We start from the raw sequence: 50,358 nt of genomic DNA, 5'->3' as shown, positions 1-50,358 counted from the left end.
ATAATTGCTTGTTTGCATGCAAAAATCCGTATTTTCAATTCAAATCGTCACGCTATCAAAAATCGCTACAAGTACGACTAACAAAGAATTTCAAAGAACGTCTATTAATTTTTAATACCCACTAGTGATGTGAATATAAGAATTAAAGAAAAAATAATTCCTGCCATTCGGGGTTAAAATTCAATCTATAAATCCTGGTCTGATGACTTTTTTTGACTCTTTAAAAGTGTTCCTATTTCCTGAATTCCGATCTCCAAAGCTACTCCTAATTATTATCCGTTCTATCTAAAGAGTATAAAGCCTTACCGAATATTTGTCTTATCGCTAATCACAAAATCGGGAAATCAGAAATTATATATTCGCTTCTTTCACCAATAATATTTTTCAAATATCTCTCTGTCATTTGAACCGATGAATGTCCATTCTGTCCCTGTAGGTCACGTAAAGGTATTCCAGCAATAGCTGCTCTTCCATTACCGGTATGTTTCCAGCTGTACATCTTATAATCTTCAGGCATCCCTAATTTTCTTCTGATACGCACCCATCTATCACTCATATTATTATAACTCACGGGGTCGTTTCCGGGTCTCCCCTTCTTTCCAATTACATAGTACTTTTTAGGATAACTATCGATACGATGGTTCTGTAAAAGTTCTTCTTTAAAAACTTCTGGGATGCTTACCACCCGCGCTACATCTGTTTTAGAGTTTTCCGTTTTAATCCTAATAACGGAGCGGCCTAAATCAATATCACCAATTCTTAAAAATCTTAGTTCCTTTCGAGGACGAATAAAACAATAATATATAAATTGACAAGCTAACCATAATTGAGGGTCTGATTTTAAAATGGCTTTCTTCAGTATTGGAATATCTATCTCCTGAATAGGTAAAGCAGGGCTATCACTTACTCGCCTGGTCATAGGAAGATCAAAACATGGATTAGAATATCCTTTTCGTTCCTTACAAACAAAATTAAAGACCTCTTTTAATAAATTCTGGTAGTTCTGCGTTGTTGTGCGGCTCAACTTTACGTTATCGATAATGTGCCATGAGAAATCAACTATAATTTGATTCGTGATATAATTTATATCCACTTCATTCATTCCGACACCTTCCAACCAACTGTCAAAAATTCTCAACCGGCTGCGGTAAGTTGACAAACTAGCTGGCTCTAATTCAGCTTTTTTCCAATTAATGTATTTACTTGCATAAAAACGAAAAGTTCCATTTTTAGCCTTAAGTTTCCGATAGTTCCTTATAGCTGTTTGAAATTCCAGATTGTCATCATAAACAACTAGACCTTCATTAAAAGGGCTCCATCCCTCTTTCAGCTTTTCAGTCCAATAATGTTTCATTTTTTCGGCGGCAGCCTGACGTTCCACTCGTGTTCGATGCTTATTAATACCCTGGTATTTTCTAAAACGAACCATTTTATTGTTTCTCGGATTACGAACGTAGAATTCTATAAACCACTTATTCTTTTGGGAAACTCTCCCAGAGCAGTTAAAAATCTGGGGCAATCTGATTAGTTCTGTTTTGTTGGCCATATCTTCGATTTGTCTATTCACTAAATTTTGACCACAAAAAAAATGGCCTAACTATCTAAGAAGTAGACAATTAGACCATTTAACTGTGGGAAGAGCAGGATTCGAACCTACGAAGGCGTAGCCAACAGATTTACAGTCTGCCCCGTTTGACCGCTTCGGTATCTTCCCAAACTTTTTGAGCCGAATCTCAGATTCGAACTGAGGACCCCGAGATTACAAATCACGTGCTCTGGCCAACTGAGCTAATTCGGCATATATTTTATCAGTTTTTTTTTAAGAACGTTGCTTCTGTTTCAGCGGCTGCAAAGGAAAGAAAATCTTTCAAAACCGCCAAACTTTTTTTTCAATTTTTTCAATCTTTTTTTTGAACGCTTTTTCTTTCGAAAAAAGTGGGTAAGCTACCTGTGTCGCACCGCTCAACCGCCTACCCTTGCTGCCTTCCGACCCTGGGGGGATTCAGCAGGAGCTGGTCGCACAGGACTTACCCGGCGCAAAAGTAGAAATTTTTCTATTCCCGCCAAACTAATTTTGGCATTCGCGTAACGGAACTTGCCTTCTTTCTACTTATCCTACTGAAAACCTGACACTAAAATGATGTATTTTTTTTCAGAAAAATGAAACGGCTAAAAAAACAATCTGAAAACAGACGAAATAGCACAAGAATTCCCCAACCCACTACACCTTCATCGTCCAAAATAAAAGCCTTCCTTTCGGCCGATCATTAAAAATACGTTTATATTTGTTGAACCTAATCTATAAAACAAAAAAAATGGAAGAGCAAAAACCTGCATCGTTATTGAAATCATCAGTTGTATCGGGCATCTACATTGGAATAGTGCTTATTCTAATTTCGGTAGTAATGTATGTAACCAATAATATGTTTGCCACATGGGCATCGTATATTACCTACCCCATTTTGATTGCCGGGATTGTTTATGCTCAATTGAACTTTCGCAAAAGCCTCGGTGGCGAAATGACCTACGGACAGGCTTTAGGCGTTGGTATTCTGGCACTTGTTTTTGCCTCGATTGTATCGGGCATCTACACTTACCTGATGTATGCGATAATTGACCCCTCGTTACAGGAGCAACTGCGCATTGTTTCGGAGCAAAAAATTATTGAAAAGGGAACAGTACCCGAAGAGCAATTAGATATGGTAATGGAAATGACTGCCAAGTTCCAGAAACCGGCCGTACTGGCGGTGATGGGCATATTGGGTGGTGCTTTCTTCGGATTGATCATTAGCTTAATTACAGCAATATTTACCAAAAAGAATCCTTCTGACGAGATTCCTGAATAAGAACATAAACTTTAGCAATGGATATTTCCGTAGTTGTGCCCCTTTTTAATGAGGAGGAATCGCTTCCAGAGTTAGCGGCCTGGATCAAACGTGTGATGGACGAGAACCAATTCTCGTACGAAATTATGATGATCGATGACGGGAGTCGCGACGACTCATGGAATGTGATTCAGAAACTTCAAAAAGAAAATCCGCTGATTAAAGGGATTAAATTCAGGCGCAACTACGGAAAATCTGCAGCTTTGTATTGCGGGTTTGAAGCGGTTCAGGGCAATGTAGTGATCACTATGGATGCCGACTTGCAGGACAGCCCCGACGAAATTCCGGAACTCTACCGGATGATACAAGAAGAGGGATACGACCTGGTTTCGGGCTGGAAAAAGAAACGTCACGATCCCGTTCTTACCAAAAATCTTCCGAGCAAACTCTACAACTGGACGGTTCGCCGAATGAGTGGAATAAAACTCCACGACATGAATTGCGGCCTAAAGGCGTATCGTAAAAACGTGGTCAAAAGCATTGAAGTGTACGGTGAGATGCATCGCTATATTCCGGTGCTGGCCAAATGGGCAGGCTACAAAAACATTGGCGAGAAAGTAGTGGTTCATGCCGAACGAAAATACGGTGTTACCAAATTTGGCCTCGAACGCTTTGTACGCGGGCCACTCGATCTTCTTTCGGTGATGTTTATTTCACGCTTTGTAAAACGCCCCATGCATTTTTTTGGCATTCTCGGAGCCATCATTTTTATTATCGGTTTTCTTTCAGCCGGATACCTGGGCGTTCAAAAGCTGATATCGCTCAACCAGGGAATTACCGGGCACCTGGTTACCGACAGCCCCTATTTCTACATCGCACTCACATCGATGATAATAGGGGCACAATTTTTTATGGGAGGATTTCTGGGAGAACTGGTATCCAGAAGTTCGAGTGAACGAAACAAATACCAGATTGAAGTAAAAACCTTTGAATAAAAGGCACCTTTTTTTATGCAGCAAAAAGAAATCCGATTCAGAAAAACCCGCGACCTTGGCGCAATTATTACCGACTCTTTCGATTTTTTAAAACAGGAAATTAAACCCATCTCCAGAATATTACTGGTGTATGTGCTTCCGTTTGTGGTTTTGTATGCAGGCGCGCAAATATACATGCAGCGAAATGTGCTTAGCCGTTTCGACCTAAGCAATACAGAGTCTATCATGGCCAACATCGGGCCCTTTTATTCGAACCTGTTTATTTTTATGTTGTTCGGAACGTTTATCAATTCGTTGTTGGTGGGCACGTATTATTCGTACCTCGAAGCCTATATAAAACAGGGAAAAGGTAATTTCACGCTACAGGATATCAGCTCACATTTTTTTCACAACAGTCTGCTTGCCCTTGGTGCAGGACTGATATTTACAGCAGCCACTTTCCTGGGGATTTTTATGTGCTTTCTTCCGGGTATTTACATCGCCAACACCTTGTCGCTGATCGCCTTTATTGTAATTTTCGAAAAGAAAGGCATCAGTTACGCCATCTCAAAATCGTGGCAGCTCGTGAATTCCCAATGGTGGAACACACTGGCACTGAACATTGTTGCCCTACTGATGATTTACGCCATTGGCACATTATTGTCGTTGCCTACTCTTATATTTGGTTTTTCAACCGGCATTTTTGCCCCGGCCGATGTTAACCTGGCCGACTTCCCCAACTGGTACTGGGCATGGACAGCTCTTACCTCGATAATTACAACAATGCTAAGTGTAATACCGGTTACTTTTCTGGCTTTTCAGTACTTCAATCTTGAAGAACGCGAAAACCCGCAAAGTCAATCCTAAGCGGGAGTTTTTTAGCGAAACAATGTAACGTTAATTTCGATCACCTGTTCATCGCAAACAAAAACTTGTTTACAATGAATTTCGCTTGATAAACTCGAACGGGCTTTTTATCCGCCGGAAATCATTATTCAGAATCATTCGGGCAACGGTGCGGCCAATTTCGTCGTGATTGGTCGTAATGGTTGTAATCCCGTCTTCCAGAATTTCCTTTACCGGATTGTCGTTATAGGCCACTACGCCCACATCAACGCCGGTTTTCCATTTTCGATCGCGGCATATTTTGATAAAGCGATATAAATCGTCGTCGGAAACCAAAACATAAGCCTCGTTCTTCTTCACTTCTTCTTCGGCAAACTGATGAATCACCGAAAATTCGAGTTCGTTCACCTGGCAAAATATCTGGAACCCGCGAATGATATTTCTGGAATAAAATTCGTTTTGCGGAAATACCAGGTTTAATTTCTTGTATTTGCAAATCAAAAGCAGAGCTTCTCCCAAAGCTGTTTGAATGTCTTTTTCGAACTCCTGGTACACCACCGGATAATCGTTCAGCACATCCAGATTACGGTCGATCAGCAATACCTTTTCTTTCGGTATTTTCCGGATCACTTCTGCAGCCTTAACGTTTTCGTCGTTGAACTGGGGCAGAATCACAAAATAATCGTAGTTGGTCAGGTGATCGTTGATGATCTCTTCGAATTTATCGATGCTGTAATTATAAATAAATACATCAACACCCGCCTTGTTCCCCAGGGTTTCAACAAACGAGTAATAAATGTTCCTTTTATAATTGCTCAGTTTGTTAAAAACCAAAGCTACCTTTAGTTTCTTCTGAACATTCACATGGTTTACATAATAACCTTTCCCACGAACCGATGCCAGAATTCCTTTCTTTTTCAAAGAAACATAGGCCTTCTCCACCGTGTCGCGCGAAAGCAACAAATCTTCGCTGGTTTCGTTGATTGACGGAACCCGCTGCCCCTTTTTGAAAATTCCGGATTCGATATCCGAAATAATCAAATCCACCACCTGCTTGTATTTGGGTACTTCAGAATCATGATCGATGCGATAATCAACACTCATACCTCTTACTTTTCTAATATCTTAATTGTTGTACGTCTGTTTTGTCTTCTTCCCTCCGGAGTTTCGTTGCTCGCAATCGGGGTTGTATCTCCGTAACCGTCCCAGCGCAGTCGGTCAAGTTGAATTTCGTTGCTCACCAGGTAATCAACTACCGATTTTGCCCTAAGTTTCGAGAGTTCGAGGTTCTTCTCCGGATTACCCGAGCTGTCGGTATGTCCCTGAATTTCAACTTTCAATTTTGGATTTGTTTTCAGGAAAGACACCAGCTTTTGCAATTCAGGTTCCGACTGAGGCAAAATGCGGAACGAATCCGTTTCGAAATAAATATTATACAATTCCATTTGTGCCCCAATTTCGATGGGCTCCAAATCGATGTTCAAAATAATCGGATCGGTAATGGTATTCACCTCCGCCAGCTGCATCGATTCGGAATAAAACAGGTAACCGCTTTCCGAAACATTAAACGCATAATTACGGCGCAAAGGTAGAGCCAGCATGGCCTCGCCTTTCTCATCGGCTTTCTGGGTACGGCTTTGATCCTGCTTCGAGTTAATGTTTACCAGTTCAATGGTAGCTGCAATCGGCTGATGCGTTTTCTTGTTCCGAACAGTAGCTTTTACATAAGTAACCGGTTGCGGTTGCAAACCACGGTCGAGGTTAAACGAGAAAATGTCCATCCCCCTGTCCGACTCTCGTGCCGAAGAAAAATAAGCAACATCTCCAATCGAACTGATCGTTAGTCCCATATCATCTTTAAAGGTATTGATCGGGTAGCCCATATTTTTAACATCATGAACTTCTCCGTTTTCATCAATAAATGCCGAAAAAAGATCGAGGCCGCCCATTCCAACGTGTCCGTCGGAGGCAAAATAGAAATTCTGATTGTTGGCATGGATAAACGGAGAAACCTCGTCGCCGTCGGTATTAACCAATGCAAGATTTTCCGGTTTGCCCCACATTGGATCTCCATCTTCACCAAATCCAAGAAACTCAACCCTCCAAATGTCTTTTTTCCCTTTTCCTCCCGGACGGTTACTCGAGAAATACAAAAAGTGGTTATCGGAAGAAAGCGTAGGCTGCGCTTCCCATGCCGAGGTATTTAGAGGCGATCCAGCACTGCGGGGCTCTGTCCATTTTCCGTTCAGAAACCGCGAAAAATAAATATCGCAGCTCCCCAGTCCATCGGGACGGTTGCAGGCCGTAAAAAAGATGATGCGCGAATCGGCTGACAAGGTTTGAGCCCCCTCGTTGTCGTTGGTGTTTACGCCATCCATGGGTTGGGCCTCCCAGTTTACTGAATCGAGCTCTACCATAAAAAAATCTTCCTGCGGACGGTTTACCGAGTCGCGGACAAGACGGGTAAACACCAGGTGTTTTCCATCCAATGTTGGCGTGGGCCAATACTCGTCGAATTCGCTGTTCACGCCATCTCCCAGGCGGTTGGGCTCAAAATTAACGGGATTGGCAATAGCCTGAATGGCAAATTTGCAACTGGCCATTTTGCAGGCCAGCAAAAACTGCCGTTTCTCGGAAATATTTTTGACTGCTTTGTATTTTTCATAAAAACTCAAAGCTTCGGAGTACATCCCCAGCCGGTAGAAGGCTTCACCCAAACGAAAATCAATCAGTGCGTTGTCGCTGTTCTTTTGCGCTTTGGTCAGGTGAATGATCTCGAGCCGGGTTGAATCCATATCTTTGTACATTTCAGACAGCAAAAGGTGAGTGTTTACATCCTCACTATCGATGTCCAGTATCTGCCCACATACTTCAATGGCTTTTGCATATTGGTCAGAAGAGTAAAGACTTCGTGCTGTTTCGAACAGTTTTTCGGTGCGTTTTGTGTTCTGAGCCCCTGCAAACCCAGAGGTAAAAAGGATAAAAAGAGCTACTATCCCAGTGGTGTAACAACTCTTTATCAATCGGTTATGTTTTTTAATCTGAAAATTCATTTTTGTGAATGATGAAGTTTCTTTGAATTATTTTTTTTCCTATTTTGCTCTAAAATACAAATTTAAAAAGAGATTCAAATTTAATGAGCTGGACGGGTAAATAAAGGGAAAATAAACATAAAACCCGTTCCATCGTAAAGATTAAAAGACTAAGGTTTTTAAAGCGATGAAAAAGAAAGACAACCGTAAGAATTTCTCTGATTTTGACAAATTCGACAGGAAACAAAAGAGACATTCCGGTTCGACGGAAAAAGGTTCAAAACATAAATTCTCCATTTATGATGAATTTGATGAGAATGATGAAGACAGTTACTACCCCACCACTATCGACGAAGATGAAGACGAATATTAATTAATTCTGTATTTTTTTTTAAAAAATCACCCTATTCCTGAATGTGTTGACATCAGGAATTTATTTGTTCGTAAAATGCCTCTATTCCGGGGTAATTGTATCGTGCTTTGGCAATACGTTCCGGGAATACAAAATACGATAAACTTGCTTTTGCGCATTCCTCACCGGCTGCATTAAAAAGCGATGCGTCGATTTTTGCGATCCGGCCTTCCTGTGATACGAGTTTTCCGCGAACAGTAATTTCGGCGTTTCCCATGGTCACGGGCTTCAGGTACTGAATGGACATATCGCTGGTTACACCGGTAGTTTTGAGTTTCAACATCACTACCCAACCGCCTATTTCATCCAGCAAAGTAGCCTGAATTCCACCATGCAAAACGCCGAGCCAGCCTTCGTATGTTTTATTCGGATTCCATTGGGTCACGATCTCGTCCTCGTCTTCCCAGAATTCGAGCTGAAGTCCGGCATTGTTGTAAGGCGAACAGGCGAAACAATTGTACACACCATGGTTTTGGGGATCTTTCCACGGGTTTCGTATTTTTCTCATTTCAACAAAAATTATCGGATTTACGATTTGCTGAGGCCAAAAGACCTCAAGAAAAAAGGCTGATTCGCATCAGCCTTTTTTTGTTATAGTATTCTAGTTTCCTCCCAATATTAAAGGCAGACCATCTTTTCCGCTGCCAATCACCACAACTTTTGAGTTAGGCGATTCTGCCAAATCCTGCGTGGCTTCAATTCCGCGCTGTTTTAATATTTTATCGGTTAAACTTTCATTAATAATCCGGTTATAATTGGCAATACCTTCGGCTTCAATCCGGCGGCGTTCAGCCTCAGATTCTTCCCTTTTTAAACGGAATTCGTAAGCCAGTGCTTCCTGTTCCTGCTGCAGTTTACTTTCAATTGCGTTTTTAATCTGTGTTGGCAGATTAATCGAACGAATCAAAAGCGCTTTCATATCAATAAAATTCTCACTCAAAGTTGCACGGGTTTCCGAAATAATCGATTGTTCCACTTCAGCTCTTTTGGTAGAGTATATCTCTTCGGCAGTATAACGACCGGCCACCTGGCGAACCGAAGATCGCACTTCGGGAATCACCAGTACATTGATGAAATTCTCCCCGAATTTTTCGTGCAAAAAACCAATTTTATCGTAATGCGGATTAAAACGAACAGTTACGTCCATACTGATCGAAAGCCCGTTTTTATCCAGAACATCCATGGTTTCTTCGCGTTGCTGCTCACGCACATTATAAATTTTCATGTCGTTCCATGGAGCAATTACATGAAAACCTTCGGTGTAAATATTCTCTTTGTCAAGACCGCTGGTATAAGGTCGGAAAATCACTCCCCGTTCGCCGGGGTCAATAATCATAAACATTCTTCCGCCAAACAACAGAATAACAATCAAAGCAATAACGACAATAATTACATAGGATGATTTAAAATTAAAATTCATTCTTTTCTTTTTATGGTTGTTTCACAAATGTACAAGTTTTCGCGGCATCCCTGCGTTCCATTATGTTTTATTTAGGAACCTAAAATGCAAACATTGTGTTATATTTGATGGTATCCAAAACTGTTCCGACATGCAAAAAATAATCTTCTCCATCCTGCTTGTATTGTTTACGCTGGGTTCCTATTCCCAAACTTTTTTTGATCAGAATTTCGATAAAAACAAACGCTATGTGCTTCTTTGCGACCCAACCATTTCCCGAATTCAAACCATCCGTTACCTGACTGAAAATAAGATCTTCAAAATTCCGCGGAACGTTGAATTTGTTGGGGTTTATTTTGAAGAACAGCACTACGATTTTGCAAAAACCAAACAATACCTCGAAGAAAATCAGCTTAACAACTTTCACCTGCAGGCTGTGAAAGGCGATTTGAAGGCTGAAAACCTCTACGAAAAAAACGAAATTAGCGGACAGTTAAAAAAGGTTTTTGACCACTCTGTGGGTGTCATCTTTTTTGGCGGCCCCGATATCCCGCCGGGCATTTACGGAGAAGAAAACACACTTTCTGTCGTTACCGATCCCGAGCGGCATTATTACGAAACCACTTTTCTCTTTCAACTTCTGGGTGGCTATCAAAATGAAAACTTCCGGCCATTTCTGACAGAAAGACCCGACTACCTGGTCACCGGATTTTGTCTGGGCATGCAAACCATGAATGTGGCTACCGGAGGCACATTGGTACAGGATATACCGGCCGAACTCTACCGGGCCGAAACACCGGAACAGAAGGTAAAAGTTTCGCGTGAAAACCTGCACCGAAATTACTGGCAGGAACTACATGACGATTCGCTGCTGATGGGAATCAACCTGCACCCCATTCAATTTACAGAGAACGATTTTTTTGGTAAAGCGGTAAAAGTTAAGAAAAATGAAAAGCCCAAAATCTTGAGTGCCCATCACCAGGCAGCAGAGAAAATTGGCAAAAACATGGAAGTAACCGCTCTGTCCGAAGATGGTAAGATTGTAGAAGGAATTGTACACAAGGTTTATCCGAATGTTTTTGCCGTCCAGTTCCATCCTGAAGTTGCAGCGCTTTATGAAGACCGGGAGGCCTTAAAGTTTTCACCGGCCGACGAAGCCCAAACCTACCCCGCGATTATAGGGAAAGAGGGCCTCCGTTTTCACAAGGCCTACTGGAAACATATTTCGAAAGCGCTGAAACAAGTGAAACAATAAAAGATATTTTGGTTTTGATTTCTTAACATTCGCCCCCTATTTTACTGCATTCCGGTTTACGTCTGTGGCTTTTCCTAATTTTGCCCGCAAATTGTAAAATCATATGTCAGGAATCACACTTGAAAGTTTAATCGAAGAAGGCGTTCAATCCGGTAAGCGAAGAACCCGGCTGGCTGTTGCCCTGGTTTATTTTAGCATGGGCCTGGCGTTTGCCTCCTGGGCAAGCCGCATCCCCGACATTAAAACCGCACTCAACTTAAGCGACGGTGCCTTTGGTAGTATTCTTTTTGCACTGCCTGTCGGACAATTTCTGATGATGCCCTTTTCAGGTAAACTCGTTACCCGTTTTGGAAGCAACAATGTACTAAAAGTGGGATTACCGCTTTATACGCTGGCACTAACCAGCATTGGATTTGTAAATACCGGCTGGCAACTTGCAGTGGTTCTTTTTCTGTTTGGAGTTACCGGTAACATGTGTAATATTTCGGTTAACACACAGGGAGTTGCTGCCGAACGGCTTTACGGACGCCCCATTATGGCTTCGTTCCACGGAGGCTGGAGCCTGGCAGGTTTTACAGGCGCATTGATCGGTTTTCTGATGATCAACCTGAAAGTTCAACCGGTTTGGCATTTTGTTACGATTATTTTAGTGGTTTGGGCGATTGTCAGAATCAATTACCCCCATCTGGTTAGAATGGATGCCGATCCTAAAAAACATGAGCCTCGCCGGAAATTCTTTATGAAACCAGATAGTATTTTACTCCAACTCGGTATTATCGGGTTCTTTAGCATGGCCAGCGAAGGAGCCATGTTCGACTGGAGCGGTGTATATTTCAAAGATGTGGTGAAAGCTCCGGAATCGCTGGTCATACTGGGCTATACCTCGTTTATGATTATGATGGCTACCGGACGTTTCCTGGCAGACTTCCTGATCTCGAAAATTGGCAGAAAACTCCTGATGCAAATTTGCGGGGTAATGATCTCCGCCGGTCTTTTCACCTCGGTGATTTTCCCCTACCTCATCCCCAGTACCATTGCCTTTATGATGGTTGGTCTGGGAGTTTCAAGCATCGTACCTACGGTGTACAGCACTGCCGGGAAACACGAAAAAATTCCTCCTGGAATTGCATTAGCCACCGTTTCCAGTGTCAGTTTTCTGGGATTCCTGATGGGGCCTCCACTTATTGGTTTTATCGCTGAAGCCTTTGGTTTGCGCTATTCGTATGCCGTTATTGGAATCTTCGGAATCGGAATTACACTGTTGGTTGCCAGAGTAAAAGCGTTACAGCACAGTTAAAGACTGAGGGACTGAGGGATTGAATGATTGAAGGATTGAAGGACTGAAGGATTGAATGAGATTGAGTTGGATTGCAGAAGATTGATGAGATTGATGGACTGGTGAATCAAGCATCGAGTAACGAGCATCGAGTATCAAGTATCAAGTATCGAGTATCAAGTATCGAGTATCAAGTATCGAGTATCAAGCTACCCCCTCCGTCATTCCGGCGTCAAAGTCGCCTGAATTCCTCGTCCCCCTAAAATGGGGACAAACGGAGCAAGCTACAAGTATTCAGCTGCAAGCACATCAAGAATCCAGGATCAAGTATCGAGCATCGAGTATCGAGCATCGAGTAACGAGCATCGAGTAACGAGTATCAAGTATCCGGAATCAAGGTTCGAGTATCCGGAATCTGAACTTTGAACCCGAAACATAACACTGATGTTTAAACTTCCAACTTCTTTACTAATTTTGCGCCCGATTTAAAAGAGCTGATAATGACATTTCTGGAAGAAATAAAACGCCGACGTACCTTTGGAATTGTAAGTCACCCCGATGCCGGGAAAACAACGCTAACCGAAAAACTATTGTTGTTTGGAGGTGCGATCCGTGTAGCAGGTGCAGTAAAAAACAATAAAATCAAAAAAGCAGCGACCTCCGACTTTATGGAGATCGAACGCCAGCGTGGTATTTCGGTGGCTACTTCGGTAATGGGTTTTGAGTACAATGGCTACAAAGTCAATATCCTCGACACTCCCGGTCACCAGGACTTCCAGGAAGACACTTTTCGCACGCTTACTGCCGTCGACAGCGTTATTATTGTAATTGACGCAGCCAAAGGTGTGGAGCCGCAAACCGAAAAACTGATGAATGTTTGCCGGATGCGCAAAACACCCGTTATTGTTTTTGTCAACAAAATGGACCGCCCGGCACAAGATCCGTTCTCGCTGATGGACGAGGTGGAAAATCAGTTAAAAATCAAGGTTCGCCCTTTAAGCTGGCCCATCAACAATGGACCTGATTTCAAAGGAGTTTACAACATTTTCAACCGCAGCCTCAAGTTATTCAATCCCGATATCCAGGAAATCCAGGAACGTATCAAATTTGAAGATGTTTCTGATCCGCAACTCGAAGATTACATCGGTGACGACGCCGGGGTTTTACGGGAAGAGCTGGAACTGGTGGAAGGTATTTATCCCGAATTCCAACAGCAAGAATACCTGGCCGGCGATCTTGCTCCGGTATTTTTTGGTAGTGCCTTGTACAACTTTGGCGTACAGGAGCTCCTCGACAGTTTCCTGCAAATTGCGCCGGTTCCGCAACCCAGCACCACCGAAGAAAGGGTGATCGATCCGAAAGAAGAAGCTTTTACCGGCTTTGTGTTTAAGATCCATGCCAATATTGACCCGAACCACCGGAGCCGTATTGCCTTTGTGAAAATCTGCTCCGGTCGATTTGAACGAAACAAAATATACAAGAATGTCAGGCTCGGAAAGACCTTCCGGATTTCGAGTCCAACGGCTTTTATGGCCTCTCAAAAAGAAACCATCGATGAAGCTTTCCCTGGCGATATCATCGGGGTACCCGACACCGGAAACCTCATCATCGGCGACACACTGACCGAGGGCGAAGAAATCCATTTCAAAGGCTTGCCGAGTTTCTCTCCCGAGTTGTTCCGTTATGTGGAAAATGCCGATCCGATGAAATCGAAACAATTGGGCAAAGGAGTGGACCAGCTGATGGACGAAGGTGTTGCCCAGCTTTTCACCAGTACGTTTAACGGCAGAAAGATAATCGGCACTGTAGGCCAGCTTCAGTTCGAGGTCATCCAGTATCGTTTGGAACATGAATACAACGCCAAATGTCGCTTCGAACCGCTGCAGATGTACAAAGCCTGCTGGATTCAAAGCGATGATCCGAAAGTGTTGACTGAGTTCAAAAAACGTAAATACCAGAAAATGGCCAAGGACAAACTGGGGCGCGACGTATTTATGGCCGATTCGTCCTTTATTTTGCAAATGGCGCAGGACGAATTCAAAAACATACGCTTTCATTTTACATCGGAATTTTGAAGTAAGATTTTATAACTTTACTTCATGGATACCAATTTTTACGACAGCAACCTTTTTACCTATGTCCTGCTTCCGGGACTGATTTTTCTATCGCGTATTGCAGACGTTACCATCGGCACCATTCGTATCGTAATGGTTTCGAAAGGACATAAACTCTGGGCGCCTATTCTTGGTTTTTTTGAGATACTGATCTGGCTGATCGCCATCTCAAAAATCTTTGAAAACCTCGACAACTGGATGTGTTACGTTGCCTATGCACTTGGCTTTGCTACCGGAAATTACGTGGGTCTGAACCTGGAAGAACGACTCGCTGTAGGTATTGTGAAAATACAGATCATTACCCGGAAAGAAGCCTCCAGACTGATCGAAAATCTGCGGGAAGCCGGTTATGGCGTCACCTACCACAATGCACAAGGCGCCAACGAAAAAGTAAGCATTATTCACAGCATTATAAAACGTGTGGAAATAAAGAAAGTGGAAAATATTATCAAAACCACGAATCCCAAAGCCTTCTATTCGATCGAAGACATCAAGTTTGTAAACGAAGGCGTTTTCCCGATGGTAAAAACCAAACTCCGCTGGAGAAAAGGAAAATAATCCTTCATCCCACCGCCTTTAATGATTTGTAATCCCTGGATTTTACTGGTATATCCAGTTCATGTCCAAAAGTGTCAGGTCGGTCACCGACAAACCGGTTCCTTGCGACTGGCTCCCGGCACAATTGCCCAATAAAACCTGATTGTCATCCAGAAAATGAATGGCGGTATAACAGTACCACCCGTCGGGATCAGACACAATGTTTTTTATGTGCTCCCAGGTATTTCCCTCGTCTTTCGAAATGGCTGTGCTCAACGGTGTTCTTTTTCCCCTGATATCGGGATCAGCGCCATCGTTAAAGTTCCAAACCATCAACCAGTCGCCCGTCTCGGGAATCTTTTCGATGGTAGCCGGCGACAACGGAGAACAAATATTGCTGAACTGAATCGGCCCCCAGGTTTCTCCCCGGTCCGACGAATACGACAAGCGCTGAAATCCTCCCGAAGCCCGAATGTACATCATAACACGTCCATCGTTCATTTCAATCAGCCCGGGCTCCTGTGTTATCACATCGGTATCATTGGGCACCTGCGCACCCGATTTCCAGGTTTTGCCATTGTCATCCGAATAATAACTGAATAAATCGCCCTGGTTTTTCCACTCGCCTCCCGGAAAACTGTGGCGTGCAACAGCCATCAGCAAACGTCCGTCCTTAAGCTGGATCACACGGTCGTTGTTCAAAACAAAATATCCTTCTTTATCTGTAATACACGTGATGGCTTCGCTCCATGTTTTTGCTTCATCGGTTGAAATGCGCAACATCGGAATACAGTCTTCGGTCGAGTTTTTGCGAAGGTAGAACATCGCAATTTCACCGTTTTGCAAACGCAGTAGTGAAACCGACATTACATTCATGCCCCCTTCATTCTCAAGAATCACTTCATCTTCCGTTGTCCATGTTTTTCCATTATCCGACGAAGTGCGGCCGGCTAAGTAGGCCGGAGCATGATCGCTCGTAGATTCGCCCTTGTAGCGGCTGTAAACAAACAGTATCCGCCCGTCTTTCAGGGTGATAAAATCGCCCTCACTGTTACGGGGATTATCTTCGGAAGGCGATAATTTCAATACGGTTTGCGGCGCCTTTATTTCTTTTTTTTCAGGCGTTTTATTCGAACAGGCGGTAGAAAATACCATCACACTTAGCGCCAAAGCGACCCAAAACGTGTAGCGACTATTTGTCGATAGATTTAGTTTTTGCATTTCAATAACTGTTAAACGAATGAATGGATTCCTGCTAAAGATGCATCCGGTCAAAGGTATGAAATTTAGGGTGGAATGTTTTGGCAAGACAGCATAACATGGCTAGACTTAGCTCCAAACTCTTGCCGTGTTATGCAGAATACTAAAGTTTTGATTATACAGAAAACGGAATTCACTTTCGTAAATCCCGTTTTCTGTATAATCGGTTTTTATCTTTTACAAATCAGCGTTTAGTGCCGGATAGCGTTTAATCAGCGCCTCCAGTTCTGCTACCACTTCCTTTTTCTTTTCACCAAAAAGAGTTTGGTAATAGTCGATTCCATCCAGAATATTTTTCCTGAATTTTTCGAGGTTGCGTTTCTCCTTCACATCTTCCGTATTTCCGAGGAAGGCATCCACTCTTTCCTTAAAAATATCGAGGTACATGCTTAGCTCCTTGACAAACATGTTCGGGCGCGGCATTTTACTCAGAATATTTATTCTTCCGTAAATGTGGTCCACCATTTCTTTTAGTGTCGATACCTTGTCGAAATAAGCCAGGTTGGGTCCCGGACAAATCGTTACTTTCTCGGTTGCGGCCACTTTCAGGTCTTTCGACAGCAAAGCCGAAATCCCCAATCCGATACACAAACACTCGCGTTCAATAATTTTATCGTAGGCTTTCCGGTACTCTTCCGCGCTTAAGTTTTTCTCTTTCAGTTCCTGCAGCTTTTGGGTTTGGTACTGGCGCGAAGCTGTACAAATGGGCTTTTCGGTAAATTCGGTATTGAATTTTAAAAAGCCTTTGGTACATGGAGTTCCTGCTTTCCCTTCGGCGGCAAGTGCCAGCCTTCTCACACTCATTGAAGCGCCTTTAATGCTGTTAAACGGCACTCCCAGCGGCGACAACCCGCTAAAGTAATAATCTTCTTCTCTGCCTTTGGCCAAAAGATCCATTGTTTCGGTGTCGATACTCACGGCCTCGGGCACCAGCAGAAATGGCGATCCCCACCCCACGCTGTCCATGTTGTAATAATCGAGCAGTAACTGATGCTCTTCGTTGGTCCCCACTCCACCCTGGGCCGTCACTTTCATCCCGGGCGTTGCGGCTGGTTGCGGCAACGATTTCTTTTCAAGCGCCTGGCTGTATGCTTCCACACAAGTTTGGTAGAGCTGATCGCGGTTTTGCCTGAATTCTTCCAGGATGGGCCCCAGTAAAACTCCCTGTGTAGGGAACGCATGTCCGCCACAATTTACTCCCGACTCAATCCTGTATTCCGAAATCCACAATCCTTTGGCGGCAAGCATTTTTCCCTGCACCAGTGCAGAACGGAAATCGCTCACTTTCAGAATTATTTTCTTCTTGATATGTCCCTCAGCGTCCGGAAAGAAATCCTCAAAGTTTTCGATGTAACTGTACAACCGCGGACTCATTCCGGCAGAAAGTACCAGCGACGAGCTCAACTTACTGTTGGCAAATCCCCGTAAAGCAGCATGTGCATCGTTGTACTCGATGGGCAAATCTTCACCATCTTTCTGCTGCGCCTGATCCAGCTTGGTCATAATATTTACATCGATCGATCCCAGCGGCAATTTCTCGTGTACCCAACGGCTAAACTCTTCCACCGCTTTTTTACCTTTCTCGCCAATATTCATCTTTTGCTTCAGCGACGAGGTATCCGGGAGCAACTCCAGGTATTTTTCCAGTTCTCCACCGGCATGTGTTACGGTTTGTTTTAACGCATCGAATTTCTTCGTAACAATATCTTCCACCATATTGAGGTAAGAAGTAATTCGTTTGGCCCGAAAATCGTCGACCTTTTGAGTTATTGCCTTAAATGGAATATCAAATTTATCGCAATAAAATTCGCGCATCTTTTCCATCAAGGTGTCGTCTACCAGCGAAATCACCGAAGAAATACCGTAAGGCGCAACATTGATGGGTGTGTCCAGGGAATACCCCACTCCCAAAACGGGAATATGGAATGAATGTCCTTCAAAAATCTTCATATAAAACTGCATAAAAAAAGGAACGGATTGTTATTCTCGTTCCAGGTTGTCGTTACAATAATTGCGCATAAAGAAAGCAAGTAATTACGAGGCAACCTGCAACTATTAGTGCATCCTTTCGTTTTACCGGCTTATTTATAATGGGTCTTCCGTACATCGTCCATTCATCGAATTAATCTGTCAAATGTTCGATAAATGACCAGTCGGTCAATTAATCCTCGTTGTACTTGTATTTGTAATTTTTTGCTTTTAATTTTCACTGAACGTTCAATCATAAACCATTCAAAAGATGCCACGAAGTCCGGAACAATTTGACGATATCCGAAAACAGAAGAAACAATTGATCATGGACACGGCGCTGGAGTTATTTGCCGAAAACGGTTTTCATGCGACATCCATCAGCCAGATTGCGGCAAAAGCTAAAATTTCGAAAGGACTCACTTATAATTATTTTGAAAGCAAAGAAGGTATTTTGGACGAAATCATGGATCAGGGATTTAACGAGATCTATGACAATCTGGATATGAACCACGACGGTGTTTTAAGCGAAGATGAGTTTAAATACTTTATCCGGCAGAATTTCCGGCTGGTCAGGGAAAACCTGCATTACTGGAAACTTTTTTTCTCACTTCTGCTTCAGCCCAAAGTATCGGCGACATTCGCTTCGAAGTACGAGGAAAAAGCAGGTCCTGTTTTTCATATGTTTTACCAGTTTATTGTTTCTTCCGGCAGTAAAGATCCGGAGAAAGACCTGATGGCAGTGTCTGCCATGATTGAAGGAGCTTTCATGTACCTCGTTGCAGCACCGGGGGTTTTCCCGATTGAAAAAATGGAAGAGGCCGTTATTGACAACTGTATAAAAATCATTAAAGGATAATCAACATGAAAAATTTCAAAGCAATAAATATCAAACTGATTTTCATTTTTTGCCTTTCGGCAATAAGCGCATTTACCGCCTTTTCGCAGGAGATAAACATCGAAAATATTGTAAGAAAAGCAGATGAAAAATTCAGGGGTACCTCAAGCATTGGAGAACTGACCATGATCATTGAGCGGCCTACCTGGTCGCGCACCGTTTCGATGAAGAACTGGACCCTTGGGAACGATTATTCGCTGATATACATAACAGCTCCTGCCAAAGAAAAAGGACAGGTTTTTCTGAAGCGTGACAAGGAAATGTGGAACTGGGTACCCAACATCGAGCGGATGATCAAGATTCCGCCTTCGATGATGATGCAGTCGTGGATGGGTTCCGACTTTACCAACGACGACCTGGTGAAAGAATCGTCGATGGCCGACGATTACAATCAGAAATTACAGGGAGAGGAGAAAATCGATAATTATGAATGCTATAAAATCCAGCTCATCCCCCACGATGATGCGCCTGTGGTTTGGGGTAAAGTAATCATGTGGATCTCGAAAGAAGAGTTGCACTGGCTGAAGGCTGAGTTCTACGACGAAGACGGGTATCTCGTTAACACCGAAATTCTGAGCGATATCAAAAAGATGGACGATCGTGTGATGCCCACCCGACTGGAAATGATTCCGGCCGATGAAGAAGGAAACAAAACGATTTTAATCTTCAATAAGATTGACTTTGATGTAAAAATCGATGAAAGTTTTTCTCGCAACAGAATATGAAAAGGATACGATAAGGACTGAAGGATTGAAGGACTGAAGGACTGAAGGCTTGAGTTCAAAAAAATGGCTAACTCTAAAAGAAAAATACTATGATTGAAAATGACAACATCCGATTCAGAGAAGAAATGAAGGCCCGCCTGAAAAAGTTTGTTATTGATCTTATCAGGTTCTGCCAGAGATTACCGCATACACAGGAAGCCAATATCTTTAAAAATCAACTATTAAGATCAGGAAGTTCTGTTTATGCCAATTACAGGGCTGCCTGTAGAGCACGATCTAAAGCTGAATTTTTCAGTAAATTGAGTATCGTTGTTGAAGAGGCCGATGAAACAGAAATGTGGCTCGACCTTTTAATCGATTCTAAAATAAGCGATACAACAGAAGCCAAGCATTTGCATCAGGAAAGTCTTGAAATACTCAGGATAATGGCATCAGCCAGAAAAAACACAAAATTCTAGAAACATGAAATTCATTCAAAATAAACCATTCAATCGTTCAATCCATCAGTCCTTCAATCCATCAACAAATCAATCCTTCAATCCATCAACAAATCAGTCCTTGATATGAGTACCAACATCAAACTGGCCTGGCGCAATCTTTGGAGAAACCGACGGCGAACAATCATCGCAATTTCGTCCATCGTTTTTAGTGTACTGCTGGCATCGTGGATGCGATCGATGCAGGAGGGATCATATGACAGTATGATTGAAAATTCGGTTAAGTTTTATTCCGGTTATTTGCAGGTACAGGACACGGCCTTCTGGAACGAACGAATACTCGACAACAGCTTTGCAGCAAGTGATGAATTAAAGGAATCGATCAGTAAAATTCCTGACGTAACGCTTGTGGTCAATCGAATAGAGTCTTTTGCGCTGGCTGCCAATCACCTGAAAAGTAAACCGGCGATGGTTATGGGAATTGAGCCCGAAGCGGAAGACCAGATTACCAAGATCGCTCAAAAAGTTAAAAAAGGCAGTTTCCTGAAAACCGGGGACAAAGGAGTTATTTTGGGCGAAGGACTGGCCAAATATCTTGGATTGGATGTAGGCGACACACTGGTAATGATCAGCCAGGGGTATCACGGTATGAGCGCCAGCGGATTATTTGTGATTGAAGGCTTGCTTTCTCATCCCAACCAGGAATTTAACAACCGCATGGTGTACCTGGATATTGATGCGGCGCGGGATTTTTATTCCATGCAGGGAATGTCGACAGCACTGGTAGTGATGGCGCGTAATCACTACGAAGTAAAACACATCAAAAATGCCATCGAAAATATGCTTCCGGCTGATAACCGTATTATGACCTGGACCGAAATGCAACCCGACCTGGAACAATTGATTGAAAGTGACCGGGGAAGCGGTAAAATCATGCTGGGGATTCTGTATATGGTGATTGCCTTTGGAATGTTCAGCGTAGTACTGATGATGGTAAAAGAACGCGCACGCGAATTTGGTGTGGTTCATGCCGTGGGGATGCAAAAAAGTAAATTATCGGTAGTTGTGTTTTTCGAAACCTTCTTTATCGGATTGATCGGTTGCAGCGTTGGATTGCTCATCAGTTTCCTGTTCTGTCTCTATTTTTATTTCAATCCGATTCCAATGACGGGAAAGATGGCAAAAGCCTACGAAATTTACGGCATGGAACCTTTTCTTTACTTTTCATTGAAAGCCTCGCTCTTTTACAGCCAAATGATACTGGTTTTCCTGCTCAGTGTATTTATTTCCATCTTCCCGATGTACAACATTCAACGGTTGAAGATTACAAAAGCCATGCGAAATTGAATCAGTTAACAGCGAGCAGTCGCAGTGCACAGTTAAGAGGTAACGAAATGAGAAATAAAAATAGCAGTAAGCAAAAATTGGCATTACAAGTTGCGGAAAATACTTCCGACTTCAGTCTTCCAACTTCAATCAAATTTTTAATGTTATGATCTTATCAATAGCCTAGAGAAATGTATGGAGAAAGAAGGTGCGCAGCATTATTATGATTGTTGCCATTGCATTGGGATTGATCGCCGGTGTTTTTGCGACGGCTTTTATGCTGGGTGCGGTCGATTCCAGAATTGAATCGGCTACCCGAACTGAACTGGCACATCTGCAGGTACATGCTTCCCATTTTTTGGATAATAACGAAACCGGATTAATCATCAACAAGGCAAGTGAGTTAACACAGAAAATCAACCAGCTCGATGAAGTAGATGCTGTTAGCTACCGGTTGATTGCAGAACCCTTTATTATGGCAGCTCACGGAACAGGAGGCGGTAAAATGCTGGGGATAATTCCCGAAGAGGAAAAGCAGGTAACCAATATCTCTCAAAAACTGGTCGACGGTACTTATCTCGAAAAAACCAGCCGGATGCCACCGGTGCTGATTGGTGAAAAACTGGCCAAGAAACTAAAGTTAAAAGTCGGTTCAAAGCTGAATGTTCAAATGGTGGATATGAACGGCGACCTTTCGTCGAAAGGCTATCGGGTCAGTGGAATCTACCGCACGGTAAATACGGGTTTCGACGAGACCAACCTTTTTGTATTGTACGATGATCTGAAAAAGCAATTGGGACTGCAGGGCGATGTGGCACACGAAATAGCCATGATTTGCAACGATGCTGAAATGGTGGACGAAGTAAAAACAAAGGTACAGCAACTGGCCGGAAACGACGATGTTAAAACTTGGAAGGAACTCAGTCCGGAAATGTCGATCCTAACCGAGTCGATGGACCAGTACATGTACATATTTATCCTGATCATTTTGCTGGGGCTCTGTTTTGGCATCATCAATACCATGCTGATGGCGGTGCTCGAACGCACCAAGGAGATAGGAATGTTAATGGCGGTTGGAATGAACAAGCGTAAAATTTTTGGAATGATCATGCTTGAATCCGTTATGCTGACATTAACCGGCGGATTACTCGGAGTTTTTATTGGATCACTTATTACAAAGTATTTTGAGACGCGTCCAATAGATGTTTCGGCGTTTTCCGAAGGACTGGAAAAATACGGATACGCTACAAAAGTTTACACGTCCCTTCAGCCTGACACCTTAATCATCATTACCATTCTGGTCATCATTACCGGAATAATTTCGGCTGTTTACCCTGCGCGAAAAGCATTAAAACTCAATCCTGCAGAAGCAACGAGAAGTGAATAAGAAATGCACGAATGCTTAAATGCATAAATGCTGTAATAATAGAAATCGTTTATCAAAAATTTTAATCATGAACCCAAAAGACATTTTTGTTGAAGAAATGAAGAAGCGCACAAAAAAATTTGGTGTGGATGTGATTCTATTTTGTGATTCGTTTAGGCAAAGCAAGGCAACTTCTGTAATTACTTACCAGCTTATCAAATCGGCAACTTCAACGGGAGCTAATTATCGTGCGGCATGTCGTGGTCGATCACGAGCTGAGTTTTTCAGCAAAATAAGTATTGTTGTGGAAGAGGCAGATGAATCCTTATTCTGGCTTGAGGTAATAAACGACTCCAAACTTTCGGAAAATAAAACAGAACTCAAACGCCTCACCAATGAGTGTACTGAAATTTTGAAAATCGTTACGAAATCAAAAGATACGACTTACAAAAATATTAACCATTAATGCATTTCTGCATTTTAGCATTCCCGCATTATTATGAAAATCATAGAAATAAAAAACCTGCACAAAATTTACAACAGCGATTCGGTAGCTGTGCACGCCGTAAACGGAATCGATGTTTCGTTTGAAGAAGGAGAATTCACCGCGATCGTTGGCCCGTCAGGTTCAGGAAAAACCACTTTGCTGAATATTATTGGCGGACTGGATGACGCCACCGAAGGCAGTGTTGAAATTGAAGGAATAAAAATAAATGAACTTTCGGCACGCAGACTAACCGATTTCCGGATGAAAAACATTGGCTTTGTTTTTCAGGCTTATAACCTTATTCCTGTGCTTACGGCTAAGGAAAACGTCGAGTTCATCATGCATTTGCAGGGAACCAGTAAAGCCGATCGCGAAGCCAGGACTACCGAACTTTTAAAAGCAGTAGGATTGGGAGAAATGATGGATCGAAGGCCTTCAAAACTTTCAGGCGGACAACAACAACGGGTAGCAGTAGCGCGTGCACTGGCATCGAAACCCAAATTTGTTTTGGCCGATGAGCCAACCGCCAACCTGGATTCACATTCCACTGAAAATCTTCTTGATATTATGGAGCAACTTAATAAAGAAGAAAAAATTACGTTTATTTTTTCGACACACGATCAACGCGTGGTAAACAAAGCACGCCGCGTAATTACGATCGAAGATGGGAAAATAATAAGCGACATTTCAAAATGAAACGAATTCTGGGACTCATATTATTTTTATTGATTTCTCTTTGGGCACCAGCCGAAAACGGTAGAAATCCGGCGCTAAATACCGCCGAAAAAGTAAATTATCTAACTCCGTTGGAGAAAGAAGTTATATACGAAATCAACCTGTTTCGCTCCAATCCGGCCCGGTATGCCAAGCTTTATATTGAGCCCCTCGCCAAATATTACGACAAAAAGATTCTTCACTATCCAGGAGATCAACCTATACAAACAAAAGAAGGAGTCAGGGCGCTAAATGAATGTGTCAAAGAACTGGAGAAAGCCACGCCGCAACCAATTCTATATCCCAACAAAGGCCTTTCGCAGGCTGCCCGGAAACATCAGAAAGATCAGCAGAAAACCGGAAGAACCGGCCATACCGGCAGCGACGGTTCAAACATGCGGCAACGGGTCGAAAAATATGGCAAGTGGCAGGTGCGAATCGGCGAAAACATTGCCTATGGAAATTCGAGCGCCCGGCAAATTGTGATTTTTCTTCTGATCGATGATGGAATAAAAGACCGCGGTCACAGGGTCACCCTTCTCCACCCCGCTTTTAAAATAGTTGGAGTGGCTTGCGGCTCGCACCCGGTTTACGAAACCATGTGTGTAATGGATTTCGCCGGAGGAATGGCAGACTAGAATTTAGGAATGCACACAAAGTAGTTAGTAATGAATAATAAAGGGGAAAAATATAGACTCGGGAATAAGAAACAAAGATCCCTTTCCGGATTCCATCTGCTGATTTCCAACTTTCCTGTCCGTATTCTTCTTTCTATTCTTTCACTGATTGTAATTTCGGTTATCGACTCAAATGCCCAATCCAAAATCGATTTTAACGGATACATCAAAGAGCTGAGTATGTATTACAAGCCGGTCGATCCGATCCAGGTTTCGGAAACCAAAACTCTGGACAACCTAATCCTCAACCAGTTTCACAACCGGCTAAATTTCAAGTGGTATGCCAGTTCAAACTTCACATTTGCGCTGGAAGCAAGAAACCGACTGTTTTTTGGTCAAATGATTAAGGACTTTCCGGAATACAAAGACATGATTGAGGCAGATAACGGACTACTGGATTTGGGAGCTGCATGGGCATCGGGAAACGGATGGTTATTACATTCGGTGATCGACCGTGCTTGGGTTGATTATACCAGCGGGAAACTCCAGCTTCGGTTGGGTCGTCAGCGAATAAACTGGGGCACCAACCTGGTCTGGAATCCCAACGATGTGTTCAATACTTTTTCCTATTTTGATTTCGACTACGAAGAACGCCCCGGAACCGACGGCATTCGGATGCAGTATTACACCAGCGAAACCTCATCAGCAGAGTTAGTATATAAAATCGGGCAAAACTCAGATGAAGCAGCTGTTGCAGGAATGTATCGTTTTTCAAAGCTCAATTACGACATTCAGTTTCTGGGAGGTTGGGTTGGCCCCGACTATGTGCTGGGTGGTGGCTGGTCGGGCGATATAAAAGGCGGCGGCTTTCGGGGTGAAGCGACCTGGTTTAAGCCCCGCAACAATGATAACTCGGAAAATTTCGAAAGTTTTGTTGCCTCAGTTTCGGGCGATTATACCTTCCGAAACAGTTTATACTTACATGCCGCCGTACTTTTTAACAGTCATGGGACAACCGGAGATGCAGGAGGCCGCAGTTTTTTTGCCACCAATATTTCTGCAAAAATGCTTTCGTTTGGCCGTTACAACCTGTTTGCCCAAACCTCTTATCCAATTACGCCGCTGTTCTCCGGAACCATCGCAGGTATGCTTAATCCCTGCGATGGTTCTTCCTATATCGGTCCATCGCTGACCTATTCCATAGGAAACAACTGGGAAGTGATGTTAAACGGCCAACTTTTCTTCGGCCGCGAAGGCACCGAATACGGAGATTACGGGCAGGCAGTCTTTGCACGAATTAAATGGTCATTTTAATGCACAAAAGTGATTATCGAATCCATTTATTATTTATTTTTGGGCGTTCATAAAAAGCGAGTGTGTCCGTCAACGGATGGACAAGACTCAGTGGTAGTCCCGAGTGTTCGGGATCTCAAGCTGAGGGTCGCAAAACTAAAAATAAGCGGGAGTAGCTCAGTGGTAGAGCATCAGCTTCCCAAGCTGAGGGTCGCGGGTTCGATCCCCGTTTCCCGCTCACTGAGAATAAAGGAGTTAGATAAAAATCTGGCTCCTTTTGTTTTTAGTGGGTACAACAATTAGCTAAATACATTGAAAAATAATATGCCCCTCAGATGTCGCAGATTTCCCAAAAATTTCATTCTCCTTTATCAATTCGATCAAAGCGACTAACGAAGTACCTTAAAATCTTTCCCTTGCTATCATTTTGTATTCCTCTGAAAAGTAGAATAATCCATTATTCTCATCAGTCGCCATTTATTCTGAAGACTTCCTATAAAAGAATTATTAGCAAAAAAGCAACTGAACCTTTATCTTTGTTGATAACACAAAACATAAATACAAAACGAACATGAAAAAGATTTTTTTGACACTTTTCGCATTTTCAGCCCTTTTATTGGGCTGCAACGACGAAAACGGATCTGGTACCCTTAAAGTATCATTGACCGACGCACCGGGAGACTATGAGGCAGTATTAATCGACCTTCAAGGTTTAAAAATAAATGCTTCGAACGACACTTCCGACATCAGTGGCTGGAAGGATTTAGCGCTTGATACTATGGGACAAATTGACCTCCTTACCTTAGTGGGCGATAGTTCTATTCTACTGACCGAAGATGAAATCCCGGTTGGAAGGATCAACCAGATGCGAATGATTTTGGGCTCAAACAATCAAATTGTTTTAGCAGGAGATACTTTGGATTTGGAAACTCCATCCGCACAACAATCCGGATTAAAGTTTAATATTCATGCTGATATTGCAGAAGGCGAAACCTTTGAAATGACACTCGACTTTGATGCAGAAAAATCAGTAGTCAATAAAGGAAATGGAAGCTATTCATTAAAACCAGTAATTACTGTTATCACTGAATAGTTTCAACATAATTCTTATCAATTACCGAATAGATAAAAGGGGCTGTCCAAAAAGTAAATGTCACGCAAAGCGCGCCAAGATTTACTCAAAAGCACGCAAATAGAGAAGCTGATTATGAGTAATCTGCGACCTTTGCGCTTCTTTTGTGTCTTTGCGTGAACCTGATTTTACTGACTTCTTGGACAGCCTCTTTCTTTATCGTTTTTCCAATGGAGTTTCTTTCCTCATTTATAAATTCAAAAAAAACTTCGCTCTTCCCACTAAAACAAATAGCCGAGACAAAAAGGGCTTAACCTATTGTTAAACCCTATTCCAAAAAGTAATTTCGTTACCGTTTCCCTTTTTTCAGGGTAATGGTCCCTTCCCAATGATGATGGGAATTGGAATCCTCGCTGCTGTTGTAATCATTGGTCATGCCACCACCCGAAGCATCTTCAAATCTTCCGGTTCCTCCTATAATTTCAAACGGATCTCTCCAATACGAAACTACATAATCGGGATGGTCTTCCAGTCGGCCGGGAAATACCGTTCCGCTTAACGTCACAAACAGAGTATCGCCATTTGCTGCAACAATGTAGGCGTACGCATCGCCATAATCGCCATGATCCAATTGACCTTCGGGTGTAAAATAGGGTGTTACGCAAAAATCGAAATGTACCATCGACTGTCCAACGTGAGTGCCCGTGCCGACTCCATCGACAAAAACATTAATGTCGCATTTGTCGGTAGGAATTCCAAACGGACCATACACATAGGTACCAACATAATCCACAATAAACGGAACAGTCACCATTTTAATGTCATCCGATTTATCAGCACCCAAATTCCCGCTCTTTAAGCGAGCATCAACAACATCATCTGATACAGAAGTGCATGAAACACATACTCCCATGCCCAACACCAAGAGAAAAAGTCTGCATAAGTTTTTCATAATTTTGAATTTAGATGAAACAAAAACTCATGTTTATCACAAACTAACCGGACAAATGAGAAGTATGCTTTTGGATTTATCAACTACTGATGAATTCAGTATTTATGTATTGTAAGCTACAGTTTTTTGCACTTAGAAGCAATTTAAATAAAATCAAAGTAAACACTTATGCAACTGATTATCTGTACATTATGTTGAAAAATCACCCGATCATCGAAAAATGATGACGTGGATTCGAATCTCGAATTGGTTTTTATTCGTTAACTTGTTTAAAGAATACGCCAGTTTGATGTAACACAACAAAACTGAGTTTGGCCATGTCAGGAGTAATTATCAACGGCAACGAACCTCTCTACACGCTGAGTATTGCATCGAAACTTTCGCAAACTGCTCAGCATTCCATCCGTCAATACATCGACCGGGGATTGATTATCCCCCATAAAAAAGAGTCGAGGCGGCATTTGTTTTCGGATTCCGATATATTGAGATTGGTCTGGATAAGAAAATGTCTGGAAGAAGATGGGTTAAATTTTGCGGGAATAAAAGCAAAATTGGCGCTTATTCCCTGCTGGACGATTAATAACTGTTCTCTTCAATCAAGAAAAAACTGCGACGCTTACTATTCCTCGAATCTCCCCTGCTGGGAAGCCTCTGAAAAAGGAGCAGAATGCAGAAACAAAGACTGCCGTGAATGTGAAGTTTACCTGTCGATTACAGCTGACCTGGAAATGAAAACCTTATTAAAGAAATATCTGCCTTAACAAAGATACACCCCTCTTTATACTATGCTTGCAGAAGGATGGATTTCTGAAAAATTTTCACCCTGAAGTTTCTTATACATCTACCATCGAACTTTTTACATGTTCGCATACTTCATCAACTTCCTTCACAAAATCATCGTAATTCAGTTGCATTCCGTTTACATAAGCGCTCCAACCGGCACTCGATTTGACATAATGCACAGCTTCCTCAATTTCTTCCGCTGTGGCTCCGTTTAATTTTGCCATTTCGGTGTAAAAATAGGCACAATACCAACACTTGGTAGCCGCTGAAATGGCTACTCCAATTAATTCCCGATATTTGTTCGGAATTGCTCCTCCTGCAAGATGAACACTTTTAAACACGTTCCATTCCAAATCAATTGTTGCTTCCGGTACACGTTTAAACATCGACGGAACCTGTCCAAACATCTGTTCAATTTCATTAAATACAGCTTCTCTACTCATTGTGATACCGGCGTAAAATGTTTACTTTTGAGTTTTAGATCAATGAAATACAGACTTTTCGTATTATAAAAACAAACTATCCCATCAACATTGCGTAGAAGCCTAAAAATCAACAATCTTCAATCATGAAAAATTTAACCGCCCTGTTTTTTCTTCTCCTTTTACTGGATTCATGTTCAACCACTGGAAAATTAGCCAACGAAGCCATTCATCATGCCATAGTCGGACAAAATGAAAAGATCATTTACAACCGACTGGGAAAGCCCGCCAGAACAGAAACTTCATCTGAAGGGGAGAAAATACTGGTGTACGAATTCCAGAGTAAAGGTATGTACACAACGCCCAATAAATCGAATTTAACAGTAGATTACTCGGGTGATATGGGCAATTCTGCTCCGCACCTTAACTGGCAATACTCAAGGGCAAATACACAAACCAACTCTACTGAATACACGATTTATCAAAAGGATATATCTGTTTTACAGGTATTTTTAAACAAAGAAGGAAATTGTACCCGCATTCAACACAATCTCACCAAAGATCAGCTGGAGTATTTTTACGGGAGTTTTAGCAAATATATACCCAAAGACTAAGCAGACTTTTTCAATAGACAAATGCCGGATTAACTCCTTCTCTTCCGCCTGCTTTAAATAAAAACCATAAGCAGAGCGAAAACCAATCCTCCTATGGCCACTAAAATCCCTTTCTTTAAAACTTTGGCCGTTTTTACATACATAAAAAACGCTGATAGCGAAAAGAACAATAATGCGGCGCCAAAAAATATGTTCAGGTAAAATAAACGGCTGTTGGTAGTGGCTTTATGCAGTCGTTCCAGTTTTTGAAGAACAAGCGGCAGTTGCTTCACGGTATAGTTGGCAACTCCTGTATTTTTATTGTAAGTCCCTTCTGCAAAAGTGATTTCATCAACGGTCTCCTTGGTTACTTTAAAATTCCGGATCGCCAACGCTCTTCCCAGTTCTCCTTCAGGCAAGTTTGGCTTTAATTCTTTGGTAATATTGTTTTCAATTTTAAAATAGTTGGTCGTACGAAAAATCATGATGGTCCCGCTGATGGCGTAAATGCTCATTATCCCTGCCAGAAAAAATCCTAAGTACCTGTGATAAACTCTGACTTTTGCCTGAATCTTACTCATTTCATTAAATTTTAATCGTTGTTTCTAATTCTCTGAATCTCCCTTTTCTCAAGAATACTCTAAAAGACATCCTTTAGGGACGAAAGTTTAACCTTGATCCAAAGTTTCTATCATTTATTAAAATAATTGCCTACAGGTTAAGTTTTGATACGGCAATGCCAGACAGAAAACAACTGAAACGGGATTTCCCAAACCGACACAATTGACATTCGCCCATTTATTTTGTAAATTGAATGAAAACCTACATACACTGCCATGAAAGAATTTTGTTTAATTACCGGGGCAGCAAGCGGCATTGGGTATGAATTTGCCCGCATATTTGCAGATCAGGATTATAACCTGGTACTGGTCGATCTTAACGCAACAAAGCTTTCGGAAATAAAAAACGACTTTGAAGAAAAGTACCACTGCAGGATTGAAAACATGATTATTAATCTTACTGATCCTCAAGCTGCACAAAAAATCTATGAAACCACGAAAAGCCAAGGAATCAAAATACAGGTATTGGTTAACAACGCAGGGTTTGGTGTTTTTGGCAGTTTTTATGAAGCCGATCAGCGCCGTCAGCTTGATCTTTTACAGCTCAGCGTAACAACTACTACACAACTTACACATCTCTTTCTGAAAGACATGATTAACCGGAACTCTGGCAAAATTCTGAATGTTTCATCTATTGCCGCCTTTCAGCCGGGGCCATTTATGGCAGTTTATTACGCCTCGAAAGCCTATCTCCTCCATTTTGGGATGGCACTTGCCAACGAACTCAAAGACACAAATATAACGGTAACCACACTTTGCCCGGGCGTTACCAAGACTAATTTTCAACGTTCAAACGGTAATCTTTTACCCAAATTCGGAGTGTTTAGTGCCAGTCCCGAAAAGGTGGCCGGCTATGGATATATTTCATTGATGCGCGGAAAACCGCTGGCCATTCCGTGTTTTTACAACCGGGTTATCGCGGCTTTGCACCGTTTTATGCCGCTTCGTTCGGCAACCCAGCTCTCCCGCCTTATTCAAACTACAAATCGGAATGAGGAACTGGTCACGTCTGAATGGAGAGAACGTCGGGTAATACATTAACTCCTTATGATTCTTTCAGTGCAATAAAATCTGATGTTAATAGTTGAATGATCAAATTACTGAACCATTTTGAAAACCTCAGAGCCTGCCAACAAAAAGCAACCAAGCCCGTAATCTTCAAAATCGGGCATGCTGGTATAAGTAACCGGCTGACCATCCGAGGGTTGTTTTCCGGTTCCCTGCACATAGCCCAGAAATCCGTCTTTGTGCAGAGCTTCTTTAATAATCGCATTCCAGGCCTTAAAAATAACAGGTTCAAATTTCTCACTTTCTACCAGTCCGTTATTAACTGCCCAGGCCATTCCGTAAACAAACAGAGCCGTGCCGCTGGTTTCTTTTCCTCCAAAATTTTCAGAATCATGTAAACTGACATTCCAAAATCCATCCTCTCGTTGTAAGGGAACCAATGCATCAAGCATGGCAAGCAGTGTTTCTTCATATTCGGTGCGGTGCCGATCGTCGGGCAAAATATCGAGTACTCGTACCAAAGCAGCCACCACCCAGCCATTTCCACGCGACCAGTAGCAATCTTCTCCATTGGGTTCTTTATAGGGAGGTAAGAAATCTTTGTCGCGCCACCATAATCGGTCGTTTGGATTCCACAGACCTTGCCGGACTTTCGTATCCATGTACATTGCGTACATCCTTTCCGAATAAGCCGTATCGCCGGTAAGCGCCGTTAGCTTCGCAAATACGGGCATTGCCATTTGTAGGGCATCAATCCAGTCCCAATCATCGATTTTATCTGTTGCCATCATCGAATCAACCGAAGCCTTAATATCGATTATTCTCTCCTCTTGCTGTTCGATATTATACAAATCGATATAGGTTTGCCCGCAGCATTGATTGTCTCCATTACGTGTTGCAACATAACCATCGCGCAATCCCCAGCGATGTTCTTCTCCCCACGAAACGGCATAATCGTAAAATTCAGGTTTCGGATCAATGGAATAGAGTGCCATCAATCCTTCGTAATAAACCGCGCGTGTCCATATATTACTGGGGCGTTCTCTGTTCGTTATAATGCTTTTCCCGGTATCGGGCCATTTTTGCATAAAATAGGCGTTCGCCAGTTTCATTTTTGTCAGTACATCTTCTTGGGTCGGAGTTTCTGTTCCTGAGAATTGACATGATCCGAAAAAAATCAAAAGGTTTAGAATACAAAGATTTAGCTTTTTCATGTGGTATTGATTCGTTAATGATTATTAGTTAGGCATATACAACCTGTTTTAGCGCTTAATAACTTTTGAAAAGTGCATCAACTTTCGAAAATATCCCAAACCGAAAAGAAACGGATTCTGGTAAATATCCTTCTTCGTGAAAATACAAAAAATGAGTCGCTTTCACTTAGAAGTTATTACTAAGTGTGCGATATAAAGCTTTCTATACGTTGATCACTCTTAGACCAATATTTTTTTGAATCTACCTGTTTAGCATATTATTTATTAGAAGCGACATCCACTTTAACTCTCTTTAAAATCCAGGTTTATTCCCAAAATACTTTTGAGACAAATTCTTTGTATTTACAAACTAACTGTATTTGCTACAATATAACACTTGGAGGTATTTTATTGCTACTGTATTGTTTATTAATTCATTATAGCCTAAATTTAATCAAGAAGAAGGTCTTTTATCTTTCAAAAAACCAAATTTACACTCTGTTTTTTAGTGTTCTGTGACTTAATTGGAAATATTTCCTCTTAGGAAAGGTTCAGTAGCTATCGCACGGATATATTTCTGACCGTTTTAAAACAATAATTCTAATTACCAGGAAAATGAGAGAAGATCAAAGGGAAGTGAAATCGTTGTATGAACGATTGGGGGGTATCGCAGGAATAACCGCCATTGTCGATGACATCGTTGAAAACCACATGACAAATCCGGCTGTAAACGCGCGATTTCTGCCCTTAAAAGACAGTCCTGAACATTTTTCAGAAGTAAGGCAACATCTGATTCACTTTCTGGCAGCTGGCAGCGGCGGTCCCCAGGAGTATAAGGGGAAAGATATGCTCTCCTCGCACAAAGGGATGAACATCAGCCAGGGAGAATACATGCACGTGATCGACGACATTATGAAAGCGCTGGGGAAAAATAATATCGACGAAGAAACCCGGAAAGATGTGCTGGCCATTGCCTACGCCTTAAAAACTGATATTGTTGGAGTTTAACGATCCTTTTAAAACAAAATAACCATGAAAACATTAAAATTTACATTCTTGCTTATTTGCATTTACGCAATGGTATCCTGCGAAAAAAGTGATCTGACAAGCGATCTGCAGGATGAGGTACAGCTCAAAAGTGCACAAAAGGTGCTGAATTTCAGGGCTCACCTTTCGGGCGAAAACGAAGTTCCTGCGGTTTGGACCGATGCCAGCGGGCAGGCTATTTTTCAATTGAACAAGGAAGGTACTGAACTGTCGTATAAACTCATTGTCGACAGTATTGAAAACGTGTTGATGTCTCACATCCATTTTGCTCCTGCAGGACAAAATGGTCCGGTAGTGGTATGGCTTTACCCGTCATCCGCACCACCGGTTTTAATCCCGGGAATGACCAGCGGAATACTTGCTGAGGGCGTTATTACCGATGCCAACCTCGCAGGAATTACCTTAATGGACCTTATCGATACCATTTATGCCGGAGGTGCGTATGTGAATGTTCATACTTCCCAAAACAGAGGTGGAGAAATAAGAGGACAGATCAAAGGGAATATGCCGGGAGGTCCGAATTAATCAGAACGTTGTTCAGGTTTAGTTGAGGATAAATCTGAAAAGCAGGGAAGCATAGGCTCCCTGCTTTTTTAAATGCTGAACACGAATAAACTAAATTGCGGACTTATCCAGCATCAACATTTGATTGATGACGATTTCGGTAATGTACTGCTTATCGCCGTTTTTATCTTCATACGTCCGGTTGGTCAATTTTCCCTCGATCGAAATCTCCGATCCTTTTTTCAGGTATTTCTCTGCAATTTCAGCCTGCTTGCCCCAGGCTACCAATCGGTGCCAGATGGTTTCGCTGCGTTTTTCACCGTTACTGTCGCGATAAATTTCGTTGGTTGCTATGTTGAAATTAGCAACTGTTTTCCCGCCGTCGAGCTTTCTAACTTTTGGATCTTCTCCCAAATGACCGAGAAGCCTGACGCTGTTTCTTAATGCATTCATGATGTGTAATTTTTAGTTAATACTGTGGAGCCGTTTCTTGCTTCGGTCTCCGTAAACGAAATGCTGAAACAAAGCTAGTTAGACTAAAGTGGCTTATTCGGTAGTTAAACATTTGTAAACGACAATAAACGATTACAAGCGTTTACAAACGGATATAATTTTGTATTTTAGCACTTTAACAAAGCACAAAAGTTTCTAAATAAAACAGGTGAAGTGTATTAACATACCGTAATGCATTTGACTATACCTATCAGAAAATGAAAGAAGTTGATAAAATAGCGTTTATTGAAACAAAAAATGGACAAATTTTAAGCACAAAATCTAAAGGAAAATCAAAATACTATATTCCAGGAGGTAAAAGAGAATTGGGAGAAACCGACGAGCAGACTCTTGAAAGAGAAGTATTGGAGGAATTAGACGTGCGAATAAAAAATGAGACAATTAAATATGTCGGAACTTTCAAAGCTCAATCTGACGGAGCAAAAGAAGGTGTATTAGTTAAAATGACTTGTTACAAGGCAGAATACGATGGAATTTTAAGTCCAAAAAGTGAAATCGAAGAAATAAGATGGCTGAATTATAAGGACCTGAACATCATATCTGAAGTAGACAAAAAAATATTTTTATTTCTTAAAGAAAATGGCGAACTGAAATAAAAACGCATTACAGCATTGTATAAGTGTAATGCGGGCTAAAGTGACAACCCAAAGTAAATGAATATTAAAAAATATATAGGCAAAGTTGAAAGTATAGGCATTATAACCCAGCACTACACTTAAACTTTACAGCTAAAAATTAGATCACTACAAATAAATGAAATACATAAAACAAAATAAAAACTGGAACGCAGAGCCGAATGCGCCGCGACTTGCAATTTCACAGTCGGAGAACTGGCTGGAGTTATCCTTTCTTTTGAATTCGTTTACATTTGAGCATATTGACGAAGGCGAAACGGGAAAACTGGCGTTTTTTGAGGCATATGCTTACCGCCTGGATTCTACAAACGACGAAGCTTACCAACAGGGAAAGTTTCGATTCAAAAATAGCCAGTTGCCATGGGGCGAATTTTACGAACTGATTGATTCGAAAGGAGATCGCGATTTTCCGGCCGATAAAATTGTTGTGGATGAGTCGGTCAGCAAAAAGAAAATCCGGCATTTTATTTTCTTTCTGCGCGATGGCATCTTTGAATGTCTGGCTAACGATTTTAAATTCAGCTTTATTCACGATACAAGCGATATTCTGGAAGAGAAATACCCCAAAGGCTACCTAAATCATTATATCGCCATGTTTGCATCGGTGTTTGACAAACCTTCTGTCGACAATTTTAAAACCTACACCGATTTATACCTGCAGATGGAAAGCAAAAAGGAATTTGCAGATTTAAAGAATGAACTGAAAAACATAAAACGAAACAATGATTTGAATCTATACCTGAAATACGCCAACGATTTTCAGCTGGCTGACTTTGGAAGAAAACAACTCGATGATATGATCAAAGTGATTGAAAACTACAAAGTATAAAACAGGTGCCGAACTGACTATGATTAAAACACTTCTATATATCGTTTTGACATTTCCCATGATTTTGCAGGCGCAGGAAATGAAAACAACGGTGAAGGAAATGGACAACGCGTTTTTTAAACAAGACCCATATTGGAGAGGTGCCGACGGTGCTGCCACTGTTGCGTTGGATTCGGGTAAAGTTTTGTGGCTTTTCAGCGACACTTTTATCGACCAAAGCGGAAGCGGGAAAAGAACCAAGTCGAAATTTATGATCCGAAACAGCATTGCCATCCAGTATTCCGACTCGGCAAATGCAAAACTCAACTTTTTTTACAAGGGAAGCAGCAGGAAACCCGACGATTTTTTTAGAATCCCCGGCAAAAACTGGTTCTGGACAGGTCATGGGAGAATGTTGAAAGACAAACTTCTGATTTTTCTGATGGAACAAACAGCCACCAGCACCGGTATGGGATTTGAATCGGTGGACTGGTACCTTGCAATTATTGACAATCCGAACGACAGCCCGGCTGATTGGAAAATAAATTATTCCAAAGGCCCGGAAACGTTTGGGGTGATTGTTGGCTCGTCGGCCGTGCTCAGCGACGAAAATTACCTTTATGCTTTTGGCGTAAAAGAACCTGCCACACACGAAACCTATTTACTTCGGTTTGAGATCAGAAAAATCATCAATGGTGACTTATCGTCGCCCGAATGGTGGGTAAACAATACCTGGAGTCAAACGCTCACTGAAGAGCCTAAATTATCTTCGTTATTTATTGGACAAACCGAGTTTTCGGTTCATTACGATCCAAAATTGAGGCAGTTCATACAAATACAAACTTTCGGGTTTGGGAAAGCATCGCTTGGTTACCGATTGGCGGATCAGTTAACTGGGCCATGGTCGGAACCGGTTATGTTCTTCACCCCGGTATTAAAAGATGAAAAAGAGTTTGTTTATACAGCAAATGCACATCCCGAAATTCGTTCCAATGAGATACTTGTAACCTACAACATTAACAATGGAGATTTTGGAAAACTGCTAAACAATGAGGATATTTATTTTCCGAAAATTATTAAAGTCAGTACTGAGAAGGTTCGTTAGCAGCATGCCTACCACCAAAAAAAACTCGAATTAAACCCAAAACAATAACCATGCAAACCATTTTAGAAGCGAGAGGAACAATTGGAGTTGAGTTGGTAAAAGCGCTAACGGACTGTACCAATCAGATTCGTTGGGCAAGTCAAAATCCTGCGAAAAATGGAAAAGAATTCAATATTACGCCAACGTCTTATGCTGAAGAAATCAAACAAATCATTCAGAACGATTATTCAAAAATAACTTAACCGGAACAACACTGCCATGGAAGAACGAAAATGCCTCGAATGTGGAGAAGCTCTGAAAGGGAGAGCCGACCAGAAATTTTGCAACGACCTGTGCAGAAACGCATACAACAACAAAAAGCTGGGGAAATCGTCGAATTACATGCGGAAAATCAACAGGCTTTTAAAAAAGAACCACATCATTTTGCGTGAACTTAATCCGGAAGATAAAACCACAACCTTTCGGAGTACGCTCGAAAAACTGGGTTTTGAATTTGATTACCATACCCACATGTACACTACCCGTACAGGCCGTATTTATTATTTTGTGTACGATCAGGGGTATTCTGAACTTGATAACAACAAATTTGTATTGGTCAAAAAAGAAGACATTCTGTAAAAGCCAAATGAATACTGAAAACACTTTGAATGGACACTTACTATTTTGAAAAAATAAAACGCCTGCATGCACTTGCCGAAATCGGGCTTGAATATTCTGAAACCGACTACGATATTGAACGCTATCAGGAGATCCGGGAGATTAGCCTCGATTTACTGGCAAAAATGACCGATGTTCCGGTGGAAAAGATCATCCCGGTAATTGAGGAGAAAAACGGTTACCGCACTCCCAAAGTTGATGTTCGTGCTGTGGTTTTCAATGAAAAAGATCAAATCCTGCTAATTCAGGAAAAAGAGGATAATTGTTGGGCTTTACCTGGTGGCTGGACTGATATTGCCTACAGTCCGGGTGAAGTAGCCGTTAAAGAATGCAGGGAAGAAGCCGGGCTTGAGGTCAGAGCGTCCAGGCTGCTGGCCCTGATGGACAAACAAAAGCAGGAAATGCCGCCAGCTTTTGAGTATGTGTACAAAATCTTTATGCTGTGCGAGAAAGTTGGAGATCAAATCTCAACCGGCTCAGAAACCATCGATGTTGGTTGGTTCGACGAAGACAAGTTACCGGAACTCTCCCTTCCCCGGAACAATGAAAAGCAAATTAAAATGATGTTTGAATTTCACCGCGGCCAACGAACAGAACCATATTTTGACTAAAATCTAACGAAGCTTACATCTAAGCAATACCGGATTTCCGCTGTCAACAATTTTCTTTTGGAGCTGATCGAAGCCTTTTACCTTTTTATTCGAAATAGTATGCCCGCTAATTTTATAGGCGCTGATAGGAATCAGAAGTTCATCTTTCTCGGTCAGGTAGGCTACTTTGTCCCAAACTCCTCCGTCAATATCATTTACTCCGTGCGAGAAATAACGGGATTCCCAATTCGTTTTGTTGATAATTGCCGTTGTAGCGGCTGAACCCACCCAATAATCGAGATAAATATAATTCCGGCTTTCCTGGTAATTTTTTACCTCGATGTGTTCGATGTCGTGCATGTAACGCAAAGCCTTTCCTTCTTCCAACGCAGCAATATTTTTCCATGCCTGTGCGAGTGTTGGCAACCCGTCGCCTTGCAGTGCATATACCGGAACGAGTTTTGAATTGTGCCAGGTAAAAATCGTATCGTTTACCGTCGTATAAACATGTTCCTGGTCTTTACCCAAAGCAACTGCATTGGAATAAAGCATCCGGCGCAAACGCTCGTTTGAAACCCCTGCAATCCGGCTTAAATTTTTTGAAGGATAAGAGCTAACAACATGTTCAGTATCTGTTTCATTCACCACCACAAACTTTTGGCCGCTGGCAAAAAAGGATGTTCCCTGCATGATTGAACGATCCAACAACTGGATATATTTTCCGTCCTTCCCTACTTCATGAATACCATTGGAAGCAAGAATCGCGTACCCCTTTCCAAAACCAATAATATCATAAGGTTCCTTTATTTTTGAGCTAATTCCTCCGGACAACTCAACAATGAAATCTCCGTTTTTTGAAAAACGCATAAAACTGCTATTTCCCGTCATTCTGCGCTTGATCAGAAATTCACCGCCTATTTCTTTTACGTCTTCAATCTCTCCTACCTCAATGCCGGCTTCCATCACTTTCAACTCCACATAGTCGACCTTTTCGACAAAGCTGGAAATGGGAAGTATATCTTTCGATTCTTTTAGAACGATAGATCTCAACCCTTCGTTAACGATTTCTGATGATGTACAAGCTGCTAATATAACGGTCGTTATCAGCAGCACAATTTGCGATAATTTCTTCATTTCCTGTCCCGAACACAATTCTGGTGCCAAAGTAAGTGCATTCCGATGAATAAGTCGGCCGAACGAAACAACTTTTAACATTAAAAGCCGGCAATACAAAAAGAAATTTGGCTTTTTATTTGGAGTTTTCACCAAAGGATTTCAATTTTGAACAAAAACAGACATTTACCAAAACTATTGAAATTCTATCACTTATGAAGAAACTTATCGTATTTGCCATTATTGTTATGGCACTCGCATCAATGTCCTTTTCTACCGAATCGGCTGGTCATAAAAACCTGATCGGAAACTGGAAATATAAAGTAACCACAGCTCCTCCCGGCCTGGACAGTGGATGGATCAAAATTTCGGAAAAAGAAGGGAAACTCGTTGGACAAATTGAAGCTGTCGATGGCACCAAAATGGAAATGAAAAACATCAGTTTCGAAAAAGAGGAACTGAAGTTTGGTGTTTATGTGGAATACGACTATGTGAGTATTAAAGCCAAAGTGAAGGGAAAAGAACTGACAGGAACGGTTGCTTCGCCCGAAGGAGAAATGCAGATTACTGCACAAAAAGAAGTCAAAGCAGCAAGCAAATAAAAGGGGCTGTCCAAGAAGTCAGTAAAATCATGTTCACGCAAAGACACAAAAGAAGCGCAAAGGTCGCAGATTACTAATAATCAGCTTCTCTCTTTGCGTGCTTTTAAGTAAATCTTGGCGCGCTTTGCGTGACATTTACTTTTTGGACAAGCCCTTTCATATCTTTTAATCTATCTCTTTAATTTTATGACTTCGCTGCCCGCCAACAAAAAGGCTCCGGTGCCATATACTTCCCAGCTTTCGGCTTTGAAATTTTTCTTTGGATCCGCCCCTATCGGTTGACACCAACCCACGTGCCCGTCGGGTTGAATCAATCCGTTTAGTCCAATCCAGGCTTTTTCAACTGCGGGTAAATATTTTTCAGCTTCGAGCAAGCCATTGTTGATTCCCCAGGCCAATGCATAAATATAAAAACCAGATCCGCTGGCTTCGCCTCCGGGATATGAATCAGGATCGAGTAAACTGGCCCGCCATAATCCGTCTTCCTGTTGCAAAGCCAGAATGCTTTCGGCCATTTCTTTGAAATTTTTCACATAGAAATCTCTGTTTGGATAGTCTTGAGGCAATTCGGAAAGCACCCGTACCAAACCTCCCATTACCCATCCGTTGCCACGCGACCAGAAAATTTTCTTACCGTTCGCTTCCTTTTTTGTCTCAATTCCGGGCTCATTCCACTTGTACGACATGTCGCGGGCGTAAAGATGGTACTCCTCGTCCCACAGTAAATCGTAGCATTCTTTCCAAAGTTTGTCGGTTGCTTCCAAATATTTTGGGTCATTAAAAGTGATCCCCATTTTTACAAAAGCCGGTGGAGCCATAAATAAAGCATCGCACCACCACCAGGTAATTTTATGTATGCCCTTGCTTTCATACGGTGTATCCATAAATCTGGCAAAAGTTTCCTGAAAAGGCTCAATCATTTTCTTTTCTCCCGACACACGGTACATATTGATGTAGGTCTGACAAATGGCATGATCGTCGGCATGTTGTAAACGAGGACCCGGTTTCCATTCGTTAGCCTCTCCCATTTCGTACATGGCCTTCCAAATTTTCGGAGACTCTGTTGTTTGATATGCCGCAAAAACACCGGCATAAAAAGCCCCATTCGTCCAGTCATGCAAGTTATGTTTCGGATGTTCTAACTGCCAGTCGAGGGCTTTTTTCATCGTTTTTTTGATGTACGAATCCTTAAAATATTTTTCGTTGTTTTTTGTGCCTGCAACCGTTGTACTAGCAATCAGCAGAGAAATGATTAGTGTTGAAATTAGTCTGTTCATTGATTCAGTATTTTTTAACAAAAATAGGTATCCGGCCGAGGTATGCAAATTTATTCACGATGGACAAAGCTCTTCGGAAAAACATTCAAGACTTTGTTGTACCACTCCTACTCCACCTCGCTTTCTATCAAAAATTAATGATCAGAATCTCAATCGATCGTCGATTTAAACACTTTTGCATCTTATTGTATTCTATTCAAATACACCGTAACTTTAATCTAGTAATCCAAACTTAATGTCATGAAAAGCTTACCGTTAGTATTGGATTTAACTCCCCAGATTAGTATCCCGCCACTGACTGCCAACTCTGTTACAAATTTTATCAGCGTTCATTATTTAGCGATCATTCTCTCTTTCCTGGGCATTATTGCAGCTGCAATGATTTGCTACTTCGCCTGTTCTTATCTGCTTATGTTTTGGAATCAGTACATGGGAATTGATGATAAGCTGGAATTAGTCGCCGAAAACGATTTTTAAGGTTTAAAGTTGTACCAGTACCATGGGGATTAAATATCCGGAGAAAAATAAATCATGATTCTCAGGAATCAGCAACAGACATGAAAGTAAAGATACATACTCCTATCCGGGATTTGTTTTCAATTTTTAATGCAGAACACCCAATGTAGAATTCCCAATATCCAATTTTCCGGATTTTGTTGAATATTTCACATTCAAAATTGAGAATTGGACATTTTAAAAATTGACTTACAGAAAAAAATGTCTTAGAAAATAACTGTTGACTAACTTGCCATTTTCCCTTTCATCAACATATCTACAGCCTCCTGCAACGACCCAGCACGGGTCACTTTCCCGGTATTCACAAAATAAATTACATCGGCATTGGCAATGGTATTTAACCGATGTGCGATGATCACCTTTGTAGTGGTTTCCGGTAATTTTTGAAGAATCTCATCCAGCAGCTGTTCGGTTACCGTGTCGATATTGGCAGTGGCTTCATCCAAAATCAATAAATCGGGTTTCCGAAGCACAGCGCGCATAAAGGCAATCAATTGTTTCTGCCCCAAACTAACGCCATCGCCCGAAACATCAACTTTAGTATCCAGACCGTTTTCAAAACGTTGCAGTAGACTTTCCAGCCCCGTGTCCTTGAAAATCTGCTTCAGACGCTCGTTGCTGATGTCTTTTAATTCGCTGTTTCCGTACAATATATTTTCACGGATGGTGCCGCTAAACAGAAAAGGATCCTGCAAAATAAAGCCAATTCGTTTTACGCGTTCTTCCGGGCTAAAGGATCTGATATCCTCGCCATTGAGCAGTACCTGCCCTTTGGTAGGATCGTAAAGCCGGGCAATCAATGAAGCCGTTGTTGTTTTTCCTCCTCCGGTAGGCCCTACAAATGCGTAAGTTTTTCCTTTTCTCAAATCGAAGCTAATCTGATGCAACACCTTGTTCCCGTTCGGGTACGAAAATGAAACGTCGCGGAACGACAACAAGGTAGCCGACTCATCAACACCTTCCGAATCGGTTTTGGGCAGGTTACTTTCCAACTCGATAATCCGGCGAATGCGTTCCCATGCAGCCAGCGCTACCTGGTAAGTCGACCACAACGAGGCCATCTGGCGAAGCGGATTGTAAAAAAAGTTTACATACGCGATAAAGCTGATCAGTAATCCTACGCTAAACTGACCAATGGAAATAAAATAAATCCCGAGGGTTAAAACAATCAGTAAACCAAGATTTGAAAACAAAGAGTAAACCGGCAAAAAAATATTATTGGCTACACCGGCTTTAGTTGCCGCACGGTAATTCTCCTCATTCACCTGTGCAAAGCGTTTTCTGAAATAATCGCGCCGGTTAAAGGCCACTACTACTTTAAAGTTATTCAGGCTTTCCTGCACCTCAGAACTCAGGCTTCCGGTAGTCTTTAAACTCTCAGCATTCTTTCGCTTCACCCAGGGTGAAATAATTTTGGTGAAGATCCAGATCAAGAGCGCCGGAACAAGTGCAGCCACGCCAAGTTCCCATTGGATCGAAACCAAAAAAACAGCCGATCCTGTCATGATCAATATCGTTCTGAGAAACTGCATCAGCGATTGCGCAAAGAACTGGTTAATCTTTTCAGTGTCGTTGTTAATTCGCGATATCAGGTCGCCGGTTTTATTTTGGTTGAAAAAATCGTAGGGCAATTCCTGCAATTTCTGAAATACCGAATTCCGAAGTGTAAACAACATCCTCTGCCCTACCGATCCCATCAGCCGGGTTTGGATATAGCCGGCAAACAAGGCCACAACATAAGCTCCGAGTAAAATCGCTCCGTTGATCAGCACACCATGAAACCGACTGGTTTGAATGTAATTGTCTATAGTATTCCCGATAATGATAGGGCCAACCAAATTCAGAAGGGCTGTAATGACCATCGCAACAAAAGCTACGAGAAGCGTTTTCTTCTCTTCCACCATGTGGCTCACCAGGCTTTTGATCGATTTCAAGCCCGGCTTTTTCTTCTTCTTTTCGTCGTTCCCTGTATTTAGATTGTAATTCATTTTACATTAACTAAGTTGAAGTTGTTAACCGGCCGCAGTATCATGGCTCATTTCGTAATGGCTCGTGCTTTTCTGCGACTCGTAAATCTGAACGTATTCCGGTGAAGTCGCACGCAGTGTTTCGTGTCGGCCTGAAGCGACCACTTCGCCTTCCATCAGCAAAATAATCTGGTCGAAATCGCGCACGGGACTTATCTTTTGTGTTACTGAAATCAACGTCAAATCGGGATAATTCCGGCGTACGTTGTTTAGTATTCGTTGTTCGGTCTGCGAATCGACACGTGCAGTAAAATCATCGAGCAATAAAATTTTTGGATCGAGGGCCAGCGCACGCGCCAGCATAATCCGCTGTTTCTGACCTCCGGAAAGACTTGTTCCCCGCTCCGAAACCATGGTATCCAAACCGCCCGGCAGAGTTTCAATAAAATCTTTGAGTTCGGCTGTTTCTAGCGCTTTGCGCAACGATTCGTCGGTTACCGTGTCACTAAATGCAATGTTTTCCCGCAGGCTCATATTGAACATCACACTATCCTGAAAAACAAATCCAATCTGGTTATGAAAAGTCTCTTTGTTGTAATCCTTCACATTCGTTTCATCAAACAGAATTTGTCCTTCGTTCGGTTTTATCAGGCTGGTCAGCAAATACAGAAGTTGTGTTTTCCCTGCTGCTGTCGGACCGATGATTGCTGTTCGTGAACCTGCTTTCACTTTAAAAGAAACCTTTTTCAAAGCGGGTTTATCGTCGTAGAAAACCGAAATATTTTGCAGTTCAATTTCGCCTTCCAATTTTCTTTCTATGGTTCCGGTATCCGCCGTTTCTTTGGCCTCCAGTACCGATTCAATCCGTTGGTAGGAAGCCGAAGCCTGCGCAATCATATTACTGATAAAACCAATAACGATAATCGGGAAAATCAGAATGGTGACATAACTGTTAAACGCGGCAAAATTCCCGAGCGTAAGGTTTCCTGAAATAACAAAATGACCACCCAGCACGAGAATCGACAAGGTCGCCAGGTTCCCAAAAAAGGTAATCAGCGGCATCAGCGTTGCAAATAGCGTAACAATGGAAATCCCCACATCGCGGGCTTCGGCACTGGCTTTCATAAACTTCTGGTATTCGGTTTGCTGCGAATTAATGACACGCACAATTGCCGCCCCCAGAATACTCTCGTTGATGACTTTATTGAGCCAGTCGACCACTTCGCGACTTCGTTTAAATTGCACCCGCAATTTTTTCAGGATCACGTAAAAACTAACGCCAACCGATGGAATGAGCAACAACACCAGTAAGCCAAGTTTCCAGTTAATGATCAATAGAAATACCGAAGTACCGACAATCATAAACAACGAGGAAACGATGGACGAAACGCCGTGAGAAACAAACATTTTTACCGCATCGATATCGGAAGTGAGGTTTGTGAGCAGTTTCGATGGATTGGCCTCTAATACAAAGGCATAACTCTGTTTCGATATTTTGTCGGAAAGTTGTTTCCGAAGATCGAAGCCCACTTTTTCGGATGCAAAAGTTTGTACCACCGTTTGCAATACTGAAAACAGAAAAATAATAGCGACCGCAATAATAAACTGGATCAGGATGGTATTCAACACATAATTTCCGGCAGAAAATGAATCTATACCGTGAGAGATGATCGTTGGAATCACCAGGTTGGCAGCATTTCCGATCAATGTAAAAACAATGAGTAAAACGATCAGTTTCCTGTAAGGCTTAAGGATTTTGAACATTCCCATCCTGCCGCCGCCTTTCGATTTTTTGCCTGTATTTTTTTGTGCCATGAATTTTTTGCCTGCTTTGCAAAGAAAACTAAAAACCAGCATAAAGGGGGCGAAATGTTTAAAAGGAGTTCATCCCATCCCCGAATTTTAGCTTTCTTAAAATTGATTACCCTGCGAGCACCCTGTTTTACGTTCAGCAAATAAAACCAATGTCAAAAAGAAATGTTCAGGGTGAACCGCATAAGTTTTGGTTAATAAGAGAGCAATTTTCGTCTCAAAAGAAAAAATGGCTATGATTTTAGTTTAGCCATCAGATTTTCGCGAAAATGAAGACTTACCGGCAATTTAAATTCTCCCAGTTTTACCATGTTCCCTTCCAGGTATTCCACCTTCTTTAGCGCGATTACATACGACTTATGAATCCGTTCGAAACCAGCAGCCGGAAGTTCTTCAATAAATTCCTTAAGCGTTCCGTGAACCGTAAGATTTTGTTTTCCGGTTACAAAGCGCACATAATCGCCCTGCGCTTCGAGGTAAAGAATATCGTTGAGTTCAATCCGGTAATCCTTTCTATCAGCCCGCAGCATGATGTGCGTTGGCAGGTTGTTATCCCGACTCGAAGAATACCTTTCCACCGCACGGTTAACCGCCATTCTGAACCGTTCAAAAGCCACCGGTTTTAAGAGGTAGTCAACGGCATCGATTTCAAAACCCTCCAAAGCATATTCGGGATAAGCCGTAACTAAAATAAAAAGAGGCGTTTCTTTCAAACTTTTTACAAAGTTGATTCCACTGAGTTTGGGCATGTTGATATCGAGAAAAAGCAGATCTACTTTTTGTTCTGAAAGCGCCTGCCCCGCTTCCAGTGCATCTTTGCAGACACCGATCAGATTCAGCTCGGGACACAAATTCGCAAAGTCGGTCAACACATCCTGCGACAAAGGCTCATCATCAATAATCAAACAATTTAGTTGCATACCTCAGTTGATTTCGATTCGTAAATCTACATTAAAAGTTTGTTCGTCTTCCGTAATATTCAAGTTATGCTTCCCCGGATAAAGCATCTCCAGCCTTTTCCGAACATTGTCGATTCCAATACCCTGGTACTGAAGATCCACATTATCGGCTGATTTCCCTTTGCTGTTAACCACCTCCAGAATTAACTGATGATCCGAAATCGTTAAAAAAATATTCACGAACGCATTATCCGACCCGCCTTTTAATCCGTGTTTAAAACTATTTTCAACAAACGGAAGGATGATCATCGGGGCAATCATCTTTTCCTTTAACTCTCCGTTCACCTTTAACGAAATTTTATGCTGATCGTCGGTGCGCAGGTTTTGGAGTGTGATGTAATTCCGGATCATATCGATTTCTTTTTCGAGCGGAATGAAATCGCGTTCCGAATCGTAAATAACATGGCGAAGTAAATCGCTCAACTGCACAATTTTATCGGGGACTTCTTTTGAGTTTTTGCGCGCCAGACTGTAAATACTGTTCAACGAATTAAAAAGAAAATGCGGATTGATCTGCGAACGAAGCGCCTTCAGTTCGGCTTTATTTCGCTCCGTTTCTATTTCCTGCAAGCGAAACCAGCCACGTGCCAGGCGAAGCAAACTGGTCGCCACCAAATAAACCGCAAAATACAGCGAGATGTCCCAGAAACCGTAAAAGGCAATAAAATAATACCCTTCAAAAAAGTAATCGATCCACTTATTAAAAAGCATCAGGTAAAAGCCGGAGCCCAGGGCGATCAGCGACAAAATCAACAAGAAATATAAAAGGTACTTGCCTTTTTCGAGAAAGAAAGGAAACAACACGCGCAGGTTAATGTATACCACCGCCACGATCGGGATATGAAAAATGGCCGCATAAATCAGGTCGATTGTTTTTATTTCGGCTGAAACTTTCAGCACGTTTGTTAAAACCAGAAACGACAGGCACCAGAAAAACAGGTGCTGTAAAAATCTGTTCCGAATCAGCTGCTCAGAATATGTTTTGATGTTACGCCACATGTTAGTTCTTTCGATGCAGAATCACTTCCAGGCCGTCTTCGAAAGCCTCCTCCGAATTTACATATTTTGTTACAAATTTCTGAAGTTCCTGCGGTTTGGCGGTGAGCAAAATAAACTCATCGTTTGCCTCATGATGAATCCTGATTTTATTTTCGCGGATCAATTTTTCCAGCCAGTCGGGATTAAACCAGCGAATCTTTAATACGTCTTTTTCCACTTCTAATTTGGCTATAGTATGAACCGGAATAACATGAAAAGTTGAAAGTCTGAATTCACCATCATTGGGATATTCTTTTAAATAAAAATCGAGAAAATATTGCCCTGCCAGTTTTACGATATGAACAAGGAAAGTGGATGAAACTTCTTCTCCATTCTCTTCCGAATACAAGGTTAAAAAGTAGCTGCAACTGTCGAGTTCTGTCATTTCCTTATCAACGTGAGGATGTACAAAATTCCAAACGTCTTCGCCCTCGTTGAATTTCACTACCTGGTCGTCGTTTTCAAACCACTCGCCCGTTAAAATGTCATTTGGGAAAAGATCTTTTTCGGTATAAAGCGGATAAAACGAAAACACCACACAACCGGAAAGCAAAAGAGTGATCAACGCGGTTAAAATATATACTTTCTTTTTCATGACGCTTTTGTTTTTGATTTTGACTCAAAGGTAGAAAGCAGAAAACCATTCTGCCATTTTTTTCGATAACGCAAGGGTTTTTATCGCTGACATAAAAAATGGACGACCCCACGCAGCGTGAAGCCATCCATTTTATACTTTTTGAAAATATGATTCAGTTTAATCTTCCCGTCAGAAACCAAGGCTCTTAGGCAGCCAAAGTGAAATTTCAGGAACATAAGTAACCAGCAGCAAAACAACGATCATAACCGCAAACATCGGCAACAAGGGCTTGACCACGGTTTCTATTTTTACATCGCTGACACTGCAACCGATAAACAACAGGGAGCCCACGGGCGGTGTTCCCAAACCAACGCTTAAATTCAGCACCATGATAATTCCAAAGTGAATAGGGTCGAGTCCCAGATTAGTCACAATTGGCAGAAAGATCGGTGTGAAAATCAGTACGGCAGGAGTCATATCCATAAATATCCCTACAAACAGAAGAATCAGGTTGATGATCAACAGTATCACAAATTTATTGTCGCTCAAAGCCAGCAAGGCTTCACTCACATTTTGCGGAATATTTTCGTAAGCCATAATCCACGACAAGCCAATACAGGTAGCCACCAGCAACAACACAAAGGCTGTGGTTTTCACAGAACGGAGAATGACATCGGGCAAATGTTTCCAGGTTAATTCGCGGTAAATAAAAGCCAGTACCAGTGCGTATAAAACAGCCACTGCCGAAGCTTCGGTTGCGGTAAAGAATCCCGCAACAATACCGCCGATCACAATTACCAACATCATTAAACTGGGCAGGGCATCAAGAAACGTTTTCAATGCATTTTTTGCCCCTTGTTTGTGTTTGATGGCGTAATAGCCAAATCCGGCTACAAAAATGGCTGCAAGCCCTCCGTAAATAGCTGTTGCCGCTCCCGGCGAGACCAGTGACTTTACTTTATATATTCCGACAACAACAAGGATCAATGCCACCAGAACGGCCAAAAACTTGGAGACATTCCGAACCATTCCTTTCACTCCGAAATGTTTATAGGAAAACATGGCCAAAGCCATCCCCATAATTCCGAGCCCGGTTAAAATCCCGGGCGCATATCCCGCCAGGAAAAGTGCAGTAATGGAAACTCCGCCACTTGCCAGCGAATAAACGATCAGAATATTACTTGGGGGAATCGAAAGTCCTGTCGTCGCGGATGTGATGTTCACTGCCGCACTAAAGTTTTTGTCGTAACCTTCTTTGTTTAACTCCGGCATCATTATGCTTCCGATAGCTGAAGCAGAAGCTGCAGCAGAACCCGAAATGGCACCAAACAACATGTTGGCAAATACGTTCACAAATGCCAAACCGGCGGGCCAGCGCCCCACAATAACCCGGGCAAAATTAATCAGCCGGATCGCTATTCCTCCTTTGTTCATGATGTTCCCGGCCAATATAAAAAAGGGTATAGCCAACAGTGCAAAACTATCCAGCCCGGTTGCCATTCGCTGCGCAAATGTGGTGGCTGCCGGCAATGGCATGATGGTCACCAACATGGTGAGAATACCGGAAATACCAATACTAAAGGCTATTGGAACACCTATTACCAATAAGAATATAAAACTTACTACCAGTACAATTACGCCTAGAAATTCCATTAGTCTTCAATATTTAGGTTTAGTGAATTATCGATTGAATAGTAAATGATGAGCAGTCCGCTGACGGGTACCACGAGATAAACGTATCCGAGGGGTAAAGCCAGAGCAGCAGAATTAACACCAAGATAAAAACGGGTATACACCAGCCAGGCGCCTCCGATCACCATCACAAAAAGAGCAAAAAGCCCAACGATGCTGTTGATGATGATTTGCAGCCGGCGCTGTTTTACGCCCTTCATTTTCTGAAGCATTAAATCGATGGCCAGGTGTTCGTTTTTTCCGGCTACATATGCAGCGCCTAATAACCCCACCCAAATCAGAAGGAAACCCGCCAGCTCATCGGTAAATGAACTGGGTTCGGAAAGAACATAGCGACTGAACACCTGCCACAATACGTCGATGACCAGGATGCTCATCAGCGCCACCAGAACTATTTCTATAATCTTGTCAATTTTTTGTCTCATCGTTTAGTATTCGTTTAAAGGTTAGTCTTCAACAGCCTCAATTCTCCTAATCAGATCTCCCAGAACTTCATCTTTTTTATATTTATCCAAAAGCCCTTTTACCTTATCAGCAAACAA

The 50,358-nt window shown here is 42.1% G+C and carries 53 protein-coding genes, 3 tRNA genes and 1 other RNA gene (1 of these 57 only partly in view); 32 read left to right on the top strand and 25 right to left on the bottom strand.

The genetic code is table 11. The features are described from left to right. Positions 1-328: 328 nt before the first annotated feature. From MR764_RS08810 to ffs, 4 genes are all read right to left on the bottom strand, one after another. A complete protein-coding gene (locus MR764_RS08810; protein WP_247979043.1) occupies positions 329-1,546 on the bottom strand; it encodes a tyrosine-type recombinase/integrase in 1,218 nt (405 codons plus the stop codon). 86 nt (positions 1,547-1,632) lie between these two features. Continuing rightward, positions 1,633-1,714 (bottom strand) — tRNA-Tyr (locus MR764_RS08805). 10 nt (positions 1,715-1,724) lie between these two features. Continuing rightward, positions 1,725-1,798: transfer RNA gene (locus tag MR764_RS08800), tRNA-Thr, on the bottom strand. Positions 1,799-1,934: 136 nt separating this feature from the next. After that, positions 1,935-2,033: signal recognition particle sRNA small type (gene ffs / locus MR764_RS08795), an RNA gene on the bottom strand. 282 nt (positions 2,034-2,315) lie between these two features. Between ffs and MR764_RS08790 the strand changes: the two genes are divergently transcribed. Genes MR764_RS08790 through MR764_RS08780 form a run of 3 tightly spaced genes read left to right on the top strand, consistent with a single transcriptional unit; the run spans position 2,316 to position 4,666 of the window. After that, positions 2,316-2,846 carry a DUF4199 domain-containing protein gene (locus MR764_RS08790; protein ID WP_247979042.1) on the top strand — a complete coding sequence of 177 codons (531 nt, stop codon included), beginning with the start codon at positions 2,316-2,318 and terminating at the stop codon, positions 2,844-2,846. Between the two features lie 17 nt (positions 2,847-2,863). Continuing rightward, entirely contained in the window at positions 2,864-3,820 is a 957-nt protein-coding gene (locus MR764_RS08785) for a glycosyltransferase family 2 protein (protein ID WP_247979041.1), read from the top strand. A 15-nt stretch (positions 3,821-3,835) separates the two neighbouring features. Beyond that, on the top strand, positions 3,836-4,666 hold the full coding sequence (locus tag MR764_RS08780) for a hypothetical protein (RefSeq protein WP_247979040.1): 831 nt from the start codon (positions 3,836-3,838) through the stop codon (positions 4,664-4,666). Between the two features lie 69 nt (positions 4,667-4,735). Here the strand turns inward: MR764_RS08780 and MR764_RS08775 are convergent, their stop codons facing one another. Continuing rightward, on the bottom strand, positions 4,736-5,749 hold the full coding sequence (locus tag MR764_RS08775; RefSeq protein WP_247979039.1) for a GntR family transcriptional regulator: 1,014 nt from the start codon (positions 5,747-5,749) through the stop codon (positions 4,736-4,738). A 5-nt stretch (positions 5,750-5,754) separates the two neighbouring features. After that, complete coding sequence (locus tag MR764_RS08770; RefSeq protein WP_247979038.1) at positions 5,755-7,668, bottom strand: OmpA family protein; 1,914 nt, start codon at positions 7,666-7,668, stop codon at positions 5,755-5,757. Positions 7,669-7,864: 196 nt separating this feature from the next. Here MR764_RS08770 and MR764_RS08765 point away from each other — a divergent pair, with 196 nt between their 5' ends. Further along, the gene (locus MR764_RS08765; RefSeq protein ID WP_247979037.1) at positions 7,865-8,050 is read left to right on the top strand and encodes a hypothetical protein; all 186 of its coding nucleotides are present in this window, start codon (positions 7,865-7,867) and stop codon (positions 8,048-8,050) included. Between the two features lie 52 nt (positions 8,051-8,102). Here MR764_RS08765 and MR764_RS08760 read toward each other — a convergent pair whose 3' ends face one another. Further along, a complete protein-coding gene (locus MR764_RS08760; protein ID WP_247979036.1) occupies positions 8,103-8,597 on the bottom strand; it encodes a PaaI family thioesterase in 495 nt (164 codons plus the stop codon). 93 nt (positions 8,598-8,690) lie between these two features. Further along, on the bottom strand, positions 8,691-9,509 hold the full coding sequence (locus tag MR764_RS08755) for a prohibitin family protein (protein WP_247979035.1): 819 nt from the start codon (positions 9,507-9,509) through the stop codon (positions 8,691-8,693). A gap of 130 nt (positions 9,510-9,639) precedes the next feature. Here MR764_RS08755 and MR764_RS08750 point away from each other — a divergent pair, with 130 nt between their 5' ends. From MR764_RS08750 to MR764_RS08735, 4 genes are all read left to right on the top strand, one after another. Beyond that, positions 9,640-10,743, top strand: a complete 1,104-nt coding sequence (locus tag MR764_RS08750) for a gamma-glutamyl-gamma-aminobutyrate hydrolase family protein (RefSeq protein ID WP_247979034.1) — start codon at positions 9,640-9,642, stop codon at positions 10,741-10,743. 103 nt (positions 10,744-10,846) lie between these two features. Further along, positions 10,847-12,040 carry an MFS transporter gene (locus tag MR764_RS08745; RefSeq protein WP_247979033.1) on the top strand — a complete coding sequence of 398 codons (1,194 nt, stop codon included), beginning with the start codon at positions 10,847-10,849 and terminating at the stop codon, positions 12,038-12,040. Between the two features lie 479 nt (positions 12,041-12,519). After that, positions 12,520-14,094 (top strand): peptide chain release factor 3, encoded by a 1,575-nt coding sequence (locus MR764_RS08740; RefSeq protein ID WP_247979032.1) that lies wholly within the window; start codon positions 12,520-12,522, stop codon positions 14,092-14,094. A 24-nt stretch (positions 14,095-14,118) separates the two neighbouring features. Further along, the gene (locus tag MR764_RS08735; RefSeq protein WP_247979031.1) at positions 14,119-14,691 is read left to right on the top strand and encodes a DUF2179 domain-containing protein; all 573 of its coding nucleotides are present in this window, start codon (positions 14,119-14,121) and stop codon (positions 14,689-14,691) included. Positions 14,692-14,733: 42 nt separating this feature from the next. Here the strand turns inward: MR764_RS08735 and MR764_RS08730 are convergent, their stop codons facing one another. Together MR764_RS08730 and MR764_RS08725 are read right to left on the bottom strand one after the other, a co-directional pair. Beyond that, positions 14,734-15,891, bottom strand: a complete 1,158-nt coding sequence (locus MR764_RS08730) for a sialidase family protein (protein WP_247979030.1) — start codon at positions 15,889-15,891, stop codon at positions 14,734-14,736. Positions 15,892-16,107: 216 nt separating this feature from the next. Beyond that, positions 16,108-17,880 carry a hypothetical protein gene (locus MR764_RS08725; protein WP_247979029.1) on the bottom strand — a complete coding sequence of 591 codons (1,773 nt, stop codon included), beginning with the start codon at positions 17,878-17,880 and terminating at the stop codon, positions 16,108-16,110. 289 nt (positions 17,881-18,169) lie between these two features. On the opposite strand from MR764_RS08725, the gene MR764_RS08720 reads away from it, so the two are divergent. From MR764_RS08720 to MR764_RS08670, 11 genes are all read left to right on the top strand, one after another. Next, entirely contained in the window at positions 18,170-18,757 is a 588-nt protein-coding gene (locus tag MR764_RS08720; RefSeq protein ID WP_247979028.1) for a TetR/AcrR family transcriptional regulator, read from the top strand. A 5-nt stretch (positions 18,758-18,762) separates the two neighbouring features. Continuing rightward, on the top strand, positions 18,763-19,521 hold the full coding sequence (locus tag MR764_RS08715) for an outer membrane lipoprotein-sorting protein (protein ID WP_247979027.1): 759 nt from the start codon (positions 18,763-18,765) through the stop codon (positions 19,519-19,521). An 89-nt stretch (positions 19,522-19,610) separates the two neighbouring features. Beyond that, complete coding sequence (locus MR764_RS08710; RefSeq protein WP_247979026.1) at positions 19,611-19,979, top strand: four helix bundle protein; 369 nt, start codon at positions 19,611-19,613, stop codon at positions 19,977-19,979. A gap of 105 nt (positions 19,980-20,084) precedes the next feature. Further along, positions 20,085-21,305 carry an FtsX-like permease family protein gene (locus tag MR764_RS08705; RefSeq protein WP_247979025.1) on the top strand — a complete coding sequence of 407 codons (1,221 nt, stop codon included), beginning with the start codon at positions 20,085-20,087 and terminating at the stop codon, positions 21,303-21,305. A gap of 187 nt (positions 21,306-21,492) precedes the next feature. Further along, a complete protein-coding gene (locus MR764_RS08700) occupies positions 21,493-22,671 on the top strand; it encodes an FtsX-like permease family protein (RefSeq protein ID WP_247979024.1) in 1,179 nt (392 codons plus the stop codon). 67 nt (positions 22,672-22,738) lie between these two features. After that, positions 22,739-23,116, top strand: coding sequence for a four helix bundle protein (locus tag MR764_RS08695; RefSeq protein ID WP_247979023.1), 378 nt, complete (start codon positions 22,739-22,741; stop codon positions 23,114-23,116). A 33-nt stretch (positions 23,117-23,149) separates the two neighbouring features. Then, positions 23,150-23,833 carry an ABC transporter ATP-binding protein gene (locus MR764_RS08690; protein WP_247979022.1) on the top strand — a complete coding sequence of 228 codons (684 nt, stop codon included), beginning with the start codon at positions 23,150-23,152 and terminating at the stop codon, positions 23,831-23,833. Next, positions 23,830-24,489: a CAP domain-containing protein gene (locus tag MR764_RS08685; RefSeq protein WP_247979021.1), complete on the top strand. Its 660-nt coding sequence runs from the start codon at positions 23,830-23,832 to the stop codon at positions 24,487-24,489. Before MR764_RS08690 ends, MR764_RS08685 begins: the two co-directional genes overlap by 4 nt. 30 nt (positions 24,490-24,519) lie before the next feature. Next, positions 24,520-25,782 (top strand): hypothetical protein, encoded by a 1,263-nt coding sequence (locus tag MR764_RS08680; RefSeq protein ID WP_247979020.1) that lies wholly within the window; start codon positions 24,520-24,522, stop codon positions 25,780-25,782. 145 nt (positions 25,783-25,927) lie between these two features. Next, positions 25,928-25,999 (top strand) — tRNA-Gly (locus MR764_RS08675). A gap of 333 nt (positions 26,000-26,332) precedes the next feature. Beyond that, positions 26,333-26,854, top strand: coding sequence for a DUF4382 domain-containing protein (locus MR764_RS08670; protein WP_247979019.1), 522 nt, complete (start codon positions 26,333-26,335; stop codon positions 26,852-26,854). A 328-nt stretch (positions 26,855-27,182) separates the two neighbouring features. On the opposite strand, the gene MR764_RS08665 is transcribed toward MR764_RS08670, so the two are convergent. Beyond that, complete coding sequence (locus MR764_RS08665; RefSeq protein WP_247979018.1) at positions 27,183-27,785, bottom strand: hypothetical protein; 603 nt, start codon at positions 27,783-27,785, stop codon at positions 27,183-27,185. 317 nt (positions 27,786-28,102) lie between these two features. Between MR764_RS08665 and MR764_RS08660 the strand changes: the two genes are divergently transcribed. Continuing rightward, entirely contained in the window at positions 28,103-28,546 is a 444-nt protein-coding gene (locus MR764_RS08660; RefSeq protein ID WP_247979017.1) for a MerR family transcriptional regulator, read from the top strand. Between the two features lie 72 nt (positions 28,547-28,618). Here the strand turns inward: MR764_RS08660 and MR764_RS08655 are convergent, their stop codons facing one another. Continuing rightward, positions 28,619-29,011: a carboxymuconolactone decarboxylase family protein gene (locus MR764_RS08655; RefSeq protein WP_247979016.1), complete on the bottom strand. Its 393-nt coding sequence runs from the start codon at positions 29,009-29,011 to the stop codon at positions 28,619-28,621. Between the two features lie 125 nt (positions 29,012-29,136). On the opposite strand from MR764_RS08655, the gene MR764_RS08650 reads away from it, so the two are divergent. Continuing rightward, the gene (locus tag MR764_RS08650) at positions 29,137-29,604 is read left to right on the top strand and encodes a hypothetical protein (protein WP_247979015.1); all 468 of its coding nucleotides are present in this window, start codon (positions 29,137-29,139) and stop codon (positions 29,602-29,604) included. Between the two features lie 53 nt (positions 29,605-29,657). Here the strand turns inward: MR764_RS08650 and MR764_RS08645 are convergent, their stop codons facing one another. Continuing rightward, complete coding sequence (locus MR764_RS08645) at positions 29,658-30,164, bottom strand: hypothetical protein (RefSeq protein ID WP_247979014.1); 507 nt, start codon at positions 30,162-30,164, stop codon at positions 29,658-29,660. A gap of 255 nt (positions 30,165-30,419) precedes the next feature. Here MR764_RS08645 and MR764_RS08640 point away from each other — a divergent pair, with 255 nt between their 5' ends. Beyond that, positions 30,420-31,244 (top strand): SDR family oxidoreductase, encoded by an 825-nt coding sequence (locus tag MR764_RS08640; RefSeq protein WP_247979013.1) that lies wholly within the window; start codon positions 30,420-30,422, stop codon positions 31,242-31,244. A gap of 56 nt (positions 31,245-31,300) precedes the next feature. Here the strand turns inward: MR764_RS08640 and MR764_RS08635 are convergent, their stop codons facing one another. After that, positions 31,301-32,323 carry a glycoside hydrolase family 88 protein gene (locus MR764_RS08635; protein WP_247979012.1) on the bottom strand — a complete coding sequence of 341 codons (1,023 nt, stop codon included), beginning with the start codon at positions 32,321-32,323 and terminating at the stop codon, positions 31,301-31,303. Positions 32,324-33,019: 696 nt separating this feature from the next. Between MR764_RS08635 and MR764_RS08630 the strand changes: the two genes are divergently transcribed. Both MR764_RS08630 and MR764_RS08625 read left to right on the top strand, forming a co-directional pair. Next, the gene (locus MR764_RS08630) at positions 33,020-33,412 is read left to right on the top strand and encodes a group 1 truncated hemoglobin (RefSeq protein WP_247979011.1); all 393 of its coding nucleotides are present in this window, start codon (positions 33,020-33,022) and stop codon (positions 33,410-33,412) included. Positions 33,413-33,436: 24 nt separating this feature from the next. Beyond that, positions 33,437-33,976, top strand: a complete 540-nt coding sequence (locus MR764_RS08625) for a CHRD domain-containing protein (RefSeq protein WP_247979010.1) — start codon at positions 33,437-33,439, stop codon at positions 33,974-33,976. Positions 33,977-34,066: 90 nt separating this feature from the next. Here MR764_RS08625 and ssb read toward each other — a convergent pair whose 3' ends face one another. Beyond that, positions 34,067-34,408 carry a single-stranded DNA-binding protein gene (gene ssb / locus MR764_RS08620; RefSeq protein WP_247979009.1) on the bottom strand — a complete coding sequence of 114 codons (342 nt, stop codon included), beginning with the start codon at positions 34,406-34,408 and terminating at the stop codon, positions 34,067-34,069. Between the two features lie 257 nt (positions 34,409-34,665). Here ssb and MR764_RS08615 point away from each other — a divergent pair, with 257 nt between their 5' ends. From MR764_RS08615 to MR764_RS08590, 6 genes are all read left to right on the top strand, one after another. After that, positions 34,666-35,064, top strand: coding sequence for an NUDIX domain-containing protein (locus MR764_RS08615; RefSeq protein ID WP_247979008.1), 399 nt, complete (start codon positions 34,666-34,668; stop codon positions 35,062-35,064). Positions 35,065-35,221: 157 nt separating this feature from the next. Continuing rightward, entirely contained in the window at positions 35,222-35,932 is a 711-nt protein-coding gene (locus MR764_RS08610) for a hypothetical protein (RefSeq protein ID WP_247979007.1), read from the top strand. After that, positions 35,913-37,016: a DUF4185 domain-containing protein gene (locus MR764_RS08605; RefSeq protein ID WP_247979006.1), complete on the top strand. Its 1,104-nt coding sequence runs from the start codon at positions 35,913-35,915 to the stop codon at positions 37,014-37,016. Before MR764_RS08610 ends, MR764_RS08605 begins: the two co-directional genes overlap by 20 nt. Positions 37,017-37,066: 50 nt before the next feature. Next, positions 37,067-37,258 (top strand): hypothetical protein, encoded by a 192-nt coding sequence (locus MR764_RS08600; protein ID WP_247979005.1) that lies wholly within the window; start codon positions 37,067-37,069, stop codon positions 37,256-37,258. 16 nt (positions 37,259-37,274) lie between these two features. After that, entirely contained in the window at positions 37,275-37,634 is a 360-nt protein-coding gene (locus tag MR764_RS08595; protein ID WP_247979004.1) for a hypothetical protein, read from the top strand. A 29-nt stretch (positions 37,635-37,663) separates the two neighbouring features. Continuing rightward, the gene (locus tag MR764_RS08590; protein ID WP_247979003.1) at positions 37,664-38,284 is read left to right on the top strand and encodes an NUDIX hydrolase; all 621 of its coding nucleotides are present in this window, start codon (positions 37,664-37,666) and stop codon (positions 38,282-38,284) included. Positions 38,285-38,287: 3 nt separating this feature from the next. On the opposite strand, the gene MR764_RS08585 is transcribed toward MR764_RS08590, so the two are convergent. Then, positions 38,288-39,427, bottom strand: a complete 1,140-nt coding sequence (locus tag MR764_RS08585; protein ID WP_247979002.1) for a 6-bladed beta-propeller — start codon at positions 39,425-39,427, stop codon at positions 38,288-38,290. A 164-nt stretch (positions 39,428-39,591) separates the two neighbouring features. Between MR764_RS08585 and MR764_RS08580 the strand changes: the two genes are divergently transcribed. Beyond that, positions 39,592-39,978, top strand: a complete 387-nt coding sequence (locus MR764_RS08580; RefSeq protein WP_247979001.1) for a hypothetical protein — start codon at positions 39,592-39,594, stop codon at positions 39,976-39,978. Positions 39,979-40,148: 170 nt separating this feature from the next. Here MR764_RS08580 and MR764_RS08575 read toward each other — a convergent pair whose 3' ends face one another. Further along, a complete protein-coding gene (locus MR764_RS08575) occupies positions 40,149-41,255 on the bottom strand; it encodes a glycoside hydrolase family 88 protein (RefSeq protein ID WP_247979000.1) in 1,107 nt (368 codons plus the stop codon). Positions 41,256-41,495: 240 nt separating this feature from the next. Here MR764_RS08575 and MR764_RS08570 point away from each other — a divergent pair, with 240 nt between their 5' ends. Next, positions 41,496-41,732: a hypothetical protein gene (locus MR764_RS08570; protein WP_247978999.1), complete on the top strand. Its 237-nt coding sequence runs from the start codon at positions 41,496-41,498 to the stop codon at positions 41,730-41,732. Positions 41,733-41,995: 263 nt separating this feature from the next. Here MR764_RS08570 and MR764_RS08565 read toward each other — a convergent pair whose 3' ends face one another. The 8 genes from MR764_RS08565 to MR764_RS08530 all read right to left on the bottom strand — a co-directional run. Then, positions 41,996-43,759 carry an ABC transporter ATP-binding protein gene (locus tag MR764_RS08565; RefSeq protein ID WP_247978998.1) on the bottom strand — a complete coding sequence of 588 codons (1,764 nt, stop codon included), beginning with the start codon at positions 43,757-43,759 and terminating at the stop codon, positions 41,996-41,998. A 24-nt stretch (positions 43,760-43,783) separates the two neighbouring features. Beyond that, positions 43,784-45,553 carry an ABC transporter ATP-binding protein gene (locus MR764_RS08560; RefSeq protein WP_247978997.1) on the bottom strand — a complete coding sequence of 590 codons (1,770 nt, stop codon included), beginning with the start codon at positions 45,551-45,553 and terminating at the stop codon, positions 43,784-43,786. A 230-nt stretch (positions 45,554-45,783) separates the two neighbouring features. Beyond that, on the bottom strand, positions 45,784-46,470 hold the full coding sequence (locus MR764_RS08555) for a LytTR family DNA-binding domain-containing protein (protein ID WP_247978996.1): 687 nt from the start codon (positions 46,468-46,470) through the stop codon (positions 45,784-45,786). Positions 46,471-46,473: 3 nt separating this feature from the next. Then, on the bottom strand, positions 46,474-47,508 hold the full coding sequence (locus MR764_RS08550; RefSeq protein ID WP_247978995.1) for a histidine kinase: 1,035 nt from the start codon (positions 47,506-47,508) through the stop codon (positions 46,474-46,476). A 1-nt stretch (position 47,509) separates the two neighbouring features. Then, entirely contained in the window at positions 47,510-48,142 is a 633-nt protein-coding gene (locus MR764_RS08545; RefSeq protein WP_247978994.1) for a hypothetical protein, read from the bottom strand. A gap of 171 nt (positions 48,143-48,313) precedes the next feature. Next, a complete protein-coding gene (locus MR764_RS08540; protein WP_247978993.1) occupies positions 48,314-49,777 on the bottom strand; it encodes a TRAP transporter large permease subunit in 1,464 nt (487 codons plus the stop codon). Then, the gene (locus MR764_RS08535) at positions 49,777-50,241 is read right to left on the bottom strand and encodes a TRAP transporter small permease (protein WP_247978992.1); all 465 of its coding nucleotides are present in this window, start codon (positions 50,239-50,241) and stop codon (positions 49,777-49,779) included. The genes MR764_RS08540 and MR764_RS08535 overlap by 1 nt, the downstream gene beginning before the upstream one ends. 21 nt (positions 50,242-50,262) lie before the next feature. Continuing rightward, positions 50,263-50,358: the 3' portion of a TRAP transporter substrate-binding protein gene (locus MR764_RS08530; protein ID WP_247978991.1), read on the bottom strand. It continues 885 nt past the right edge of the window; the window shows 96 of its 981 coding nt (coding positions 886-981); the start codon falls outside the window, past its right edge; its stop codon occupies positions 50,263-50,265.

The sequence above is a fragment of the Maribellus sp. YY47 genome (assembly GCF_023111095.1).
GTDB lineage: Bacteria > Bacteroidota > Bacteroidia > Bacteroidales > Prolixibacteraceae > Draconibacterium.
Note: the sequence above shows the minus strand (reverse complement) of the source record. Positions and strands in the feature narration are given on the sequence as shown.

Coding starts and splice junctions, on each gene's coding strand:
- MR764_RS08810 (WP_247979043.1), bottom strand. CDS start 1,546: ATGGCCAACAAAACAGAACTAATCAGATTGCCCCAGATTTTTAACTGC.
- MR764_RS08790 (WP_247979042.1), top strand. CDS start 2,316: ATGGAAGAGCAAAAACCTGCATCGTTATTGAAATCATCAGTTGTATCG.
- MR764_RS08785 (WP_247979041.1), top strand. CDS start 2,864: ATGGATATTTCCGTAGTTGTGCCCCTTTTTAATGAGGAGGAATCGCTT.
- MR764_RS08780 (WP_247979040.1), top strand. CDS start 3,836: ATGCAGCAAAAAGAAATCCGATTCAGAAAAACCCGCGACCTTGGCGCA.
- MR764_RS08775 (WP_247979039.1), bottom strand. CDS start 5,749: ATGAGTGTTGATTATCGCATCGATCATGATTCTGAAGTACCCAAATAC.
- MR764_RS08765 (WP_247979037.1), top strand. CDS start 7,865: ATGAAAAAGAAAGACAACCGTAAGAATTTCTCTGATTTTGACAAATTC.
- MR764_RS08760 (WP_247979036.1), bottom strand. CDS start 8,597: ATGAGAAAAATACGAAACCCGTGGAAAGATCCCCAAAACCATGGTGTG.
- MR764_RS08755 (WP_247979035.1), bottom strand. CDS start 9,509: ATGAATTTTAATTTTAAATCATCCTATGTAATTATTGTCGTTATTGCT.
- MR764_RS08750 (WP_247979034.1), top strand. CDS start 9,640: ATGCAAAAAATAATCTTCTCCATCCTGCTTGTATTGTTTACGCTGGGT.
- MR764_RS08745 (WP_247979033.1), top strand. CDS start 10,847: ATGTCAGGAATCACACTTGAAAGTTTAATCGAAGAAGGCGTTCAATCC.
- MR764_RS08740 (WP_247979032.1), top strand. CDS start 12,520: ATGACATTTCTGGAAGAAATAAAACGCCGACGTACCTTTGGAATTGTA.
- MR764_RS08735 (WP_247979031.1), top strand. CDS start 14,119: ATGGATACCAATTTTTACGACAGCAACCTTTTTACCTATGTCCTGCTT.
- MR764_RS08730 (WP_247979030.1), bottom strand. CDS start 15,891: ATGCAAAAACTAAATCTATCGACAAATAGTCGCTACACGTTTTGGGTC.
- MR764_RS08725 (WP_247979029.1), bottom strand. CDS start 17,880: ATGAAGATTTTTGAAGGACATTCATTCCATATTCCCGTTTTGGGAGTG.
- MR764_RS08720 (WP_247979028.1), top strand. CDS start 18,170: ATGCCACGAAGTCCGGAACAATTTGACGATATCCGAAAACAGAAGAAA.
- MR764_RS08715 (WP_247979027.1), top strand. CDS start 18,763: ATGAAAAATTTCAAAGCAATAAATATCAAACTGATTTTCATTTTTTGC.
- MR764_RS08710 (WP_247979026.1), top strand. CDS start 19,611: ATGATTGAAAATGACAACATCCGATTCAGAGAAGAAATGAAGGCCCGC.
- MR764_RS08705 (WP_247979025.1), top strand. CDS start 20,085: ATGAGTACCAACATCAAACTGGCCTGGCGCAATCTTTGGAGAAACCGA.
- MR764_RS08695 (WP_247979023.1), top strand. CDS start 22,739: ATGAACCCAAAAGACATTTTTGTTGAAGAAATGAAGAAGCGCACAAAA.
- MR764_RS08690 (WP_247979022.1), top strand. CDS start 23,150: ATGAAAATCATAGAAATAAAAAACCTGCACAAAATTTACAACAGCGAT.
- MR764_RS08685 (WP_247979021.1), top strand. CDS start 23,830: ATGAAACGAATTCTGGGACTCATATTATTTTTATTGATTTCTCTTTGG.
- MR764_RS08680 (WP_247979020.1), top strand. CDS start 24,520: ATGAATAATAAAGGGGAAAAATATAGACTCGGGAATAAGAAACAAAGA.
- MR764_RS08670 (WP_247979019.1), top strand. CDS start 26,333: ATGAAAAAGATTTTTTTGACACTTTTCGCATTTTCAGCCCTTTTATTG.
- MR764_RS08665 (WP_247979018.1), bottom strand. CDS start 27,785: ATGAAAAACTTATGCAGACTTTTTCTCTTGGTGTTGGGCATGGGAGTA.
- MR764_RS08660 (WP_247979017.1), top strand. CDS start 28,103: ATGTCAGGAGTAATTATCAACGGCAACGAACCTCTCTACACGCTGAGT.
- MR764_RS08655 (WP_247979016.1), bottom strand. CDS start 29,011: ATGAGTAGAGAAGCTGTATTTAATGAAATTGAACAGATGTTTGGACAG.
- MR764_RS08650 (WP_247979015.1), top strand. CDS start 29,137: ATGAAAAATTTAACCGCCCTGTTTTTTCTTCTCCTTTTACTGGATTCA.
- MR764_RS08645 (WP_247979014.1), bottom strand. CDS start 30,164: ATGAGTAAGATTCAGGCAAAAGTCAGAGTTTATCACAGGTACTTAGGA.
- MR764_RS08640 (WP_247979013.1), top strand. CDS start 30,420: ATGAAAGAATTTTGTTTAATTACCGGGGCAGCAAGCGGCATTGGGTAT.
- MR764_RS08635 (WP_247979012.1), bottom strand. CDS start 32,323: ATGAAACTGGCGAACGCCTATTTTATGCAAAAATGGCCCGATACCGGG.
- MR764_RS08630 (WP_247979011.1), top strand. CDS start 33,020: ATGAGAGAAGATCAAAGGGAAGTGAAATCGTTGTATGAACGATTGGGG.
- MR764_RS08625 (WP_247979010.1), top strand. CDS start 33,437: ATGAAAACATTAAAATTTACATTCTTGCTTATTTGCATTTACGCAATG.
- ssb (WP_247979009.1), bottom strand. CDS start 34,408: ATGAATGCATTAAGAAACAGCGTCAGGCTTCTCGGTCATTTGGGAGAA.
- MR764_RS08615 (WP_247979008.1), top strand. CDS start 34,666: ATGAAAGAAGTTGATAAAATAGCGTTTATTGAAACAAAAAATGGACAA.
- MR764_RS08610 (WP_247979007.1), top strand. CDS start 35,222: ATGAAATACATAAAACAAAATAAAAACTGGAACGCAGAGCCGAATGCG.
- MR764_RS08600 (WP_247979005.1), top strand. CDS start 37,067: ATGCAAACCATTTTAGAAGCGAGAGGAACAATTGGAGTTGAGTTGGTA.
- MR764_RS08595 (WP_247979004.1), top strand. CDS start 37,275: ATGGAAGAACGAAAATGCCTCGAATGTGGAGAAGCTCTGAAAGGGAGA.
- MR764_RS08590 (WP_247979003.1), top strand. CDS start 37,664: ATGGACACTTACTATTTTGAAAAAATAAAACGCCTGCATGCACTTGCC.
- MR764_RS08580 (WP_247979001.1), top strand. CDS start 39,592: ATGAAGAAACTTATCGTATTTGCCATTATTGTTATGGCACTCGCATCA.
- MR764_RS08575 (WP_247979000.1), bottom strand. CDS start 41,255: ATGAACAGACTAATTTCAACACTAATCATTTCTCTGCTGATTGCTAGT.
- MR764_RS08570 (WP_247978999.1), top strand. CDS start 41,496: ATGAAAAGCTTACCGTTAGTATTGGATTTAACTCCCCAGATTAGTATC.
- MR764_RS08565 (WP_247978998.1), bottom strand. CDS start 43,759: ATGAATTACAATCTAAATACAGGGAACGACGAAAAGAAGAAGAAAAAG.
- MR764_RS08560 (WP_247978997.1), bottom strand. CDS start 45,553: ATGGCACAAAAAAATACAGGCAAAAAATCGAAAGGCGGCGGCAGGATG.
- MR764_RS08555 (WP_247978996.1), bottom strand. CDS start 46,470: ATGCAACTAAATTGTTTGATTATTGATGATGAGCCTTTGTCGCAGGAT.
- MR764_RS08550 (WP_247978995.1), bottom strand. CDS start 47,508: ATGTGGCGTAACATCAAAACATATTCTGAGCAGCTGATTCGGAACAGA.
- MR764_RS08545 (WP_247978994.1), bottom strand. CDS start 48,142: ATGAAAAAGAAAGTATATATTTTAACCGCGTTGATCACTCTTTTGCTT.
- MR764_RS08540 (WP_247978993.1), bottom strand. CDS start 49,777: ATGGAATTTCTAGGCGTAATTGTACTGGTAGTAAGTTTTATATTCTTA.
- MR764_RS08535 (WP_247978992.1), bottom strand. CDS start 50,241: ATGAGACAAAAAATTGACAAGATTATAGAAATAGTTCTGGTGGCGCTG.